Genomic DNA, 57671 nt, shown 5'->3' on the forward strand with positions numbered 1-57671 from the left:
TGCACGCCGCCGTGACAGTGTGCACGCGGGTCTGCTGGGACTTGAACCACTTCTCGCTGTCATTCAGGTACTCGAAGCGGGTGCAGGCCCGCGCCCCATGCTCTAGAAGAAGCCGCAGGTGGGGGCGGCTCCGGTGGGAGCGGGAGCGTCTTCGGCGCCGGTGGGGGCGTAGATCTCGAGGCGGATGCCGTCGGGGTCGGTGAAGAAGATGCCGCCGGATCCGGCGCCCTCGCCGTGGGAGACGACGCCGTCGTGGGTGAAGTCGGCGCCGAGCTCCCGCAGGACGGCCTGGGCGGTCTCGACGTCCTCGATCGTGTCGACCTGGAAGGAGAGGTGGTGCAGGCCGGCGGAGCCGGTGGAGAAGGGGGTGCCGCTCTGCTCCCAGAGGGTCAGGACGAGCCGGCCGTCACGGCCGAGGAAGGCCCACTTGCGGTCGTCGTCCTTGCCCTCGGCGAGGATCTCGAAGCCGAAGACACGGAGATAGAAGGGGAGCGCCGTCTCGAGGTCGGTGACGTTGAGACCGACGTGGCCGGTCTGCAGGGTCGGCAGGTGCCGCAGGGGCTGGTCGGCGATGGACTGCGTCATGGAGGGCCTCCGTCGGTGGGCGGCCGGGTGACTTCCCGGCTAACCGGTGATACGAACGTTAACGGTTGACTCCCCACATGGTCAACCGTTGAAATAACTTTCAGGGGTTAGAACCAGGTCGATGTGATCGCATGTACCCGACGACACGAAAGGGAAGCCCCATGAGCACTGCACCGGGCCGCGGACCGGCGGCGGATCCCCGCCCCCTCACCGGCGAACCCCTGCCACTGGACCTGGTCAACACCGTCTGGATCGACGAAGGGGTCCGCCACGACCTGCTGGAGCGCCCCGACGGACTGTCCGTGTGGCTGCGGTCCGCCGGCTTCGCCGACACCGTCCCGCCCGACCAGGACACCCTCGACGCACTCCTGGCGACCCGCCGCGCGGTCGCCGCGCTACTGGACGGGAGCGCCGACGCACAGCAGGCCGCCGACGAGCTGAACGAGATCCTCCGCCACGGCCGGATCCAGCGCCGACTGGGCGAGGCGGGCCCCCTTTCCATCGTCGAGACCGACTCCCCCGGCTGGCTGGCGGCATGGACCGCGGCAGAGGCGTACCTGCGCCTCCTCGACGAACACCCGGACAGGATCCGCAAGTGCGCCAACCCCGAGTGCGTACTGCACTTCTACGACATCTCGAAGAACGGCAAGCGCCGGTGGTGCTCCATGGCCGGGTGCGGCAACCGGGCGAAGGCCTCACGCCACTACGCCCGGCACAAGCAGGGAGTCACGACGGACCGGTGAGCGGCCCGCGTCCCGGCCGGGCGGCGGCGACGGCCGTCACGGTCGCGACGACGGCGGCGATCTTGGCCCGTTACGGACGCCCCGCCCTGTCCACATGCTGTCAGGACAGGACAGGACGCCCCCTCAGCAGGTAGATTGGTCTACACCACTGAGCGCTTCAGAGACAGGGATCTTCGTGGAAGTTGTCATCGTTCCGGATTCCGCCGCGGGCGGCGAGCTCATCGCCGAAGCCATGGCCGACCTGCTGCGACGCAAGCCCGACGCCCTTCTCGGCGTCGCCACGGGGTCGACCCCGCTCCCGATCTACCAGGCCCTCGCGGCGAAGGTCGCGAACAAGGCGGTGGACGCCTCCCGTGCCCGCGTCTGCCAGCTCGACGAATACGTCGGCCTGCCGGCCGGGCACCCGGAGTCCTACCGCTCGGTGGTGCTGCGCGAGGTCGTCGAACCGCTCGGGCTGGACCAGGAGTCCTTCATGGGGCCCGACGGCTCGGCGGAGGACGTCGCCGCGGCCTGCGTCGCGTACGACCGCGCGCTCGCGGAGGCCGGCGGCGTGGACCTCCAGCTGCTGGGCATCGGCACGGACGGGCACATCGGGTTCAACGAGCCGTGCTCCTCGCTGGCCTCCCGCACCCGGATCAAGACGCTCACCCAGCAGACCCGGGTGGACAACGCCCGCTTCTTCGACGGCGACATCGAGCAGGTCCCGCACCACGTCATCACCCAGGGCATCGGCACCATCCTGGAGGCCCGTCACCTGGTGCTGCTCGCCACCGGGGAGGCCAAGGCGGACGCCGTGGCGCTCGCGGTCGAGGGCCCGCTCTCCGCGCTGGTGCCCGCCTCGGCGCTGCAGTTGCACCCGCACGCCACCGTCGTCGTCGACGAGGCCGCGGCCGCGGGGCTGAAGCTCGCCGACTACTTCCGGGCCACCTACGCGGCCAAGCCGGACTGGCAGGGCATCTGAGCGGCCGGACACACGACAGCGGGCGGCGGCCGGACCAGGCCGCCGCCCGCTGCGTGCGTTCCCGTCAGGGTCCGCCCGCCTTCCCCGCCGCCGCCCGGGCGGCGTCGAAGCGGTCCACCCAGTGCTTCGTGCGGTCGAGGTACGCGGTCTCAGCGGCCTCTCCCGTCTTCCCGTACGCGCCGCCGGCGACCTTGGTGTTGCCCGCGGCGTCGGTGTGGCGGACCGTGCCGTCGCGGGCGGTGTGCGGCACGGCCCGGTCGGGCAGCACGGCAAGTGACATGGCCTCGCCCGTCTCTGCGGGACCGTACGCGAGTTGGACCTGCTGGTAGTCGCCGGGCGGGATGTCGGGCCGGAGGGTCCGGGCCACGACGGCGGTGGCGGTCGCGACGGTTGTGGCCTCCGTGGCGGCCGCGGGGGCATCGGTCGTAGCGGCATCGGTCGCGGTGGCCGCGAACGCGGTGGTCGCGGCGGCCGCGACCGCCGTGGTCGTGGTGGCGGCGAACGCGGTGGTCGCGATGGCGCCGCCCGGCAGCACGAGCGCCGACACGGCAAGACCGAGCGACCACGCCCTGAAGGGGCGTAGGAACAGGGGCTTCCTTCCTGACCTGGTGTGGGGGTGTGTCAGGCAAGGCGCGCGCCGTCGCGCATCGCGGTGCGCAGGGGACGTCGGCCGAGCCTCATCAGCCCGTCGCCCATGCGGAGTTCTTGCGTTGGTCGCGTAACTCTTGACTCCGTCCAGCGAGTGTTTTGCGTGCTGGCGATCCGGGCGGCAATTTGCCAAGACACTGTCAAAATCCCCCGGGACGGGGGCCATGTGTCACAACACCCCGGGGCGGGCAGGCGGCTAACCGCACGTCACCCGCCCGACCGCCGCCAAAGACGCCGGCACCCCGCCCGCCGCCGGTCGCACGCACGGCGACTCGAACGGCACGGTCGAACTTGCTCACGATCGAGTGAACCGGTGGACCCATCCCCGCCAACGGAACGCAAGACGGCGCGCCGAAGGCGGTTCCCGATCGGCCTGAATCACTCCTCACACGTCCGATTCATGTGAAGTGATCGTGAATTCGTCTCCATATTCGACCCCCCGCACGCCGCTGACCTTGTGATTACCGGTCGGCGGACATTCACATGCACCTTCCGTACCACTGACCGAATCGGTCTCTTGACCCGCACTCGAGCGACGAACGAGACTCGCAGTGGCACTCATGCATCAGGAGCCACAGGCGCATGCGCCTGCGAATGGCCCTGCGAGACCGATATCGCACGGGGTGTGCGGCGGGGGAAAACAGCGAAGATCTCGCATGCGTTCTACGCATGCGCGCAATTCTCGACCCCCTCTTCCCATCTCTTGGTGCGCGGAAGGGAATGGAGGGGGAATGCCGACGCACATGGGCTATCCCGGCGTATACATCGAGGAACTTCCCAGCAGCGTCCGTACCATCGCCTCGGTCACCACATCGGTGACCGCGTTCGTGGGGCACACCCGCCGGGGCCCGCTCAACCAGCCGGTGCGCATCACGAGTTTCGCGGACTTCGAGAGGCGCTTCGGCGGCCTCACCGCCCAGAGCGCCGTCGGCTACGCGGTGCACCAGTTCTTCGGCAACGGCGGCACGGTGGCCGTCGTCGTCCGTGTGGCCAAGGCCGGCACCGGCGAAGAGGCCTGCGTCACGCTCGACTCCACCGAGGGGCGCAGCGAGTGCCCCGTGCTCGAAGTGCACGCGAAGGAACCAGGAGTGTGGGGTTCCGGCCTGCGGGTGGCCGTGGACCACGACACCCCCACGCCGGACAAGACGTTCAACCTGCATGTCCTGGACGCGCGTGGCGACGCTCGGGAGACCTTCACCGGCCTGTCGATGCACTCGGGCCACGGCCGCTTCGCGGAGACCGTCGTGAACGCGGGCTCGTCGCTGGTGCGCGTGAAGGTCCTGGAGGAGGACCGGCCCGATCCGTCGGGCACCGTTTCCAAGCCGTTCGCCGCAGACCTGCCCGATCTGAACGTCGAGGTGAAGGTCAAGATCGGTGACGTGGAGCGGGAGTTCACGTTCTACGAGCCGGACCGCGACGGCGAACCGCCGACGGACGTCACCGAACTGGCCCTGCTGCTGGAGCGCAAGCTGCGGGCCCTGCCCGACGCCCCGGGCAAGCACGCGTACGCGGGGGCCGAGGTCACCGCCTTCGGCCGCCGGCTCCAGGTCGTCGCCGGTTCGGTGGACCCCGACGACGTCGTGCGCTTCGTCGGCGAGTGCGCCAACGACCTCGGCCTGGAGGCGTCGGTGAACCCGCCCGTCTTCGCGCTCGGGGGCGGCAAGGACGGAGACGCGCCCGGGCCGCGCGACCTCATCGGCAGCGCGGCGGACAAGACGGGCGTGCAGGCGCTGCGCGACGTCGACGACGTCAACCTGCTGGCGCTTCCGGAGCTCGCGGCCTACGCCTCCACCGAGGACATGGTCACCGTCATCTCCGCCGCGGAGCAGCTGTGCCGTGAGCGGCGCATCTTCCTGCTGGTCGACTCGCCGTCGACCTGGGGCAGCGTGGACTCGGCGCGGGCGGGTATCGGCGCCTTCGACTCCGTACGCAGCGACCACGCGGGCCTGTACTTCCCGCATCTGCAGCTCACCGACCCGCTCACCGGCCGGCTGCGGGCCTTCCCGCCGTCCGGCGCGGTCGCCGGTGTCATCGCCCGTACCGACGGCGAACGCGGTGTGTGGAAGGCGCCCGCGGGCACCGAGGCGCGCCTCGCGGGAGTCCGTTCGCTCACCGTCCGGCTCACCGACCGTGAGAACGGCCTGCTCAACCCGCTGGGCGTCAACTGCCTGCGCACCTTCCCCGTCGTGGGCCCGCTGGTGTGGGGCGCCCGCACGCTCAAGGGCGCGGACGCGCTGGACAGCGAGTGGAAGTACGTGCCGGTGCGCCGGCTCGCGCTCCATGTCGAGGAGAGCCTGTACCGCGGCCTGCAGTGGGTCGTGTTCGAGCCGAACGACGAGCAGTTGTGGCAGCAGATCCGGCTGAAGGCGTCGGCGTATCTCAACGATCTGTTCCGCCTCGGCGCGTTCAAGGGCGGCACACCCCGTGAGGCGTACTTCGTGAAATGCGACAAGGACACCACCACGGACGCCGACATCGAGCGGGGCGTGGTGAATGTCGTGATCGGTATCGCGCCGGTCAGGCCCGCCGAGTTCGTGATCGTCAAGATCCAGCAGATGGCCGGCCAGTTCGACCTCTCATAGTCTCCAGGCCCGAGGAAAAGGAACACAAAGGAAACCGATGGCTGAGTTCCAGGTAAACGCCCATCGTTTTGACCCCTACAAGAATTTCAAGTTCCTGGTCCTGTGGGACGGTCGGACGGTCGCGGGCATCAGCAAGATCAGTCCGCTCAAGCGCACCACAGAGGTGGTCAAGCACCGGCACGGCGGCGATCCCAGCTCGCCGCGGAAGTCCCCGGGCCGCTCCGAGTTCGAGGGCGTCACCCTGGAGCGCGGTGTCACCCACGACCCCGAGTTCGACCGATGGGCCAACAAGGTGTGGCAGGTCGGCGCGGGGCTCGGCTCGGAGGTGTCGCTGCGGGACTTCCGCAAGGACATCATCATCCAGGTCCTCAACGAGGCCGGGCAGGTGGCCGTCTCGCACAAGCTCTACCGGGCCTGGGTGAGCGAGTACCAGGTCCTCGGCGAGCTCGACGCGAACGCGAACGCCGTCGCCATCCAGAGCGTCAAGCTCGAATGCGAGGGCTGGGAGCGGGACTACGAGGTGCCGGAGCCGGTCGAACCGTCGTTCACGCACCCGGCCTGACCGCCGTCCGCGCGCGGAGGGGCGAACGATGAACGGTCCCATCGGGGCGTCGGCCGCGGGGCCGGCCGAGCTGCTGGCCGTCTGGGAGACCGGACTGGCACAGCACCCGTCCGACCGCTCACTGCTGCTGCACCGGGCCGCCAGGCCCGGGGCCGGTACCGACGAACTGCTGTCGGTGCCGGTCGGGCAGCGGGAGGCGGACCTGCTCGCGCTGCGCCGTGCGCTGTTCGGCGAGCGTATGCAGGTGCGCGTCGAGTGCGGCGCGTGCGGCGAGGAGATGGAGTTCGACCTCGACACCCGTGTGCTGGGCGCGGGGGCCGAACTGCCGCGGGAACCACTGCGGGTGACGGAGGGCGAGTGGGTGGTCGAGTTCCGGCTGCCCACCGTCGCCGATCTCACGGCGGCCGCGACGGCGTCCGACCCGGCACAGGCACGCGGCCGTCTCGTGCGTGCCTGCACGGTACGGGCGCTGCGGCACGGTGAACCGGTCGACGCCGACGCCCTGCCCGGACTACTGCCCGAGCGGGTGGAGCGGCGGATCGCGGAGGCGGCGGCGGAGGCCGACCCGACGGCGGACGTGCGGCTCACCGTCGCCTGCCCCGAATGCGGCGACGCCACCCCGGCGGAGCTGGACATCACCTCCTACCTGTGGACCGAACTCGACACCTGGGCGCGGGACCTGATGCTCGACGTCCACCTGCTCGCCACCGCCTACGGGTGGAGCGAGCCGGAGATCCTGGCGCTCAGCCCGCTGCGGCGTCGCTACTACCTGGAGCTGTGCGCAGATGTCTGACCACTTCGACCGGCTGCTCGCCCGGTACACGCCGCTGGGCGCGGCCGAGCGCGCGCCGGCACGTGTGCGGCCGCGCCTGCCCGGACCCTTCGAGCGTGTCGAGGCGCTTCGGTACGGTCCTCCGGACCCGGACGAGCCCGCGGCGCTGATCCCGTCGGCCCCCGCGGCACCGGCCGCGCCGGCCACGACCGTGCGCCACGAGCACGAGGTACGGACCGATCGTCACACGGTGGTGCGCACCGAACGGATCCGGCCGGACGACTCCGCGCCGGCGGGGCGTACGGCGCCGGAACCGCGGCCGAGGCCCGCGGCCACGGAACGGACGCCCGTACGGCCCGCTCCGCAGCAGCCACCGGCACGCGCCGGGCGGCGCGGCCGCACCGCCGACACCGCGGACACCCCGCCGCCCGCGACGGCGGCCGCCGTCCGGCAGCCGCCCGCCGCGGGGCCCGTGCCCGCGGCTGCCACGCCCGTGCCGCGCGGCTCCGACACGGCCGCTGCCCGCGGCGCGGCCCGGGCCTCCGTCGGGCGCCGTGCGCCGAAACCGGCCGAGCGGGTCGTGCATGTGCAGATCGGCCGGCTGGAGGTCAGCGCCGCGCCGCCGCCCGGCCAGGACCGGCGGCCGGCGGCCCGCTCCGGCAGGGCCGCGCCGGCACTGACGTTGGACGACTATCTGTCACGCGCCTCACGCGGCGGGAAGAGGGACTGACGAATGAGCAACGCACTCGCCGTCGCGACGGTCACCCAGGCACTGAGCCTGCTCATCGCCGACAACCTGGCCCCCGAGATGGACCTCGCCGTCAACGTCGAGACGCGCAAGCCGCCGAACGAGCCGCCCACCGACCCCACCATCACGGTGTTCCTTTACCAGGTGGCGCCCAACCCGGCCATGCGCCACGTCGACCTGCCCACCCGCGGCCCGGACGGCACCCTGCGCAAGCGCCCCGCCGCCGCCCTGGACCTGCACTATCTGATCAGCGCCTACGGGGAGGAGGCCACGCTCGTCGGCCAGCGGCTCATCGGCTGTGTGATCCGCACGCTCCACGAGATCCCCGTGCTGCCGAAGGACGTCATCGAACTGGCGGCCCAGGCGCCGTATCTCGCGGGCTCCGATCTTGCCGAGTCGACGCAGAAGGTCCGCTTCACGCCGACGGTGATGGACATCGACGAGACGTCGAAGCTGTGGGGGATGCTGCACCAGACCCCGTACGCCCTGTCGGTGGCGTACCAGGCGTCGCTGGTGCTGATCGAGGGCCGCGAGCGGCCGGTCCCGGCGAAGCCGGTGACGGAACGGACCGTACGGGTGCTGCCGTTCGGCGCGCCCGGGGCGCCGGTGCCGCCCGGCTCCGGCACACCTTCCGAGGGCGCAGGGGACGCGCCCGAAGGCACCGCCGAGCCGGTGGAGGCGCCACGGGCAGGGGCGGGCGAAGAGGCTGCGGCCGAACGGCCCGTACCGGCACGCGCCCGCAGGGAGCAGCCGGCCGGCGGACGCACGCCGGCGAAGCAGGCGGTCAAGCGGGCGGCGGCGTCGGGCCGTTCCCGTAAGGCGGGCGGGGCCGACGGGCCACGGCCGCAGCAGGACGGAAAGAGCTGAGCCGGGGTGTCGCGGACGGGGGCGGGTGAGGACATGGGCACGGACAAGGAGGGCGGCGGCCCCGCCGGGGCGGCGGCCCAGGGCCGCGCGCTGACGTCGGCGATCCAGGCGGTCCTGGCCCGTATCGACGCGCACGCGGCACGGGCGGGGCACACGGGCGGCGGCGCCGCGCGGCCGGACACGTCCGCGGCCGTGTCCGGCCGTGATCGAGCCGGCAGGCCCGCACCGGACGGGGCGGACACGGCTCCGGCGGGCGGCGCCCATAGCGACGAGGCCGTGACGGGCCGGGCAGACACCGTCCGTCCGCGCCAGGCGGACACGGCTCCGGCCAGCCGGGCGACGGAAGCCCCCGGTGCGGACGGGGGCACGGTCCCGGCGGACACCTCCCGTCCGCGCCAGGCGGACACGTCTCCGGCCACCCGGGCGACGGAAGCCCCCGATCCGGACCAGGCGGACACGGCTCCGGCGGGCGGCGGCCAAGGCGTTGAACCCTCCCGCGCGGACACGGACAAGGACCCGGCGAGCGGAGCGGCAGAGGCGCTCGACGGCGCCGGCGACGGTCTCGCGCGGCGCGAGGATCACCGAGGCGACGCGTCGACCGCCGGCGGGCCCACCGCGCTCGACGCGCTCGTGGCCTGCTTCGGGCTCAGTTCCTTCGAGCGCGACATCGTGCTGCTCGCCGCCGCGGCCGAACTCGATCCCACCACCGGTGCCCGGTGCGCGGCGGCATCCGGGGATCCCGAGCGGGGCCATCCCACGTTCTCCCTGGCCCTCGCGGCGCTCGAGGCGCCGCACTGGAGCGCGCTGACCCCCGTCGCACCGCTGCGCCGCTGGCGGATCGTCGAGCTCGACGACGAGACCCGGCTCACCACCTCCCGGCTCCGCCTCGACGAGCGCATTCTGCACTTCCTGGCCGGCTCGCCCTATCTGGACTCCCGGCTGCACGGACTGCTGCGCCGCACCGGCGTGCCGGATTCCCTCCCCGCCTCGTACGACCTGGCGGCGAGCCGGGTCGCGGCCGGCTGGGCCGGCGCGGCCCCGGGGGCGCCACTGCGGGTGGAACTGGTCGGCGGGGATCTGCGCAGCCGCACGGACATCGCCGCGGCGGCCGCCCGCCGTTCCGGACTCGGCCTGTACGAGATGTCGGCCGCCGACGTCCCGGCCGCGCCGGCCGAGCGGGACCGGCTGGCCCGGCTGTGGCAGCGCGAGGCGATCCTGCTGCCCGCCGCCCTGCTGGTGGAGTTCGGCGACCTGGACCGCGAACAGGCGGCCGTCGCCGACGTGTTCGTCGAGAGCGCCGCCGTTCCGCTCGTCGTCTCCGGCCAGGAGCCGCGGCCGACGGCCCGCGCGCGGGGCGAGCGCGTCACCGTGCCGCCGCTCGACGCGGACGAGCAGCTCGGTGTCTGGACGGAGGCCTTCGCCGAGGTGCCCGAGGTGCCCGAGAGCGCACTGCGGGATCTCGTGGCGCAGTTCCAGCTGCCGCCGCACCTGGTGCGTTCGGCCGGCGCGGCCGTCGCACGCGACCTGCCCGGCGAGGACGAGCTGGACGCGACGGGGCTCGCATGGCGTGCCGGCCTCACCGAGGCCCGGATGGGCATGGACGAGCTCGGGCGGCGTATCGAACCGCAGGCCGGCTGGGGCGATCTCGTCCTGTCCGAGCGGCAGTTGAAGATCCTGCGCGAGATCGTGGCGCATGTGCGCCGGCGTCCCACCGTCTATCAGGAGTGGGGCTTCGCCCACACCCTGCGGCGGGGTCTCGGCGTCACGGCCCTGTTCGCCGGCGGCTCCGGCACGGGCAAGACCCTGGCCGCCGAAGTGATGGCGAAGGAACTGGGCCTGGATCTCTTCATCATCGATCTGTCCCAGGTGGTCAGCAAATACATCGGCGAGACCGAGAAGAACCTGCGGAAGGTCTTCGACGCCGCCGAACGGGGCGGCGCGCTACTGCTGTTCGACGAGGCCGACGCGCTGTTCGGCAAGCGCAGCGAGGTCAAGGACAGCCACGACCGGTACGCCAACCTCGAGGTGAGCTATCTGCTGATGCGGATGGAGGCGTACCGGGGTCTCGCGATCCTGACCACGAACATGAAGCAGGCGCTGGACACGGCGTTCATGCGCCGTATCCGGTTCGTGGTCGACTTCCCCTTCCCCGGGGAGAGCGAGCGGGCCGAGATCTGGCGCCGGGTGCTGCCCGCGCAGGCGCCCATGAAGGACATCGACCCCGAACTGCTGGCCCGGCTGACCGTGGCGGGCGGTTCCATCCGCAACATCGCACTGTCCGGCGCGTTCCTCGCGGCGGAGGAGGGCGAGCGGCTCCGGATGCGTCACATGCTGGAGGCCGCCCGCACCGAATACCTCAAGCTGGACCGCTCCCTGACGCCTTCGGAGGTCCACGGATGGGTCTGAACGAGGCTCCGCGCGAGGCGACCGTGCGGGTGGACATCGGCGAGCTGGCGCTCGACGGATTCGGCCGGGGCGTCGACGCCGAGCGTGTCACCGCGGCGTTCCAGGCCGAACTGACCCGGCTCGTACGGGAACGGGGCGTGCCGCTCGCGGCGGACGGCGGCCGTGCGCTGGACGGGCTGGCGGGGCTGCCGCCGCTGCCCGCGACCGCGTCCGCCCGCCGTCTGGGCCAGGAGCTGGCGCGCGCGGTGCACGCCGGTCTGTCGGGCCGTGGCGAGGTGACGTCATGAGCACCTCCCACTCGCAGGAGTCACGGTCGGACCAGGCGGGCAAGCGGCGCAAGCGCAAGGACCGCGCCAAGTCGGGCACTGTGGAGCCGAAGAACATCGTCAGCGGTGCGGGCCAGCCGCTCGACGTGAGCGTGCGCAGGGAGCTGGAGGAGCAGCTCGGCCACGACTTCGGGCGGGTACGGCTGCACACCGACCGGGACGCGGGCGCGCTCACCGAGCTGCTGGGCGCCGACGCGGTCGCCGTCGGCCAGGACATCTTCTTCCGCGAAGGCGCCTACCGGCCCGGCACGGTCGACGGACAGCGCCTGCTCGCCCACGAGTTGCTGCACACGGTGCAGAACCCGCACGGTCTCGGCACCCTGCGGGCCGGGCGCGACCTGGGCGCGGTGAGCCTGCCGCAGCAGGCGATGGAGCGCGAGGCGGAGTCGGCGGCGCAGGACCTTGTACGGGAGCAGGGCGCGGCATTCGAGGTGGAGCCGGGGCAGACGACGCCCGGCTGGCTGCGGTACGCCCGCGTGGACGCCGACCGGAACCGGCTGGAGCAGATCGATCCGGCGACGCTGGTGGACCGGCTGGCGAACAGCGTGGTGCGGTCGCTGCGGGGCGACCCGGAGGACCGGTCCGGCCGGACCCGGCGTCAGCTCGCCCGGCTGCCGGAGGAGTTGCAGGACAGCGTTCTGGACCGGCTGGAGAGCCGGCTGCTCAGCTCGGAGCAGGAGAGGCTGCTGGACATCGTCGACGAGCTCGACGGCGACGAGGAGCAGGCTCAGGAACAGGGTTCGCTGGACGCCCCGCAGGCCGAGAACGATCTCTTCGACGACGTGGCCCTCGAGCGGGAGCAGGAACAGCGGGCGGCGGAGGCGGAGCAGGAGGAGCAGGAAAGGCCCGCCCCGGCGCCGGGCCCGGAGAAGGAGCACACGGACCCCGAGGGCGCTCCCGGCAGTACGCCGCAGAACGGCGGTACGGCGGAGGAAGGCACGACACCGCAGGGCGGTCGGGCCCCGCAGGGCGGCGAGCAGTCGGGCACGGACGGCGGACAGGCGTCCGCGCAGGAGCCGGCCGCACCCGCATCCGCCCCTCAGCAGGACCGGTCGGGGGCCGCCGGCGGCGGGGCCGGTGGCGGCGGCGCGTCCCCGGGCGGCGCATCGGCGGCCGGACAGCAGGCGGGCGAGAAGAAGGAGTCCGGCGCCGAGGGCGGCAAGGAGGAGGGTGAGGAGCAGCAGGCCGCCGCCCCGAGCGAGGAGGAGTCCGCGGCGAAGAACCGTCCGGGAGCGGTCGACTCGCTCACGGCGGGGCAGCAGATCAGGCCCGAGGACAAGGCGGGCCAGGACAAGCCCGGTGGGTCGCCCACGTCAGCGGGCAGAGGCGTATCGGACCCCGGCCCGCTCAGCCGGCTCGACGGCGTACGGTACCAGGATCTCGACGGTCCGCAGGACGAGGCCGAGGAGCAACTGTCCGACAGCACCTCCGAGGTGGAGGTCGGCGGCGGGGAGAAGAGCGCCTGGGACGTCAAGCTCCAGCCGGAGGACTTCCTGCCGGAGCAGGACCTCGACGTGTCCGCCGTGCCCACCGCGGACGGCGCCGACCCGGCCGCGGCACCCGCGGTGCCGTCGTTCCCCGCTCCCCCGGTCACCAAGGCCGACAAGGTCCAGGCCGAACGGGACGCGGAGGACGCCGAGGACGCGGCGGCCGAGGCCGAGAACGACGAGGACGGCGCCGCCGCACCCGCAGACGCCGAGCCTTCGGCCGACGAGGAGGAGAACCCGCCGGACGGCGCGGAATCCGGCGGGGCGGCGCTGGAGCGTGCCGCCGCGGCGCTGCCCGTTCCGGGTCCGGCGTCGAAGGACCCGAAGAGCGGCGCCGACCCGAAGGCCGGACCCGTCGCGGCCCAGACGGCGGTCCAGGAGAAGCCTGGCACGTCGGAGAGCGGCGACGCGACCCAGGAGGCCGCCGCCAAGGAGGAGAAGGGCACCGCCGCCGCGGGCGACCGCCCGGCCGCCGCACAGGAGAAGTCGTCGCCGCAGGCGGCGGGCGGTACGGCGGGACCGGAACCAGCGGCGAAGCAGGAGCAGAAGCCGCCGGCACCGGCTCCCGCGGCCGCGGGCGAGCAGGCCACCGGCGCGCCGGCACCGTCCCCCGCGCGGGACACCCATGTCACCGGCGGATCCGGCGCGGACACGCCCGGCGGGGCGAGCAGCAACGAGGCCGGTGGGACCGAGGGACCGTCGTCGGACCCCGCTCCGGCACCGGACCCGCAGAGCGGCCCGGCGCCCGCCCCTCCCCCGGCTCCCGCGCCGGCGAAGGCTCCGGCCACCGCGCCCGCACCGGAGACCGCTCCGTCGCCCAAGGCCGCGCCGTCCAGGCGGGCCGCCCCGGCGCCCAGGGCGCCGCAGGGCGGGGGCCGGTCAGGAGGCCGTGGCGGGGCGGCGGCAGCGGCCAAGAAGGCGAAGAAGGACTCCGGGGCGGCGCCGAACCTCTCGGCCGTGTCCCCCGAGGCGGGTCTGTCCACCGCCTCGAAACTGAAGCCCCACAAGGCCCTTGAGGCGATGGGCGGCGTGGGCGGCTCCGTGGACCGCACCGTCGGCGACGAGCACAAGTCCCTGGCGTCGGCGCCGCCGTCGATGCAGCGCCCGGCGGGCGCTCCGAAGACGCTGGAGGGCAAGCCGAAAGCCGACGCCCCCGCCCAGTACTCCCAGGATCCGGCACAGAAGGCCGAGGCCCCGAAGGACGAGAAGGCCGAGGTCACGGGAGCCAAGGAGCCCGAAGGCGAGATCGAGGCGGAGAAGGCGGAGGAGCCCGGAGGCTGGGACACCTTCAAGATGGCCCTCGGCTTCGGCATCGGCAAGGTGCTCAGCTGGGTCGGCTTCGAGGTCGACGCGCAGGAACTGGCGGCCAAGTTCGCCGGCCTGCCGACCAAGGACGAGGCGCTGAAGCAGGCCCAGGCGGGCAACGCGCCGGGCGTGGAGATGTCCGGGGCCGCCGAGCAGACGGCCGGCGAGCAGGGCACGGCCGTGGACGCCAAGGGCCAGGACACCGTGACGACGGGCCGTGAGGACTCCGCCCGCGGAATGGGCGAGGACCAGGTCTACCCGAATGCTCCGAAGGAGCAGATGAAGGGGAAGGTTCCCGGTCCGGACGGCGGGAAGGCCGGCGTGCCCGAGGGGGGCGCGTCGACCGGGGCCGTGCCGCCCGAGGCCGCGTCGGAGGTGGCCGAGCACGACCGCGGACCGCAGTTCCAGAAGGCGTTCGGCGACGGCCAGAAGGGCATGTCGGAGGGCCGGCAGACCAAGGACAGGGATTTCCGCGACTCACAGGCGAAGCACAAGGCGAAGGTCGACGCCGAGATCGCGACCAACACGCAGAGCCAGACGGGCGAGCGCGAGAAGGCGCTGAGCGACGTCAACACCCAGCGCGAGGACTGGCGCAAGGAGCAGGACGAGGAGCTCAAGAGCCTCGGCACCAAGAAGACCGAACGCCACGAGAAGGTCCGGACGGACGTCAAGGACCGGGAGGAGAAGACCGACAAGGACGTCACCAGGGAGAAGGAGGACGGCGACAAGAAGATCAAGGACGAGAACACCAAGGCCGAACGCGACGCGGAGAAGAAGCGCGACGACAGCGTCAGCGAGTCTGGCAACTGGATCACCAAGGCCTTCGACTGGATCAAACAGAAGGTCATCGAGATCAAGGACGCGATCGTCCGCGTCATCAAGGCGGCCCGCGACGCGGTCGTCGGCTTCATCAAGAACTTCAAGGAGACCGTCGAACGCTGGATCAACGAGGCCCGCAAGTTCATCGTCGACACGATCAAGCAGCTCATCGACGATCTGATCGAGTTCGCCAAGAACATGGTTCGGGCCATCATCGAACTGGCCGACCGGATCCGGAAGTTCATCACGTCCCTGATCGAGGCGGCGATCGCCCTCGTCAACAAGCTCGCCAGCATGCTGAAGCAGATCATCACCGATCTGCTGGACGGCATCGCGAAACTGCTGAGCGACATCCTGAGCATCCTCAAGAAGATGCTGATGGACGTCCTCAAGGCCGTCGTGGACGCGATCAAGACCGTCCTCGACTACGCCGCCAAACTCCTCAGCGCGCTGGGCGACTTCATGCTCATCGCGGTCGACTTCCTCTCGGACCCGGGCGGCTGGCTGAGCGGCGCGAAGAACTCCGCCGTGGACGGGGCCAAGAACCACCTGTTCCGTGAGGTCCAGGCGGCCGTGAAGTCGTGGTTCCAGTCGAAGATCGAGGAGATCATCGGCATCCCCAAGGCGATCATCGAGAAGCTGATCAAGGGTGGCTACACCCTGGAGAAGATCGTCAAGGAGACGTGGGACGCGATCGTCCCCCAACTGCCCTTCATCATCGGCGAGATCGTCATCACCAAGGTCATCGCGAAACTGATCCCGGGCGCGGGCTGGGCGATGGCCGTCATCGACGCGATCAAGGTCGCCATCGGCGCGCTCGGCGAGATCCTGCGCGCGATCGGCGCGGTCATCACCTGGCTGAAGGCCGTCCGCCAGGGCGGCGCCGGCATCCTCTTCGCGAAGGCGGTCGCGGCGGGCATCGTGGCACTGCTGGAGCTGGCCTACGAGGCGCTGCTCAGCGGCATCGGCAAGTACGTGGCGAAGGTGGGGCAGCGCCTCAAGGGCGTGGCGGCGAATCTGGGCAAGCCCAAGAACGACAAGGAAAAGAGCCCGGCGCCGCCGGCCGCGCCTCCTGGCGACAAGCGCGGCCCGGGCAAGGACCAGCAGGGCCAGAACCAGCCGGCGACCACCCCTGCCACCACGCCCAAGAAGCCGGCCGCACCCGCCCCGGGCAAGGACAGGACGCCGGACGCCAAGCCGAAGACCCCGTCTCCTGCGAAGCCGAAGGACACGACGCCGGGGCCGGCCAGTCCCAAGCCCTCGAACGGCGACAGGAAGCCCGCCGCGGACAACCGGAACGACAAGCCGCAGGACCGCCGCGACGACAAGCCGGACACCCGCCCCACGCCGTCCCCGAAGCCGACACCGACCCCCCGGCCGAAGCCGAAGCCCGACCCGGCGCCGGCGCCGGCGCCCAAGCCGAAGAACGACACTCCGGGCCGGCCGCAGGACAACAAGGACTCCACCCGCCCGAAGGACGACGACAAGCGCCCGACGCCGTCCAAGGACACAGATCCCAGCAAGCCGAAGGACGACAACGACGCGCCTGGCAAACCCGCCCAGCCGAAGAAGCCGGACGGGAGAAGGCCCGAGCAGGACCGGGACCGAACCGGCCCGGGCAACAGAGGGCCGGGCCGGTCCGGTCCGGGGAGGCCCAAGTCCGGGCCCGAGAAGGACAGGCGCCGAAACGAAGAGGACTCCAAGAACGCCAAGGAAGACCGGCTGCAGGAGATCATCGCCCGTATCCGCCCCCGACTGCGGGAAAAGCTCAGCCGGGGAATGGATGAGCGCGTTCATGATTCCCTGCTCGACGGCTGGCGCGCTTGGTACCGGCTCACCAGCCTCGAGAAGTCGGGATATCCGGATTTCAGGGTGACGGCGAGACTGAACCCGTCAGGGCTGGTGACGCCTGGATACACCGAAGCCGAAGACCAGAGGAAGTACAAGCGGGTCCGCCATGCGGACTACATGAACAACCAGCCGGAACCCGACCTGCCGGAACCCAGGATTCCCGACTTCCAGGACGGCGTTCTCGCCAGGAACTTCAAAGCGGAGTATCTCAACAAGCATCTCTACAAGAAAAACCCGTCGGACACCGGAATCAGCCAGCACGCGGGCGCGGCAGATATTCAGGAACCCATCGGCTTCCGATACATCAACAAGTACGACCTCAACCGGAACAGAAGCAACTCGTGGGTGCGCATGCATCTGCTCACGGAGCGGCTCGGCGGGCCGGCGAAGGGGTCGAATCTCGTGCCGGCACGCAGCAAGGTGAACAACCCGCTCTTCAAGAAGGCGATCGAGGAATACCCCGAGAAGGCCATTTCTTCCGGAACGCGCGAGATGGTCTGGTATCGAATCAACCTGACCTACCACACCGGGGACATACCCGGGTTCCCGCAGTCCATCACCGCTGCGTGGGGGACCTACTCCTACGATCGGGCGAAGAAGAAGTGGGACGAAGAACCCGCGATCACCGGCCAGCCCGCCTCCTATACCGTGTCAGGCCTTGAGAAGCCGCCCGCCTTCGACACCGAAAAGAGCCGCATCTACGTGAATCGCGACGACGAGAAGAGAATGCGCCGCATGCTGGACGTGAGCGATGCCTTCTCCAAGGCCATCGTGAGGGTGCGCAAACTCAATCCCAGCGACACGGGCCCAAGCAACATCATTGACCTGACGAACCGCCTGATCGCCGATCCCGGTAGGCGCCGCATCGGCGACTTCGACAGAGGGATCGGCCAGCTCATCAGACTCGACGCCCAGGGAAACATTCGGTACCGGGGCTAGCACCACCCCCGCGAGAGGAGTCCGCATGCGGAAACCAACTGAGATCGAATCGGCTCACATCGCCTCGGTAGACGAGATCCTCGCCTGTGACCTGATGACCGTCGAGGACCACGAGATGGAGGAGCTGGGAGAGCAACTCGAGGCAGCACCAGGAGTCTTCTCGCTCCTGCCGGAGTGGAAGGACGTGCCTCTCGGGTCCGAACTCGCACGACGAACGCCGCGCTTCAACGGACTCGGCTGCCGCTGGCGCACGAAAGAGCCATTGGCACCGTTCGAAGGCGAGTTCTGGATCACGGATCTGTTCGTCGCTCTGCTGCAGGATCCGCCTGATCTGGCATGGGAAGGGACACCGGCTGAAGAGAGCGCCCTGTACGCGCAGTTCCGGATCGTCGACTCGACACCGGTCGCCGCAACGGGCCAGTTCACTGCAGTTCGCGTCCAACCTGGCGTCGACCCGCTGGAGCTCTGGTACTACGACATGGACCTCAACACGGTCGAGGGTCACGACCGCCAGTACGTGCGCCTGGAGGTGACGTACCCCGACTACCTCGACGCACTCCTGCTCACCAAAGGAACCTTCGGGTGGCAGTACTTGTTCGCGGATGTCTCCCTGGGCAGCGAAGGGTTCGAGCGCGTCCTCTTCTCGCTGCGGAGCATGGTTGAAGCCTTCCCGCGGCTCTTCCCCGACCACGACTACGCGGACCTCAAGGCCCGCCTGGAGGCCCGCCTGTGACCCGCTACGCCGACATCCCCAAGCCCATCCGCTCCGGCATCGTCGTCGTCGACCCCGAGCGCGGGACGCCGCAACGCATCATCGTGCTCCAGTTCAACCCGGACACCCTCGAGCGCAGTCTTTCGCCACAGGCCGCCGGAGGGTCCGGTGATGCCGGCGGCGGGGGCAGCGGGTCCGGGGACCGGAACGAGGCGCTCCGCCTCAAGGGCCCCGCGCAGGAGACCTGGAAGTTCACCGCCGAGATCGACGCCACCGACCAGTTCGAGGTCGCCGCTCCCGACGGGATCCACCCCGAACTCGCGACCCTCGAGATGCTCGTGCACCCGACGACCGCGCAGTTGCGCGAGGCGTCGCGGCTCACCAAGAAGGGGACCATCGAGATCAGTCCGATCGAGATGCCGCTGACGCTCTTCACGTGGGGGGCCAAGCGCGTCATGCCCGTGCGGCTCACCGAGCTGTCCATCAACGAGTCCGCGTTCGACGTGAACCTCAATCCGATCCGGGCGAGCCTCAGCATCGGCATGAAGGTGCTCAGCGTCAGCGATCTGCCGGCCGGGCACCGCGGCGCGGATCTGTACATGGCGCACCTCGCGCAGAAGGAGCAGCTCGCCAGGGCCGCCCGCAGCGGCGGGCTCGCCGCGCTGGGGCTGGCCGGGCGCAACGGGATCAGCGGCATCACGGGGAGGGCCTGAAGAACATGGCGGAGATCGAGCCGTACGAGAGCGCCATGGACGCGATACCCGGCGCCCACCCCTACCCCCGCTCCAGCCGGTACCACGATGCCGAGATCGGGGTGCACCGCACTCCCGACGGCACCGAAGTGCGCTACACGAAGCGCCGGTTGCTGCCCCCGCTCGGCGACGAGCGCGCCGGCGACGACGAGTCCGCGGCGCACACCGTCAGCAGCGGCGAGCGGCCCGATCTGCTGGCGCAGCGCTACTTCGGGGATCCCGGCCAGTGGTGGCAGATCGCGGACGCCAATCCGGTGCTGGACCCCAAGGAGCTGACCGACGAGGCGGGCCGGGACATCCGGATCCCGCACGCCGGCGGTTTCCCGGCCCCCGGGGACCGGTATGTCTGAGCAGCCGGTCGGGCAGGGGCCCGTTCACATCACCCTGCAGACGGGCCCCCGGCTGACCCGGCCCGTGCCGCCGGAGGTCGTCGAGGCGCTGCTGTCCGCGCAGATCACGGCGACGGCCGGCGAACGCAGCGGTTTCCAGCTCGCGTTCGACCTCACGAAGACGGGCGCGCTGTCCCGGCGGCTGCTGCCCGAGGGGTTCTTCGACCCCAAGACGCGGGTGATCCTCTCGGTGAGCGTGAAGGGCACCCCTCAGGTGCTGCTCGACGGGCTGATCGTGCGCCAGGAAGTCGGTGCCAGCAATCAGCCGGGGCACTCGACGCTCACGGTGACCGGCGAGGACCTGTCGATCCTGATGGACCTCGAGGAGCACACCGACCGGTACCCGAACATGCGGCCGTCGCAGCGGGTCGGCCGGATCCTCGCCAAGTACGCCGACTACGGGATCGAGCCGCGGGTCTACCAGGAGAAGATCGAACAGCCGCCTCGAGAGCGGCTGCGGGTCGAGTACCAGACCGGGACCGACCTGGGGTACGTCACCGAACTGGCCCGGGCCAACGGCTACATCTTCTATCTGGAGCCGGGCCCGCGCCCCGGGGTCTCCACGGCGGTGTGGGGCCCGGAGCGCCGGATCGGGGACCGTCAGCACGCGCTGAACGTGAACATGGACGCCAACTCGACGGTGGATCAGCTGACGTTCGCCTACGACGGGACGGCGCGCGAGGAGCCGCAGGCGCGCGTGCAGAACCCGGCCACCCGGGACAGTCTGCTGCTTCCGCAGCCGGACATCGGGCCGTTGCGTCCGCCGCTGGGGCGCCGTGCGACACCCGCGCTCCGGCGCCGGCGGCTGTCCGGTACGGCGAAGATGGAGTCGGAGCAGGCGCAGGCCGAACTGCTGGCCAGGGCCGCCCTGTCCGCCGACGCGATCTCCGGCTCGGGCTCGCTGGACGTCAACCGGCACGGGTACATCCTGCGGCCGCGCGAGCTCGTCGGCGTCCGCGGCGCCGGGGTGACGTACGACGGCGACTACTACGTGAAGTCCGTGACGCACAACATCAGGCCCGGCTCGTACCAGCAGAACTTCACGCTCTCGCGCGAGGGGCTCATCGCCCGCAGCGGCACCGTGCGGCCGTGAACGCGCACCAAGGACCAGGGGACCAGGAGTAACCACGCATGGCTGCAGGACCGAACAACCGGTTTCTCGGCAAGTTCCGGGGGCGGGTGGTGAGCAACGACGATCCGCTGAAGATCGGCCGCGTCACGGTGCAGGTGCCGGACGTTCTCGGCAACGAGACCTCCACCTGGGCGCTGCCGTGCCTGCCGTTCACCGGGCCGGGCTCGGGGCAGTACGTCGTGCCCGCGAGCGGGGCGGGGGTGTGGGTGGAGTTCGAGCAGGGCGACCCCAGCTACCCGATCTGGACGGGTTGTTGGTACGGGGACAGTGCCGAGCTGCCGCCGGACGCGCTCACGGGCGGTCCGGCGCACCAGAACGTGGTGATCCAGACGTCCGACAAGCACAAGCTGGTGATGGGCGACGTCCCGGGCGGCCACGGCATCAGGCTCCAGGCCGAGAGCGGCGCGTACATCCAGGTCGACGAGAAGGGCGTGACGATCGCCAACGGCCAGGGCGCCTCGATCGTGCTCAGTGGCGCCGAGGTCATCGTCAACGACGGCCGGCTGATCGTGCCGGGCAAGCAGTGACCGACAACGGGGAGAGAAGAGCCTTGTCCGGATACTCACGGGCCTCGGGGAACTCCGGGGCCTCAGGAACCTGCATCAGCGCGGCCTCCGTGCTGCACTGTCCGCACGGCGGCCGGGCGTTCGCCGCGGGCGCGCCCAGTGCCGTGCTCGTCGACGGGCAGCCCGTCCGCACGGCGTCCGACGTGTTCGCCGTGGCGGGCTGCGCGCACACCGTGAACGGTGTCCCGCGCCCCTGCACCAGTGTCCGTTTCAGTCCGCCGGAGCGCGGTGTGCTGGTCGACGGGGTGGCTGTGCTCCTGGACACCACGGCGGCGCAGTGCTTCGACGCCGCGCTCGTGCCGCAGGGGCCGGCGGTCGTGGCCGGGTCCCGCCGGGGGGTGATGTGCCGATGACGGTCCGACGACGCGCCGACATCGCGTTCCCGTTCCGCAGCGACCGGCGCGGTCGCACCGCGCACGCCGCGTACGACGAGCATGTGCGGGATCTCATCGAACAGTTGCTGTTCACCAGCCCGGGCGAGCGGGTGATGCGGCCGGACTTCGGCTGCGGGCTGCTGGATCTGGTCTTCACGCCGAACAGTCCCGAGCTGGCGTCCGCGCTGGAGCTGTCGGTGCAGGCGTCGCTGCAGCGGGTGCTGGGCGAGGTGATCGAGGTGGAGGCCCTGGACGTGGTCAGCGAGGAGAACGTGGTGCGGGTCCATCTGTCCTACACGGTGCGCTCCACCGGGAGCCGGCGTGACGACGTGTTCGAGGGGAGCGGGCCCGCATGAGCGGCGTGAGCGAGTTGTCGGCCGTCCGCGGCGACGGCAGGCGGGGCAAGGTCCGCGCGGCGCGGCTCGGCGGCGTGGACGCGGTGGAGGTGGGCGACGACGGTCTCACCCTGACCGTGACGTTCCTCGGGAAGGCTCCGCACGGGCTGTGCCCGGAGAACGTCCGGATCGACGGAGGGCGCCGGATCACCGGGATCCAGGCGGTCGACGTCTCCGTCGAGCGGGAGGAGGACCCGGAGCTGGACGACCGGCTGCTGGTGACGCTCGACCGGACCGGCGACACCAGCCGCTACCGGCTCTCCGTGGTGGACACGGATCCGTACGGGCGGCCGGGCACCGAGCCGTTCCCCGGTTTCGACCAGCGGTACTTCTCCGCCGGGTTCTCCTTCCGGATCGACTGTCCCACCCCGTTCGACTGCGAGGACGGGCCGGGTGACCGCCCGCCCGGTTCGCAGGACGCACCGGTGGTGAACGCCGCGCCGGTCATCGACTACACCGCCCGGGACTACGACTCGATCCGGCGGCTCGTCCTGGACCGCCTGGCGCTGACCACTCCCGACTGGGTGGAGCGCAACCCGGCGGATCTGGGGATGACGCTGGTCGAGCTGCTGGCGCACACCGGCGACCGGATCAGCTACCAGCAGGACGCGGTGGCGACGGAGGCGTACCTGGACACCGCCCGGCGGCGGGTGTCGGTGCGCCGGCACGTACGGCTGATCGACTATCCGATGCACGACGGCTGCAACGCGCGGGCGTTCGTGACGGTGGAGGTGGCGCGGGAACTGACGCTGCTGCCGGGCACGTTCCGGTTCGCGGCCGTCGACGTGCGCGGGCTCGGCCCGCGGGACCGGCCGGAGATCGGCACGGTGATCGACGACCGGGAGCTGGCGGTCCTCGGCGAGCGCGGTTCCGTCGAGGTGTTCGAACCGGTGGTGGCGGCCGAACCGCTGGTGCTGCGTCCCGCGCACAACACCGTCCGGTTCTGGACCTGGGGCGAAGAAGTGTGTTCGCTGCCGAAGGGGGCGACGTCGGCGACGCTGCGCGACGCGTGGGCCGACGAGGAGTGCTCACGCCGGGAGTTGAGGCTGGCACCGGGCGACCTGCTGCTGATCGAGGAGGTGCGCGGACCGCGTTCGGGTACGCCCGGCGACGCCGATCCGGCGCACCGGCAGGCCGTGCGGCTCACCTCCGTCACCCCTGCCGTGGACACCCTGTGCGACCAGCCGGTGCTGGAGGTGACCTGGGCAGCGGAGGACGCGCTCACGTTCCCCGTGTGCCTGTCGACCCGCGGCGGCAGGGACTGTGAACCGGTCGCCGACGTGAGCGTGGCGCGCGGCAATGTGACGTTGGTCGACCACGGCCGTTCCCTCACCTTCTGCGGCGGCACCCCGGAGACGGTGACGGTGCCGGCCGAACCGGCCGTGCTCGGTTCGTGCGATCCGTCCGGCTTCGGCTGCTGGGACGAGGACGCGGGCAACGCGGTCGCTGATCTGATCGGCGCCCGCCTGGACCAGACACGGCGGGGAAGACTGCTGACCGCCGGTCAGATACGTGAGCTGTTCGAGGTCGCCGGCGAGGAGGAGACGGGCCGGGCCGGACTCGGTCTCGAACTCGCGGGCCGCCGGCGCGAGAAGGTGGTGCCGGGTACGGCGTACGAGCAGGCGGAGGCTCTCGAGACGCTGCTGGCCCAGCTGGTGTACCCGGGCATCCGGCGCCGGTTCCGTCCGGTGCTGGACCGCTCCCCCGTCGTGCAGGCCGTGCCGTTCCCGCTGTCCGCGCATGTGTCCGCCGGGCAGGCGGACCGGCTCGCCGCCGTCCCGGGGCGGGTACGGGACCGGCTGGTGGAACTGTGGCGCAGCGCCCGTGACCGTGACGGCCTCACCGAGGCGGAGATCGGTGAGCTGACGGTGCTGTTCGGGCTGAAGGTGCTCGAACGCCTCGAGCTGCGGCGCCGTCCCGTGGCGGCGCTGCGGGAGTTGCTGCACCGCGGTGACCGGCTGCTGGCCGCGAAGCTGCGCCGGCTGGAGGTGCTGACGGCGCGGGCCCGTGCGGGCGCGGTACTGGACGGCGGCATCGCCTGGGAGGTCGCGCACACCTGGGGCCCGGCGTACGCGGCGGGTCTCCATCCGGACGAGCCGGAGCTGCGGGGCCCGGCCGCCGCGCTGCGGCAGGATCCGCGGGAGGCTCTGCCGGCGGTGAGGGTCGTCGACCGTGACGATGTCTTCTCGCCGCGGCGGGACCTGCTGGCCAGTGGGCCGCGGGAGCGGCACTTCGTGGGCGAGCTGGAGGACGACGGCCGCATCGCGCTGCGGTTCGGCGACGGCCGGCACGGGGCGCGGCCGCGGCCGGGAGCCCGGCTGGAGCTGCACTACCGGCTGGGCGGCGGAACGGCGGGCAATGTCGGCGCGGAGGCCGTCAACCATCTGGTGCTGTGCCGTGATCCGGACGCGTCGGAGTCGGGCGAGGCGATGCCTGTCGCCGGGGTGCGCAACCCCCTGCCTGCGGTGGGCGGCACGGAGCCGGAGCCGCTGGAGCAGGTGCGGCAGCTGGCGCCGCTCGGTCTCAAGCGGTCGCTGCTGCGTGCGGTGACCGCCGAGGACTATGCCGCGCTGGCGTCGGCCGTGCCGGGCGTGCAGCGGGCGGCGGCGGAGATCCGCTGGACCGGCAGTGTGCAGGAGGCGCACGTGGCGGTCGACGCGTCGGCGGCCGGGGACCCCGGCCCGGAGCTGCTGGACGCGGTGGCGTACGCCCTGGAGGGCTGCCGGCGTATCGGGCACGACCTGGTGGTGGGTCCGGCGCGCAGTGTGCCGCTGGACATCGCGATCGAGGTGTGCGCGGCACCCGGTCATCAGCACGGTCAGATCCTCGCCGAGCTGTACCGGCTGCTGGGCAGCCGGCGCCTGCCCGGCGGACGGCTCGGCTTCTTCCACCCGGACGCGCTGACGTTCGGCGAACCGGTACGGCTGAGCCGCCTGGTGGCCGCGGCGGCCGCCGTGCAGGGAGTCGAGAGCGTGCGGGTGACCCGGCTGCAGAGGCTCTTCGAACCGACCGCTTCGTATCCGGACCATATCGACGACACGGCACTGGAGGCAGGCGTGCTGCGGCTCGGCCCGCTGGAGATCGCGCGTTGCGACAACGACCCCGACCGGCCCGAGAACGGGCGGCTGTCCATCGAGCTCGGCGGAGGTGCGCGATGACCGGGGCATGCGGCTGCGGCTGCGGGGGCCACGACGAGCGTCACGCGCCGAGGGAGGTGTACAACCCGCCGGGCCGCAGCGCTCTGGACTACCGGGTGGGCGATTACGGCTCGTTCCTGGCGGCCATGCTGGACCGGCTGGCCTCGCCCGCCTACCCGGCGCTGCGCGGCCTGACGGCCCGTACGCCCGACGATCCGGCCATCGGCCTGCTCGACTCGTGGGCGGTGGTGGGTGATCTGCTCACCTTCCACTCGGAGCGGATCGCCGACGAGGCGTATCTGCGCACCGCGAACGAACACCGTTCGCTGGCCCTGCTGGGCCGGCTGGTGGGGCACCGGCCGCGGCCGGGGATCGCCGCCGACACCCATCTCGCGTACTCCCTCGACCGCGATCCGCGGGACCCGGACATCTCCGTGGTGATTCCGCGGGGTGCGCGCAGCAACAGCGTGCCGACGACGTCGGGCGAGGACTCACAGGTCTTCGAGACGAGCGAGGACCTGACGGCGCGGGCGTCGTGGAACACGCTGTCGGTGCGCAGGCGCCGGCCGTCGCTGCTGACACCGGAGGACCTGGCACGGCGTTCGGAGATCTTCGTGTCGGGCACGTCCACCGCGCTGACGGCGGGCGACCGGCTGCTGTTCGTCTTCGCGGGCGAGGAGGGCGGGCCCGAGGGGCGGCGGCTGCTGCTGCCGGTGACGCGGATCCGTACCGACCGCGAGGACGACGTGACGGCGATCGGGCTGCCGCAGTCGGCGCCGCCGATGCTGGCCGAGCTGGTCGACGAGCTGCGCGAGTGGATCACGGAGGACGAGCGGGAGGTCGAGGACGGGGAACCGACGCCGGCCAACCCCAATCCGCGTCCGGTCAGCCGGTACATCGAGGAGTTCGACGCCCAGGTGCTGGCGCCGCTGCGCGCCGATCTGGACGGGATCGGCACGCCCGCCGCGTTCGCCGCGCGCCTCGCGGAGCCGCACGACCGGCTGGCGGAGGCACAGGCGGTGGCCGCCGCCCACGAGGAAGTGGCGGCCTGGTTCGAGCGGTTGGAGGCGGTGGTCGGGGAGCTGCGGGAGCGGGCGGCCGGCCTGGAGCCGTCCCGTCCGGCCCCGCCCGACGGGACGGGACCGTCGCAGGGCGCGTCGGCGCTGCGGGCGCTCGGCGCGGTGCTGCCGGCCCTGCGCACCCGCGATGTACGTCCGGGCGCCGGTATCCGGCGGGCGGCGGGCCGGCTGCCGGTCGCCGGTTCGGAGCTGGGCGCGCAGCTGCTGGGAGCGCTCGATCCGCGGGTGGCGGACGGAATGTACGCGGCCTGGCGGCAGACCTCCCCGACGGCGCCCGCGTTGCTGCGCGAGCTTCAGGCGATGCGTTTCACGGGGGCGCCGTTCGGCGCGACGGCTCCGCTGCGGCCGGTGCAGGACGAGCGGGGCCGGGTGATCCGGCAGGCGGACTGGCCGCTGACGGGTGCGGCGCTCACCACCATGCGGGTGGTGTACGACCCGGCGGGGCGTGTGCCGGTGCGGGCCGAGTTCCAGCACACCGAGACCGGTTCGTCGGTGCAGGTGTCGGAGAACCTTCCGTCGGAGAAGTCGTTCGACCTCGGTCCCGGCCGGATCACGATGCGTACGCGGGCGGCTCAGGACCACGACCTGAGCTGGCTGAGCCGGCGGCCCGCGGACTCCCAGGAGCCCGGGGTCACCGCGCAGCTGCACGACGGCCTGCCGGAGCGGACGCTGTTCGTGTCCCGTCCGGGCGAGGACGGCCGGGTCCATGTGGCGGTGAACAACGGTGACACGAAGGCCTGGCACCTCGCTCCCGGTGAGCACCACCAGATCCGGCACGGTGACTTCGAGCTGACGGTGTCCTACACGGTCGGCAGCGAGCCCGCGAACGTCGTCATCGGCATCGCGACGGTGCCGGAGCCCGCGAACCGCCATGTCCTGCCCCTCGACTCGGTCCGGGACTCGATCGCGGTCGGCAGCTGGGTCGCGATCGAGCGTCCGCGCAAGGGCGCCGAGGGCGCGGACGGGATACCGGGCGACGAGAGGCTGAGGTTCGTCACCACGCGGGTCACCGCGGTGCGTACGGCGGTGTACACCAACTACGGCATCACGGGCCGCGGTACGGAGCTGACACTCGCCGATCCGTGGCTGGACGAGCACGACGTGCTGCTGTCCAACATCCGCGACACCACCGTGCACGCCGACGGGCAGCCGCTGAGCCCCGCCGACGAGCCCCTCGGCGAGGATGTGCACGGCGACGAGATCGAACTCGCCGAGCTGTACGACGGGTTGCGGCCGGGACGGCATCTGGTCGTCTCCGGGGAGCGGACGGACGTGCTGCCCGGTTCCCCGGGCGCTTCGGGGGTCGCGGGCACGGAGCTGGTGGTGGTCGCGGGGGTGGAGCAGGTGATCGATCCACGGCTGCCGGGCGACCATGTGCACACCCGGCTGCGGCTCACCTCGGAACTGGCGTACCGCTACCGCCGTGACACGGTGCGGGTTCTGGGCAACGTGGTGGCGGCGACGCACGGTGAGAGCCGCGACGAGCCGATCGGCAGCGGGAACACGGGCCGGCCGAACCAGACGTTCGCCCTGTGGCAGTCCCCGCTGACCTGGCTGCCGGCCGGAAATCCCCTCGGGGCGACACCGGAGCTGGAGATCCGCGTCGACGGGCTGCTGTGGCACGAGGTGGACAGCCTCGCCGGGCGCGGGCCGCGCGACCGTGTGTACGTCACGGGCACCACGGCCGACGGCCGTACGACGGTCACCTTCGGCGACGGGGTGCACGGCGCCCGGCTGCCGACCGGGAGCGAGAACGTACGGGCCCGCTACCGTTTCGGCACCGGACGCGCGGCGAACGTGCGGGCGAACCGCATCACCCAGGCGGTCACCCGCCCGCTCGGCGTCACCGGGGTGACCAACCCGCAGGCCGCGACCGGCGGCGCGGACGCCGACGGGCCCGGCCTGACCCGGCGCACGGTCCCGCTGGCGGTGTCGGCGCTCGACCGGCTGGTGTCGGTGAAGGACTACGAGGACTTCGCCCGTTCGCGGGCCGGCATCGGCCGGGCCGTCGCCCGGGAGGTCTTCGACGGCCGGCGCCAGGTACTGCACGTGACGGTGGCCGGCGTCGACGACATCCCGATCGCCGGTGACTCCGACGTCCTCATGGCTCTGCGTTCCTCGCTGGCCCGGTACGGCGACGGGCGGCTGCCCGTGCGGGTCGACGTCCGCGACCTGGTGCTGCTGCTCCTCGCGGCGAAGGTGAAGGTCGCGCCCGACCACACCTGGGCGGTCGTGGAGCCGAGGCTCCGGCAGGCGCTGCTGCGCACGTTCGGCCCGGAGGGCAGGGAACTCGGCCGCCCGGCGCGGCTGTCGGAGGTGATGGCGACGGCCCACCGGGTGCCGGGGGTGGACCACGTCGACGTCGACGTGTTCGGCGGCGTCCCGGCGTCCGTCACCCCGGACGGACTGGCCGGCCTGGCGGAGCGCCTCGGCGGGCCGGCGGCCACGGTCCCGGCCCGGCACGCCGAGTACGACGAGGTGGTGCACCGTGTCACCGCCGACGGCGGCGAGACGCTGACCTCGGTCGCCGGCCGCCACGGCATCCCGCTCGCCGAGCTGCTGCGGCTGAACCCGGACATCACCGACACCCGGCGGCTGGAGAAGGGGCGGCGGGTGTTCGTCTTCCGCGGCGTCCGGCCGGCTCAACTCGCCCTGCTGACACCGCAGGTGCCCGACACGCTGATTCTGACGGAGGTCACCGCATGAGCAGGGAACCGGACGGTCTCGCGGAGCTGCTGCCGCAGTGGCACCGGCTGCGCGACGCCGAGCGCGGGGAGCCGCTGCGTGCGCTGCTCGCGGTCATCGCCGAGCAGGTCGATCTGGTGCGGGACGGCGTCGAGCAGGGGTACGAGGACCTGTTCGTGGAGACGGCGGCGCCCTGGGTGCTGCCGTACCTCGGCGACCTGGTGGGCTACACCCCGCTGCCCGGGTACGAGCGGGTGCCGACCGGCGGCCTCGGCGGAGCCGGCGTGGAGGAGTCTCGTCGTCGGCTCGCCGAGGCGCTCGCCCCGCGCCGTGACGTGGCCGCCACCGTCGCCCACCGGCGCCGCAAGGGCACGCTGCACCTGCTGGAGGAGATGGCGCAGGAGATCGCGGGATGGCCCGCCAGGGCCGTCGAGTTCTCCCGGCTGGTCTCCCACCACCAGCCGGTGCGGCTGTACGGGTCGGGGTCGTCCGCGGCCGACTCCCGCCGGCTGGAGCGCGGCCGGCTGGCCGACGTACGGGACGGTGCGCAACTCGACTTGGCGGGCACCCCGTTCACCGCCACGGCCCGGTCCGTGGATGTGCGCAGGGCGGGCTCGGCGCGGCGGCGGGGCGGTCTGTCACCGGCCGGCCTGGGGCTGTTCGTGTGGCGTCTGAAGCCGTACCACGTCACCCGCGCCCCGGCGTACTGCATCGACCGTGCGCGCAGCCTGTACACGTTCTCGATCCTCGGCAACGACAGCCCGCTGGTGACGAGGCCGGTGCCCGAGCCGGCGGCGACGCACATCGCGACGATCGACAACGTGCCCGCCCACATCCGGCGCCGTCAGCTCGCCGACCGGCTCGCGGACCACTACGGCCCGGGCAAGAGCTTCACGATCTGGCGGGACGGCCAGGACGAGCCGGTCCCGATGTCGGACATCGTCGTCGCCGACCTCTCGCAGTGGCGCTACCGGCCCCGGCGCGGCCAGGTGGCGGTCGACCCGGAGCTCGGGAGGATCGCCTTCGGTTCACGTTCGGCGCCGCGGCAGGGCGTGTGGGTCACCTACCACTACGCGTTCGGGGACGACACCGGCGGCGGCGAGTACCCCCGCGAGCGGGACACCTCGCCGGCGGCGGAGTTCTACCGGGTGGGCCCCGGGCAGCGCTTCCAGAAGATCATGGACGCGTACGAGGAGTGGCGCGGCGACCGGCGGGCCGGCCGCTGCGGCCCCGAGGGCGTCATCGAGATCACGCACAGCGGCGCCTACCAGGAGCAGCTGGACTTCGACCTGGAGCGCGGTGACCGGCTGGAGCTGCGGGCCGCCGAAGGCTGCCGTCCGGTGATCCGGCTGCTCGACTGGTACAGCAACCGTCCCGACGCGCTCAACATCCGCGCCCAGGACGACTGCCCGCCGGGACGGGACGCGCCGCGCATCGTCCTCGACGGGCTGCTGATCACCGGGCGCGGGCTGCATGTGAGCGGCCCGGTCGGCGCGGTGGTGCTGCGGCACTGCACGCTGGTTCCGGGCTGGTCGCTGGAGCCGGAGTGCGATCCTCACTCGCCCGAGGAGCCGAGCCTGGTCCTGGAGCGGACCACCGCCTGTGTGCAGATCGAGCGGAGCATCCTCGGCACCATCGAGGTGATCGGCGACGAGGTGAACCACGATCCGCTGCCCATCCACATCCGCGACAGCGTCCTCGACGCCACCGGCCACGACCGCGAGGCGCTGTCCGCGCCGGATTGCCGCCTGGCGCACGCCGTGCTGCACGCCCATCGCACGACCGTGATCGGGGAGGTGCACACGCACGCGGTCGAGATCGGCGAGAACAGCGTCTTCACCGGGCAGATGCGGGTGGCCCGGCGTGGTGTCGGCTGCCTGCGGTACTCGTACGTGCCGCCGGGCTCCCGCACTCCGCGCAGGCACCGCTGCCAGCCGGACCTCTCGGGGGGCGAGCCGCTGCGGCCGCTGTTCACGAGTGAGCGGTACGGCACACCCGGCTACGGCCGGCTGTCCGACGCGTGCCCGCCCGGGATCCGCCGGGGCGCCGACGACGGCTCCGAGATGGGCGTCTTCCACGATCTGTACGAACCGCAGCGCGAGGACAGCCTGCGGGCCCGGCTCGCCGAGTACACCCCGGCCGGGACGGACGCCGGGATCATCCCCGTCACCTGAGACGACTTCTTCCGAACTTCCCGAGGGGGACACCGAACCCATGCACGCTGACATCTCGCGCGACACCTTCCGGCCGGAGCGGCACTACTCGGCGGTGATCGCGCAACAGGGCCGCGTACAGCTGGACGCCGACGCCAACGAGCAGGCGGCGATCCAGCTCCACCAGGCCCGGACCGCTCTGTCCGACCTGATCGGCACGCACGGCGGGCCGCGCGGCGCGACCGGTTTCGAGGTTCGCTTCCTCGGCGGCAGCCGGGAGCTCGACGACCTGTCCATCGGCGGCGGCCGCTACTACGTGGACGGCATCCTCGTCGACGCCACCCGGCCCGCGCCCGGCGTACCCGTGCCGGACGAGGACGAGGCCGGCGACGCGGCGACGGAGCCGCCCGCCCCGCCGGCGACCTGGACCTACTGGGACCAGCCGGACGGCCACCGCGACCCGGAGCGGCCCGGCGACCGGCTGCCGACACAATTCCCGTACCTGGCCTGCCTCCAGGTGTGGGAGCGGACGGTCACGGCGGCGGAGGACCCGCTGCTGCGGGAGGTCGCGCTCGGGGCGGCGATGCCGGACACCGCGGCCCGGCGGAAGGTGGTGTGGCAGGTGGTCCCGGTGCCCGGCTCCGAGCTGGAGCTCGAGGACGGGGCCACCAAGGACCAGGTCCGCGAGGCCTTCGCCAAGTGGGAAGCGGCACAGGCGCCGACGGCCCGGATGGCGGCCCGTAGCGAACGCCCCGACCGTGCGGACGAGGACCCGTGCCTGGTCCGTCCGGACGCCCGCTACCGGGGACCGGAGAACCAGCTCTACCGGGTGGAGATCCATGAGGGCGGTCCGGCCGGCGAGGCGACGTTCAAGTGGTCGAGGGAGAACGGGTCCGTAACCCTCCCGGTCGACGGACTCGACGGCACATGGGTGGAGCTCGGCTCGGTCGGCAGCGACGACAAGCTCGGCCTGAACGTGGGCGACTGGGTCGAGTTCGTCGACACCGCCTACACCAGCCGCCGGGAACCGCTGCCGCTGCTGCGGGTCGAGGAGCTCGACCTGCCGGGCCGGCGGGTGCGGCTGTCCGGCGAACCCGACCCGTCGGTGGGCAGGCGGCCCGAACTCGGCCCGTATCTGCGGCGCTGGGACCACCGTCCCGGTTCGCGCCCGGCGGGCTCCGGCCGTTCGAGGACGGCCGCGTCGAAGTCCCGCGGCGGCGCGCTGCGCATCGAGGAAGGAGCCTGGCTGCCCCTGGAGGACGGGGTGTTCGTGTACTTCGAAGCGGGCAGGACCTACCGTTCCGGCGACTTCTGGACGGTGCCGGCGCGCACGGCGACCGGCTCCGTCGAGTGGCCGGTGGACTCCGCCCGGCGCCCGCTGCTGCGCTCCCCGCACGGGGTGCGGGTGCACCGCGCGCCGCTCGCGTGGGTCCTCGGCGAGGGCTCGGTCGCCGATCTCCGGCTGGCCTTCGGGCCGTTGGCGGCTCCGCTGCCCGCCGCGGACGCGGAGGCGCTCGCCGCGGAGGAGAGCGCGGAGCAGGAGGCCCTCGCCGCGGAGCGTGCCGCGGCGGGCGGTTCGACGGACCCCGCCAACGGGCAAAACGATCAGGGACGGTCCGAGAACTGACGGTCCGCCGGGAAGGAGCACCACGATGGCAACGCCGCTGTCCGCCGACAAACTGCTCAGAGCATTACGCAACGAAGGACTGCGTGTCGTCGAGCACCGAAGCTGGCGCACGCACAACCGCAACCACAAGGGCCCGTGGGGGCCGGTGAACGGCGTGATGATCCATCACACCGTGACCTCCGGCACCTCGAGTTCCGTCGAGCTCTGCTACAACGGCCACTCCAGTCTGCCCGGCCCGCTGTGCCACGGAGTGATCGCCAAGGACGGGACGGTCTATCTGGTCGGCAACGGCCGGGCCAACCACGCCGGCCTCGGTGACGACGACGTGCTGCGCGCCGTGATCAACGAGTCGGCGACGCTGCCCGCCGACAACGAGGCCAACACCGACGGCAACCGCCACTTCTACGGCTTCGAATGCGTCAACCTCGGCGACGGCAAGGACCCGTGGCCGGCGGCGCAGCTGGAGGCGATCGAGAAGGCCGCGGCCGCGATCTGCCGTGCCCACGGCTGGTCGCAGCGGTCGGTCATCGGGCACAAGGAGTGGCAGCCGGGAAAGGTCGACCCGCGCGGCTTCACCATGGACGCGATGCGCAGCCGCATCAGGGAACGGCTCGGCGGCAAACCGTCGGGGCCGACCACGCCTCCCGCGCCGACCTACGAGCCGTTCCCCGGGGCGGCGTTCTTCCAGGTCGGCAGACGCAGCGCCATCATCACGGCGATGGGCAGACGCCTGGTCGCCGAGGGCTGCGGCCGCTACGAGGTGGGCCCCGGCCCCGAGTGGTCGGAGGCGGACCGCAAGTCGTACGCGGCATGGCAGCGCAAGCTCGGCTATTCGGGCAGCGACGCGGACGGCATCCCGGGCAGAACGAGCTGGGACAAGCTCAAGGTCCCCAACGTCTGACCGGCGGGTGCACCGCGCGCCGCGCGGGCGGCCCCGTGCCCACGGCACGGGGCCGTCCGCCGTTCGTCATCCTGTGACCACCCCGGTCACACGTGGTGGCCGTGGGCGGCCAGCCACCGGTGGACGGCCGCCTTGTCGGCGACGCTGACCCGCGCGGGGGCGTCCGGGGCGGTGTCCTTGTCGGTGTTGAAGGCCGTGTCGGTGACCCGGGCGGTGACCCAGTCGGCCAGTTCGCGCGCGGATTCGGCGGACAGCGCGCGGCTCTCCCATTCATGGCCGGCCCGCTCCGCGGCTTCGGCGTCGTTACGGGCGGTCTCCGCCAGCCAGACGGGGACGAGGCGCATCGCCACGTCCTCGTCGGACGGCGCCTTGGACCCGGTGTGTGCGGAATCGTTCATACGGCGTCACCCTCACAGTTCGCGCAGCGCGGGCAGCAGCGTGCTCCGCGCCCAATCGAGGAACGGCTCCTGCTGGTCGCCTCCGACCTGGACGAGGGCGACCTCGGTGAAGCCCGCGTCCACGTACGCGCGGACCGCGTCGACGAAGGCGCCGACGTCGTCCCCGCACGGCACGGCCTGTGCGACGTCGTCCTCCGTGACGAGTTCGGTGGCCTGCTCGAAGGACTTCGGGCCCGGGAGTTCCGCGTTGACCCGCCAGCCGCCGACGGCCCAGCGGAACTGGTCGTGCGCCCGTTTCACCGCGGCGTCCCGGTCGGTGTCGTAGCAGACGGGGAGCTGGCCGACGCGGGGCTTGCCCGTGCCGCCGTGGCGGTCGAAGGCGTCGAGGAGCTCCTTCTTCGGCTCGGTGGCGATGACCAGGTCCGCGGTCCTGCCGGCGACGGCGCAGGACGTGTCACCGGAGACGGCGACACCGATCGGCACACGCTCGGCGGGTACGTCCCACAGCTTGGCGTCGACGACGTCGAAATGGGCGCCGTGGTGGGTGACATGCTCGCCGTCGAGAAGCCGGCGGATGATCCCCGCCGCTTCCTCCAGCATCTCCAGGCGTACGTGCGCGGCGGGCCAGTCGCCGCCCACGACATGCTCGTTGAGGTTCTCGCCGGAGCCCAGTCCGAGGCGGAAGCGCCCCTGGGACAGCAGTTGCACCGTCGCGGCCTTCTGCGCCACGACGGCCGGGTGGTAGCGGGTGGTCGGGCAGGTCACGTACGTCATCAGCGGGATCCGCGAGGTGGCCTGGGCCGCGGCGCCGAGGACGCTCCAGGCGTACGGGGCGTGGCCCTGCGAGGCCAGCCAGGGAAAGTAGTGGTCGGAGATGACGGAGAAGTCGAATCCGGCCTCCTCCGCGCCGACCACATGGCCGACCAGCTCACGCGGTCCGGCCTGCTCGGTCATCATCGTGTATCCGAACTGCACCATGGTCTACTTCTCCGTCTCCACGCCGTGCCACAGGGTCGTGACGTTGCAGAACTCCCGGATGCCGTGCCCGGACAGCTCGCGTCCGTAGCCCGACCGTTTGACGCCGCCGAACGGCAGCGCCGGGTGGGAGGCGGTCATGCCGTTGAAGAACACGCCGCCCGCCTCGAGGTCCCGGGAGAAGAGCTCCACCTCCGACCGGTCGCGGGTCCAGGCGTTGGAACTGAGTCCGAAGGGGCTGTCGTTGGCGACGGCCAGCGCCTGCTTCGCGTCGGCCACCCGGTAGACGGACGCCACCGGTCCGAACGCCTCCTCCCGGTGGATGCGCATCCGGTCGGACACATCGGTCAGGACGGTGGGCTCGTAGTACCAGCCGCGGTCGAGGTGGTCCGGACGGCGGCCTCCGCAGCGTGCCGTGGCGCCATGGCTCACCGCGTCCTCGACCAGTTCCTCCAGATCGGCGCGGCCCCGCTCGCTCGCCAGCGGCCCGACGTCGGTGGACTCGTCCATGGGGTCGCCGACGGTGAGGTCCTTCATGGCGGCCGTGAACCGGTCGCAGAACTCGTCGTACACGTCCGCGTGCACGATGAAGCGCTTGGCGGCGATGCAGGACTGGCCGTTGTTCTGGACGCGGGCCGTCACGGCGGTGCCGACGGCGCGCCCGAGGTCGGCTGAGGGCATGACGATGTACGCGTCGCTGCCGCCGAGTTCCAGCACGGTCTTCTTGACCTCGTCGCCGGCGACGGAGGCGACGGCCCGCCCGGCGCCCTCACTGCCGGTCAGCGTCGCCGCCGCCACACGGCTGTCCCGCAGGACGGACTCGATCGCGTCGGAACCGACGAGCAGCGTCTGGAAGCACCCTTCCGGGAATCCGGCGCGGGTGAAGAGGTCCTCCAGGTACAGCGCGGTCCGGGGCACGTTGGACGCGTGCTTGAGCAGTCCGACGTTGCCCGCCATCAGGGCGGGGGCGGCGAAGCGGACGACCTGCCAGAGCGGGAAGTTCCACGGCATGACCGCGAGGACGACGCCGAGCGGCCGGTACCGGACCGTGGCCCGCACGGCTCCGGAGTCCTCGACGTCACCGGCGGCCGGGTGCTCGTCCGCCAGCAGTTCCTCCGCGCGGGCCGCGTACCACCGCATGGCCTTGGCGCACTTGGCCGCCTCCGCGCGGGCGGCGCCGATCGGCTTGCCCATCTCCGTCGTCATCACCCGGGCGATGTCGTGCTGCTCCTGGTCCAGCAGGTCCGCGGCCCGGTTCAGCAGGGCGGCGCGCTCGCCGAAGGACCGGTTGCGGTGCAGGCCGAAGGCGGCGCGGGCGAGGTCGAGCCGCCGCTCGATCTCCTCGGGGCCCAGCGCGTCGAACGTCTCGAGTGTCTCGCCGGTCGCGGGGTTGACCGTGGCGATGGGCATGAAGGCCTCCTCCTCAAGCTCTCGTGCGGCGGGACGCCGCTGTCACATCTCTTCCTGGTGGACGCCGCTGTTGAGGAGCAGCTGGACGTCCTTCTCCTGGTCGCCGGCCGCCATGCCCTCCTCCACCAGGTCGAAGGCGGCGGCGAGCGCCACCTGCATCTGGTCCACCGCCCAGTAGCCGCCCTGCAGCTCGGCGGTGACGGGTGCCGCGAGCCGGACCGGCTCGGCGGGATCGCGCGTGCCGGCCACGTCGAAGGTCGCGGTCCACACGGTGGCGTGGCCCTCCGAGACGTACTGGGGTGTGTCGTCGGCCGCGCGGTCCGATTCGAAGGACCTGCTCAGGGCCCGGAAGACCGCGTCGGCGTCCTCCCGCGAGCAGCCACTGAGCGTCACCACGACGGATGTCGCGGATTCCTGTGCACTGTTCACCGTTGTTCCTGTCTGTCGGGACGTGTCCCCCGTGCGTGCTGCTCCTGCTTCCCGGCGCACCGCCGGGCACTCGTCGTGCCCTTGCCGGCGCACCCGAAGGTCCGCGCGGCGGCGGGGGCGGCCCGGCGGCGGGTCCGTGCCGGCACGCCCGTGGTTCTTCCTCCAGCGCGTCGCCGTCGTGGCGTCCGGCCGCGGCCGGGTCCTTCTCCAGCGTGACCCGGGGGCCCGGCGGGTGCGACCGGGCCTGGGCCGGATGCCTCTTCCGGCGCACGGGGCGGTGCGGGACGCCGGGTACCCCGGTGCCGCCTTGCCGGAACATCGACGCGACGCCCGGGGGCCCGGAATACCGGGTGCGGTGAGAAGGTTCACTGTGCACACACTTCGCGGCGGGCACCGTGTCCCGCCGCCGTCATCGCACGGAGCGCCGGGACGGACCCCGGCGCTCCGCCACGACCGCCGCCCGGAGGCCGCACGTATGCCGCAGTCGACAGCCGACCAGCCCCCGGGTGCTTCCGCGGACGACCCGGAGCACAGAACCAGGGGCATCGTGCCGGTCCTGGCGTTCGCGGGCATCGCGGTCGCGGTGATGCAGACCCTGCTGGTCCCGGTGATCAAGGACCTGCCGGCGCTGCTCACCACCTCGGCCGCCGACGCGACCTGGGTACTGACGGCCACGCTGCTGGCGGGCGCGGTGGCGACGCCGATCATGGGCCGCCTCGGCGATCTGTACGGCAAGCGCCGGATGCTGCTGGGGAGCCTGGCGGTGATGGTGGCCGGCTCGCTGCTCTGCGGTGTCACCGACGATCTGGTGGTCATGATCGTCGGGCGGGCGCTCCAGGGGTTCGGCATGGGCGCGATACCGCTCGGCATCGGCATCATGCGCGACCTGCTGCCCCCGCAGCGGCTCGGTTCCGCGATGGGCCTGATGAGCTCCTCGATCGGTGTCGGCGGCGGCCTCGCGCTCCCCGCGGCGGCGCTGATCGCCGAGCACGCCGACTGGCACGCCCTCTTCTTCACCGCGGCCGGCCTGGGCGCGCTGTCCATGCTGCTGACCGTGCTCGTCGTACCGGAGTCGCCGCTGCGCGCACCGGGGCGTTTCGACCGGCTCGGGGCCGTGGGGCTGAGCGCCGGTCTGGTCCTCCTCCTGCTGCCCGTCACCAAGGGCGGCGACTGGGGGTGGTCGTCCGCCACGACGCTCGGCCTCTTCGGCGGGGCCGTGCTCGTGCTCGGCCTGTGGGGCGTCTGGGAGCTGCGCAGCCCCGCGCCGCTGGTCGACCTGCGGACCACGGCCAAGCGTGAGGTGCTGCTCACCAACCTCGCCTCGATCATGGTCGGGGTCGCGTTCTACGCCATCACGCTGGTGCTCCCTCAGTTGCTGCAGCTGCCTCGCTCCACGGGCCACGGTCTGGGGATGTCGATGGTCGTGGCCGGCCTGTGCGTCGCCCCGCTGGGCGTCACCATGATGTTCGTGGCCCCTTTGTACGCGCGGATCTCGGCCCGGCGTGGCCCGAAGGTCTCGCTGATGCTCGGCCTTCTGGTCATCGCCGCCGGTTACGGCGCCGGTATCTGGATGATGAGCGCGGCCTGGCAGACGGTCGTCGTCTCCGTGGTGGTGGGCGCCGGCATCGGGCTGGCCTACTCCTCGCTGCCCACGCTCATCATGGGCGCCGTCGACCCGTCGGAGACGGGTGCGGCCAACGGACTGAACACGCTGATGCGTTCGATCGGCACGTCGGTGTCCAGCGCGGTCATCGGCATGGTGCTCGCCCACACCTCGGTGCGCTTCGGCACGGTGGAGGTACCCAGCATGCAGGGCTTCCGCATCGCGTTCCTGATCGCCACCGCGGCGGTGCTCGCCGGCCTGGTGCTGGCCGCGTTCCTGCCGTCGCGCGACAGCACGAAGCGGCCGGTGCTGCTGGCCTCCGGCGGTGACGCCGCGGACCGCCGGGCGGGCGCCGACGTCCGGCCCGCACCGGGGCCGGCGGTAGGGACCGGACAACGGCCCCGCCGCCCGGCCTCGTAGCGCCCGGGGAGCAGAGCACGAGGGGGCGACCGCCGTCTCCGTCCCGCCCGGTGCGCGACCGCCGCGTCCGTCCGGCCCGGTGCGCGATCGCGGCGGGCGCCTCCGTCGTGCGCTCCACCGCATCGGCAGCCACCCGTACCCCGGGGGTCCACAGCGACGGTCGGGATCCGGACACCCGAGGGCGCTGGGCGAACAGGAGTGATTGAGGCATAAAGGAGTGACGGCCTCTCACCTCCGCCGCTCCCGCGGTGCGCCCGCCGTCCCGGGACGGCGGGCCGGCGCGGGCCGGTGGGCGCTGCGCAAGGGCTCCGGATGCGGGGCGCGCGGGCGGCCGGGATGTGCGGGAGCCACTGCAACGCTTGCACGGCCGGACTGAAACGTTGCAGTGGGCAAGACCGGGCCGCGGGCACCGGGGGCACGTCACCCGCGGATCACGCCCCAGCGACACTGAGCAGCCAAAATGGCGTGCACCATTCCGCTTATTACGCGGGAGCGCTCCCGCGTCATCGGGGCCGCTCCGGACGGACGCCTCCACTTCTGACGGCCGGTCAGCAAATGTTCGCAGCATTTGCTCTGCCGCCGGACGCGGCACCGCGTTCCCGCCCGCCCGGGCCGCCCGACGGCGGGGCGGGCGGCCCGGCCGGACACCGACAGGGCCGCCGTCGCGGGGCGCGACGGGCGGACGCGCGTAGAGCGGCCGAAAGGCGATCTTGCCGCGCGACTGCCGTGAGCCGGAGGATTCCTTCCGCGGCGGTTGTCAGGACCATGACGTTGAACGTTCCGTCACGGTCCGGCAGCCGGCGTTGGACGGGCCCGCCCACCCAGCGGGCCCCGGAATCCCCCACCGGAGGATGTAGTGAAGATCAAGCGCTTCGCCCCCCTCACCGGCGTCTCGAGAGCCGCACGGCTGACCGCCGTCGCCGCCGCCCTCGTGGCCGCCTCCGCGCTTGCGGCCCCGTCCGCGCTGGCCGACCCGGCCGACTCCGCGCGGGCCACCACGGCCCAGCTCGCCCAGGCCGACGACGCGGTACTCGGCGCCGACGTGCCCGGCACCGCCTGGTACACCGACAAGGAGACCGGCAAGGTCGTCGTCACGGCGGACTCCACCGTCTCCGCCGCCGAGATCGCCAAGATCAAGAAGGCGGCGGGCGAGCGCGCCGGCGTCCTCGAGATCAAGCGCACCCCCGGCACCTTCAACAAGCTCATCGCGGGCGGCCAGGCCATCTACGCGGGCGGCGGGCGCTGCTCCCTCGGCTTCAACGTCCGCAGCGGCAGCACCTACTACGCCCTGACGGCCGGTCACTGCACCAACATCGGCTCCACCTGGTACACCAACTCCGCCAACACCACGGTGCTCGGCTCGCGCGCCGGTTCCAGCTTCCCGAACAACGACTACGGCATCATCCGCCACTCCAACGCCTCGGCGGCGGACGGCCGGGTCTACCTCTACAACGGCAGCTACCGCGACATCACCGGCGCCGGCAACGCCTACGTCGGCCAGACCGTCCAGCGCAGCGGCAGCACCACCGGTCTGCGCAGCGGCCGGGTCACCGGCCTCAACGCGACCGTCAACTACGGTAACGGCGACGTCGTCTACGGCATGATCCAGACCACCGTCTGCGCCGAGCCCGGCGACAGCGGCGGCGCCATGTTCGCCGGCAGCACGGCCCTCGGCCTGACCTCCGGCGGCAGCGGCAACTGCTCCTCGGGCGGCACCACGTTCTTCCAGCCCGTCACCGAGGCGCTGAGCGCGTACGGCGTGAGCGTCTTCTAGGCCTTCCCCCCCACCACGGCCTTCGGCCGGCGGTCCGCCACCCCTGGGCGGACCGCCGGCCTCCGTCGTTGTCAGTGCCTCGGTGGATGCTTGACGGTCCGACACCTCAAGGAGGGGAACCGCGAGATGAACGATTCCGAGATCGCCGCCGCGCAGGCGTACGTGCGCCTGCTTCAGACCACCAGGGCCGTGCTCGCCGACCCGCAGCAGGCGCCGCTCGCGGTCCCGCTGCTGACGGTCCCGATGGCGGAGGCCGACGACGCCCTGCGCGCGGTCGGCCTCGCGGGCAACGAGGCGGACTTCTTCCGGCTGCTCGCGACGCTGCATCCCGCGGAACGGGAGGGCAGGAGGGCCGCGTGAACGGCGACGGCCCCCGCCCGGGTACGGATACCCGGGCGGGGGCCCTTGCCCGGTGCACCGGCGCGGGTCCGAGGCCGGCCCGCCGGGACAGCGGCTCCCGTGTCGGAGAACGGGTCGCGTGCCCGGCACCATCGGCCGCTCGACGACGGCCGGCTGCTTCAATGACCTCGAAGTCGCTGCGGAGTCCGGACCGGCGGCCTGCGCGCCCCGCTGTCAGAAACGGCCGGGGACGGCCCGCGGTCGGAAGACGTCCGGGACGCCGGGACCCCTGCCTTCATGGGCAGGGCCGCCTTCATGGGCAAGGCCGATGGCCGTGAGGCACCGCGTGGGACAGGTCCGGCACGCACACGGACCGTTCGCACGGCACCGGCGGTCTCCGGCTGCTCGGCCGGGCCGGACACCCGGCGGCGTCCGCCGGCGTCCGATCAGTACGGAGCATCCGCGTGTCACCGCCCCGCGGACACGGCGAGAGAGGGTGCCTCGAACGTTTCGGCGGGCACCGCCTCCAGCGGCAGCGGCCGGAACTCCCGGACCGGCGGCTGGGGCACCTGCGGACCGGACAGGACGCGCTGCGGCTCCTTGACGCGCCGGCTGAACCAGATCACCTTGCCGTGCTCGGTGGCACAGGTGCCCCAGCTGTCGCTGAGCATCGCCACCCTGGCGAGTCCGCCCTTCGTGGGGGACGACGTGTGCAACCGCGGAAGGGTGCTGTCCCGGTCGGAGACGGACGTGTTGAGATGGCGACCGGCCCAACGCAGCTCCACCACACACGTCTTGTCGCCCTCGACATGCTGGACGACGTTGCCGACGAGTTCGTCGACGGCGCTGCAGACCGGCATGACATGGGCGTCGAGGCCCCAGTACTTCAGATGCGCTGCGAGAATGCGCCGGATCTGAGGAATGCGCTCTGGGGAAGCCGGTACTTCGATTCTGTACTGGCAGGCAACCGGAACGTTCATGACCGTGGCTCCTCACCGCGACGGCCCGTCATTCGTATGCGGCCCCCGAGTACGAAGAGTGAGCCTTTGTCGCTTCTGGGTAACCATCAGAGTGCACCGGCCACCCGTTCACCGCAACACGCGACACCAACGGCCCGTTGGGAGCCCGGAACTCCCGGCGACGGATCCACCGGCCCCTGAAAGCGGCCGCAGGGCGCAGAACCGTGCACATCGCTAGAATTCGAACATGGCAGAGCGGCCTGGCACGCCGACTGCGCCCGCACTCGTCATGGAGACCGACACCGGCTCCACGGTGATGGATCCGACCCGGGCGTACCACGTCGGGCGTGATCCCCTGAGCGACATCGTCATCGACGACCCGCGCGTCTCCTGGCACCACGCCGTGCTACGGGCCGACGACGGCCACTGGACGGTGGCCGACGCGAACAGCACCAACGGCACGTACACCGAGGGCCGTCGGGTCCACCAGCGGGAAGTCGGCCCCGGCAGTGTCATCCGCTTCGGGAGCGCCGCCGACGGCCCACGGGCCGTCCTCGCCGACCCGGCACCACCGGGCGGCGCACCAGCTCCCGTGGAGCCGTCGGACGCCCGGCCACCGGCCGCCGCACCAGCTCCTGTCGAGCCTTCGGACGCCCGGCCACCAGCCGCCGCACCTCCGGCCGCGGAACCAGCACCGCCGCCCGCGGTGTCGGTCCCGGCGGCGACCGGGACCTTCCGCAGGCCGACCAGTGTGCGGCCGCTGCCCGCCCGCACCGTCCGCATCGGCAGGTCGCCCGACAACGAGCTCGTCGTCGACGACCTGGTGGTCTCCCGCCGGCACGCGGAACTGCGCACACGGCCCGACGGCACGTACGAGATCGTCGACCTCGGCAGCCACAACGGCACCTACCTCAACGGCATGCCCGTCGACCGCGCCCCGGTGCGGGCCGGCGACATCGTCGGCGTGGGGCACTCCGCGTTCGTGCTGGTCGGCGACGAACTCCAGGAATTCGTCGACACCGGCGAGGTCTCGCTCGACGTCCAGGACCTCACGGTTTCCGTGGACGGGGGCCGCAAGACCCTCCTGGACCATGTCTCCTTCCCGGTGGGCGAGAAGTGCCTGCTCGCCGTGGTCGGGCCGAGCGGGGCGGGAAAGTCCACGCTGCTGAACGCCCTCACCGGGCTGCGGCCCGCGCAGCGGGGCACCGTCCTGTACGACGGACGCGACCTCTACCACGACTACGCGGAGCTGCGCCGGCGCATCGGACTCGTGCCGCAGGACGACATCCTGCACGCCCAGCTGACCGTCCGCCGCGCCCTCTCCTACGCCGCCGAACTGCGCTTCCCCCAGGACACCGAGCGGTCCGAGCGGGAGGCCCGGGTGGCGGAGGTGATCCGGGAGCTCGGGCTGGAGCAGCGGGCCGGCCAGCCGATCCACTCGCTCTCCGGCGGCCAGCGCAAGCGTGTCAGCGTGGCGCTCGAGCTGCTGACCAAACCCTCCCTGCTCTTCCTCGACGAGCCGACGTCCGGGCTCGACCCCGGCATGGACCGCTCCGTGATGCACATGCTCCGCGGCCTGGCCGACGACGGGCGCACGGTCGTCGTGGTGACCCACAGCGTGCTCAGCCTGGACGTCTGCGACCGGCTGCTCGTCCTCGCGCCCGGCGGCAGGATCGCCTACTACGGGCCGCCGGGGCAGGCCCTCGGCTTCTTCGGCTTCGCCGAATGGCCCGAGGCGTTCGAGGCCTTCGAGAGCGACCGGGGCAGGGACTGGGCGGAGATGTACCGCGAATCCCGCTTCCACGCGCAGTACATCGTCGGCGCCACCGCCCAGCCGCGCCTGCCCGCCGGTCCGGCTCCGGGGCACGTACCGCCGCCGCCGAAGACGCAGAGCTGGAGTGCGCAGCTGCGGACGCTGGTGCGGCGGTACACGGCCGCGCTGAGCGCGGACCGCACGTTCCTCGTCATCATGATCGCGCTGCCGTTCGTCATGGGTGCGATGGCCCGCGCGCTGGCCGGCAGCCGGCTCGACAGGGAGACGGCGCTGAACGCCCTTCTGATCCTGTCCGTCGGAGCCGTGCTGACGGGCGCGGCGAACGCGGTGCGTGAGCTGGTCAAGGAACGGCCGATCTACCAGCGGGAACGGGCCGTCGGCCTGTCCAGGTCCGCGTATCTGATGTCCAAGGTGGTGGTCCTCGGGGCGATCACGGTGCTCCAGGCGGTCGTGCTGACCCTCGTCGCCCTGGCCGGGGTCGACCTCGGCGCGCCCGGCGGCGAGGGCGTGCTGCTGCCGCCGCTGCCGGAGATCGCCCTGGCCGTCGCACTGCTGTCGTTCACCGCGATGATGCTGGGCCTGCTGATCTCCGCCCTGGTGCGCAAGGAGGAGGTCACCATGCCGCTGCTGGTGCTCCTCGCGATCGTGCAGGTCGTCTTCTGCGGCGCGCTGCTGAAGCTGGACGGCGTGGCGGTGATCGAGCAGCTGGCGTGGCTGGTCCCGTCCCGCTGGGCCCTCGGCGCGATGGCGGGCACGATCGGTCTCGGTCGCATCGTCCCCGGCGAGTTGACGGCCGATCCGCTCTTCGAGCACTCGGCGGGGGTGTGGCTCCTCGACATGGGGATGCTGCTGGTGCTGTCGGTGCTCTTCGGCTGCCTGGTCGCCCGCCTGCTGCGGCGGCACGAGCCCGCCGTGATGCGGAAGTAGGCCGGGTCCGCCATGGCCGCCTGGGAGTTCCGCGCCACGCATGTCGTGCCGCCGTGGGGCATGCCCGCGTGGGAGGCGCCGGACGTGTCCCGGCCCACGACACCGCTCGACCCGCTGCTGCCGGTCCAACTGGCCGAGCGGCGCGGCGACTGGGGGCAGATCGTGTGCGCGAACGGCTGGTCCGCGTGGGTCGACGGACGTCTGCTGGTCGCCGTGCCGCAGGAGCCGCCGGCCGCCGGCCGGCCCCCGGCCCGGACCGCGGACCCCCGCCCGCTGCTGGCCCGGACCGCCGAGACGCTGGCCCGCTACCGGCGCGCCGCCGACGACTTGGCGGACGGGCTGTCCGACGGCGAGACCTTCCGCGGACGTACCAGGGGGCTGCGGGCGGGGCTGGTGGTGGACGGCGAGGCGGTGTGGCTGTACGACGCGGAACACGAGCGGTGGGTCTACTGCGACGGACTCCGGCTGAGCACGTTCGCGGCCTCCTCGGGCCCGGCGTCGCACGCGGAGGCGCCCCTGGACACCGGCGCGAACGCGAACGCGGGCGGCGGTTCCGGAGCGTCCACGTCGGGCCCGGCCCCGCCGGAGCCGACGCGGGTGGTCCCTACGGGGACGCCCGGCCCGGATGCCACCCAGGTCGTCGACCACCCGGAAGGCCCGGAGGCCACCCGCGTCGTCGACCACCACCCACAAGCCCCAGAGGCCACCCAGGTCGTCGACCACCCAGAGGCCGCAGACGCCACCCGCGTCGTCGACAACTCGGAAGCCCCCGACGCCACCCGCGTCGTCGACCACCCCGAAGGGCCGTCCGCTCGTGGTGGTGAGCGCTGATGCCGCCGCTTCCCGGGATGCCCGGCGGCAGGCCGTCCGAGCTGGTCGGCAAGGAGGTGGCCAGCTATCTGGTGGAGCGGGAGATCGGCCGGGGCGGCATGGCGGTGGTCTACCGCGCGCGGGACCTGCGCCTCGATCGCACCGTCGCCCTGAAGCTGCTCGCTCCCGAACTGGCCCGCAACGACACGTTCCGCAAACGGTTCACCCACGAGTCACGCGTCGCCGCGTCGATCGACCATCCGCACATCGTGCCGGTCTTCGAGGCGGGCGAGACGGACGGTCTCCTCTACATCGCCATGCGCTATGTCGCCGGACAGGATCTGCGGGTACTGCTCGACCGCATGGGCCCCCTGCCCGCTGTCGCCGCGGGCCGTATCGCCGCGCAGGTGGCGTCCGCCCTGGACGCGGCGCACGCCCACGACCTGGTGCACAGGGACGTCAAACCGGGCAACATCCTGGTCGCCGAGGGCACGGACAGCGACCATCCCGAGCATGTCTATCTGACCGACTTCGGCCTGACGAAGAAGTCCCTGTCGCTGACCGGGTTCACCACCGTCGGGCAGTTCGTCGGCACACTCGACTACGTGGCTCCGGAGCAGATCTCCGGCCGGCCGGTCGACGGGCGGTGCGACGTCTACAGCCTCGGCTGCGTCGTGTTCGAGACGCTGGCCGGCGGCCCGCCGTTCAAGCGTGACGACGACATGGCCCTGCTGTGGGCGCACCAGTTCGATCCGGCGCCGCCGCTGACCGTGGAGCGGCCGGATCTCCCCCAAGCCGTCGACGACGTGATGGCCCGGGCGCTCGCGAAGAGTCCGGACGACCGCTACGACTCGTGCGGCGAGTTCGTGACGGCCCTGCGTGCGGCGACGGCCGCGGCGTACGCGGGACCGGGCGAGGGCAGACGTCCGGCGGCGGCGGTGGCCGGGCACGGCACGCTCCCGCCGCACGGGACCACTCCCCCGCCGGATCCGCCGCGGTGGGCGCTGCCCGTCTTCCCCGGCCTGGCCGGGCCCGGTCGTCAGTGACGTGGGGCGTCGGCCTGGCCGCGCCGGTGGACACGCGACGCCAGAAGCCCGCCGATCACGCCCGTGACCAGTCCCCAGGCGGCTGCGAGACCGAGGGCGGGCCAGAGGTTCGGACGCAGCGCCACCTCGCCGGCGAGGTCCCCGCCGAGGTCGCCGATGCCGAGCAGGGAGAGGCCGTAGTGCGCGTAGAGCCTGACGAGCAGACAGACGGTGAGCACGGTCAGCACGAGGGCGACGGCCATGTGGACGGCGTGCTGCCAGAGCCGGGTTCCGGCCGGTGAACGGACGGCCATCAGGAAGGCCGCCGCCGGCACGAGCACCGCGGCGGCCACCAGCAGCCACCAGGCACGGCCGTCGCGTTCGACGAGCGCCGCGAGATCGAGTGTCGACATGTCGCCGGTGCGCAGCACCTCGTCGAGCAGCTTCGGCATCGGCAGGCCGAAGGGGCCCTCGACCCTGCCCTCCCAGGAGGCCCCGAGGCCGAGGGTGAAGGCCAGCCAGACGAGGTTGGGCAGTCCGAGGAAGATCACGGCGAAGGTGTCGGCGGTGCTGTCACGGGTCAGGGCCACGACGACGGCGATGACCACGCCGACCGCCACGTAGGCGAGCAGCAGGGCGACCATGGCGTACGCGGCGGGCCGCACCGACTCCTGGAAGCGGAGCAGCCGGGTGGGGAGCGGGCTGCCGCGCGAGACGACCACCGCGAGGGCCAGGACGCCGGCCAGCCACAGCAGACCGAACAGCAGGGTGAGCGGGACATCGGTGCGGAACCCCACGCGGGGGGTGAGGTCCAGGAACTCCTCGAGGAATCCGCCGGTGGGATCCTCGACCGGGATGGTGAAGGTGTGGCGGGCCAGCGCGCCGAGGCCGATGAGGGCGAGCAGCCACAGGAAGGCCAGCCGGGCCGCCCAGCCCACCAGTTCGCCGGCGGAGGCGACGGCCCTGTGGCGCAGCGGCCGCAGGAAGCCGGCTGCCACGGTGAGCGCTCCGGCCAGTGACACGGAGAGGGGCAGGGCCGTGAGTCCGGCCTTCGTCTCCGCGATCACCCCGGCCTCCCCGGCGACCTCCACGGTGCCGCCCGCCGCCATCACGACGACGGCCGCGACGACGGGAAGGAAGCCGCCGTCGGGCAGGTCCGCCGCGCCCGCCGCCCACAGACCCAGGGTCGCGGTGACGGCCATGACGACGAGGCCGGCGAGTACCGCGGCGAGCGCATGGACCCAGCCGTGGGGCGGCCGGGTCGCTCCGCCGGGGCTGCTCGATGCCTGCTGACTCACGCTGCAACGCTATGCACGGCGGCTGTGGCGCGCTCTCCGGACGGGGCCGACCGCGTCGGCTTGCGGGCCTCATGGGTACCGAGCAGACAATAGGCACATCGAGAGCCAGAACGGAAAGAATCGCCCCTTCCGTCTTCCTACGCCCGGGAAGAAGAGCCGTGAGTGCCGAACCGCCGCCCCCCGGCCGCCCTACAGGCCCGCCTCCGGGTCCCCTCTCCGGTCGCTCGGAGCCGGGCGGCTCCACACCGCCGCCCCCGCCCGGTGGGGCCACGGGCAGCAGCCCTTCGGGCGGCGCCGCCGGTCCGCCGAACGGTCCGGACGGTCCTGGCGGTCCCGGGCCTGGGGACGGTGGCCCGACCGGTTCGCACGAGGGCCCGGGCCGGCCCTGGTGGCGGTCCGTCCCCCGCATCGCGACCATCGCGGTCGCGCTGGTGGCCGCCGTGGTGCTCGCCGTCGTGCTGACCCGTCCTGGCGGCGGGTCCGGTGGGTCCGGCGCGTCCGGCGGCGGGAGCGAGGTCTTCCTCCAGGCCGCCGGGTCGACCGGGCCCGATCCGTTCACCGGGTCCACGGCCAAGGACAGTTCGCCGCCCACGTCGACGCCGACCGCCGCACCGCCAGGAACCGGGACCGCGTCCCCCCATGTGACCCACAGCGTCGAGGGGTCGGCGCCTGGCCTGTACGGGGGCAGCCGCAAGGCGGCCAGCTGCGACGTCGAGAAGCAGATCACCGCGCTCGGCGCGGACCCGGCCAGGAACCGGGCCTTCGCACAGGTCCACCGGATCGAACCGCCTCGCGTCCCGGACTTTCTGCGCTCCCTCACCCCGGTGCAGCTGCGGATGGACACCCGGGTGACGAACCACGGCTTCAAGGACGGCGGGCCGAGGGCCTATCAGGCCGTGTTGCAGGCGGGCACCGCGGTGCTGGTCGACGACCGGGGAGTGCCGAGGGTGCGCTGCGCCTGCGGCAATCCGCTGCTCCCGCCCGTCGCCCAGAAGGACACTCCCCGTGCCGTCGGCGACGCCTGGCCCGGCTACCGCGCCTCGAACGTCGTCGTCGTCGCTCCGGCGGACAGGCCCGTCAAGGACTTCGTGCTCCGCGACGGTGACAAGTGGATCAAGCGGCCGGCCGGCGACACGGGCACCCGCGACAAGGAGACGAAGCCGCCCTCCCGCGAACCCGCCCCCTCCAAGGACGCCCCTCCCCCGGACGGCGGCAGGCCTCCGTCCGAGAAGCCCAAGGCGCCGCCCCCGCCCGAGCCCCCCTCGCAGGAATCCCCGCCTGCGCCGCCGCCCGAGTCGGAACCGGCGCCCGAGGAGCCCCCGTCGGAGCCGCAGGAGCCGCCCTCGGAACCGGCCCCCGACTCCCCGGACGGACCGGCACCCGACCGGCCGGACGAGCCGGCCCCGCAGCAGCCCGGCGGCACGAGCGGCCTCGCTCCCGGCCCGCCGGACCCGGCACGCGCGCCGGTCGTCCTCGGATCGGTGCTCGTCTAGGGTCTTCCGGGAAGACCTGACCGGGCGGACAGGGCTTAGCAGCCGGATGCCCGCCGGCGCAAGAGTGCGCGACCCGCCGTCGGCGGGCGCGGCTATGGGTGGCGTCACCATTCCTCGGCGCACGGGCCGTTCCTACTGTGACCGGAATCGTCTCGTCGCCTGTGGGAGGTCCGGATGCCGCTGTGTGGAAGCACGTCAGAGCCGGTGCGCGTACGCACCGCTCACCGGCTGCGCCGGGCCGCCGGGAGGCTGGGCACGGCGCTCGCCGTCGTCGCGGGCGGACTGCTGGTCTCCCCCGCTCCCGCCGCGCACGCCGCCGTCGCTCTCGAGCACGTGGCCGACTTCGGTGCCGACCCGGGCAAGCTGAACATGTACGTGTACCGGCCGGCGTCGCTCGCGCCGGAACCCGCCGTCGTGGTGGCTCTGCACGGCTGCACACAGAGCGCGCAGGTGTACGCCGACAACTCGGGGCTGACGACCCTCGCCGACCGGCACGGCTTCCTGGTGGTCTTCGCGGGCACCACGTCCGCCAACAACCCCAACAGCTGCTTCAACTGGTTCCAGACGTCGGACAACCGGCGCGGACAGGGCGAGGCCGCCTCGGTGCGGCAGATGGTCGCCCACGCCGAGTCCGCGTACGGAGCCGACGCGGGTCGCACCTTCGTCACCGGCCTCTCCGCGGGCGGCGCGATGACGTCGGTCATGCTCGCCGCCTACCCGGACGTCTTCGAGGCGGGCGCCGTGATCGCCGGCCTGCCGTACGACTGCACCCGGGACACCGGCCCGTTCGTCTGCATGAATCCGGGCACGGACCGTACGCCGGCCGTGTGGGCGCAGCGGGTCCGGGACGCCTACCCGTCGTACTCGGGACCGTGGCCGCGGGTGGCCGTGTGGCACGGCGACAACGACTCCACGGTCGCCCCGATGAACGCGGCCGAGCTGAGGGACCAGTGGACCGCCGTGCACGGGCTGGGCCAGACACCGGACAGGACGTCGACGATCGGCGCCAACGGCACCCGCAGGGAGCAGTATCTCGACGGGAGCGGGCAGGTCGCCGTGGAGGTGGACCGGGTGCCGTCGATCGGGCACGGGACGCCGGTCGACCCGGGCAGCGGCCCCGAGCAGTGCGGCCGTACGGGCACGGCGCACTTCATCGACTCGATCTGCTCCAGCCACTGGGTGGCCGGCTTCTTCGGACTGGCGGGCGGCGGCGACCCGGATCCCGGTGGTCTGCCCGCCCCGGCCGGACTCGCCGTGACCGGCAGCGCCGACACCTCGATCGCCCTGGCCTGGCAGGCGGTGGACGGCGCCGCGGACTACGCCGTGTACCGCGACGGGGCCCGCGTCGCCACCCCGCGGGGCACCTCGTTCACCGACACCTCGCTCGCCGCGGGCTCCACGCACACCTACCAGGTCGCCGCGCGTGACGCGGCCGGGGCGGAGGGAGCCCGCTCGGACCGGATCACCGCGTCCACCACGGGGACGGCGGCGGTCTGCTGGACCGGCAGCAATTACGCGCACGTCCAGGCGGGCCGGGCGACGACCACCGGCGGCTACACGTACGCCAAGGGTTCCGGCCAGAACATGGGCCTCTACAACACCTTCGTCACGCACACGCTCAGGGAGTCACCGGCCGGGCACTACGTCATCGCCGACGGCAACTGCCCCTGATCTCCCCCGCCTTGACCGTCCCGGCACATGGGTGTGCCCCGGACGTCCGCCCTTCCCGCCACTTTCATCTCAGGAGGCCCTTCCGTGCCCTTCGTCCCGCCGCCAGGCATCTCAGCCGAACACCGCAGACGGTCCGGCCCGCTCGGCCGTGCCGTACGGGTGGTCGCAGGGGCCGCGCTGCTGCTCGGCCTGACCGCCGTCCCCGCCGCGGAGGCCCGGGAGCCGGGCCACTGCGCACGGCAGCAGACGCTGCGGGTGCCCGGCGCCGGACACCAGGAGCTCTCCTGCCTTGAGGAGTTGACGACGGCGGGGACGATCGCGTCCGGGCACACCGACCAGGCCGACTGGGCGGGGCTCACCCCGGCCGGGCTCGCCACGCCCAGCGGTGTGCCGGGCATCCAGATCGACGGCTACTTCCCCGACAGCTCGGCGGGCAACACCAACCACGGCTGGAATCACGACTCCCAGTTCGTCATCCGGCTCCCCGACCGGTGGAACGGCGGCCTGGTGATCGCAGGCTCCCCCGGAGTGCGTGAGCAGTACGCCAACGACCGGGCCATTTCGGACTGGGTGCTGTCCCGCGGCTACGCCTTCGCCGCGACCGACAAGGGCAACACCGGAGCGGCGTTCCACCGGGACGGCCGGCGGCCCGGGGACGCCGTCGCCGAGTGGAACGACCGAGTCACCCAGCTGACCAGGGCCGCCCGTGCGGTGGTGGCCCAGCGGTACCACCGGCCGCCGCGGCACACTCTGGCCACCGGCATGTCGAACGGCGGCTATCTGGTGCGCTGGCAGTTGGAGAACCATCCCGAGCTGTACGACGGCGGGGTGGACTGGGAGGGCACGCTGTGGCGCACGGAGGGCCCGAACCTGCTGACGTTCCTGCCGCCCGCGCTGCGCGGCTATCCGGTGTACGCGGCCGGCGGAGCAGGCGCAGCGCAGGCTCACCGGGACATGGTGGCGGCCGGGTACCCGGCGGGCTCGGAGTTCCTGTGGCCCTTCCACCACCAGTACTACTGGGACCTGACGCAGCGGATCTACCGCGAGGAGGTGGACCCCGCCTTCGACGGTGCCACGGAGGCGGGGACGCCGTTCTGCGCTCCGGGGACACCGGCGTGCGACGCCGACTACGACTACGCCTCCCGGCCGCCCGAGGTGCACAGGGCCGTGGACCGGATCGCGCTGACGGGCCGGATCGGGAAGCCACTCATCACGCTGCACGGCACGCTCGACGTGCTGCTGCCCATCGGTGAGGGGTCCGACGTCTACGCGCGCATGGTGCGCGATGCCGGCCGTGACAGCCTCTTCCGCTACTACCGCGTCGAGGGCGGCACCCACGTCGACTCGCTGTACGACGTGTTCCCCGACCGGCTGAGGCCGCTGACGCCCTGTCACCGTGCCGCGTTCACGGCGATGGAGGAGTGGATCGGGCAGGACAGGGAGCCGGCAGCCGGTCACACCGTGGCCATGCCCGGCGCCGGCCGCGACCGGCTGACCGACTGCTCTCTCGACCGCCGCTAGGACCACGTCCGGCATGCCCGACGGCCCGCCGGCCCGCCCGAGGAGGGGGGGCCGGCGGGCCGTCGCGGCGTGGTGTCCCGCGACGAACGGTCAGGCGCGGACCAGCCGCAGCGTGACCAGCTCGAAGGGCCGCAGCGTCAACGGCACGCCGCCGTCGCCCAGTTCGGGGGCGGGTACGTCTGCGAGGGTCCGTTCCAGGAGGTCCGTGGCCGAGACCCCGGCGGCCGGGAAGCCGGGCGTCAGCCGCGTCCGGGCCCTCCCGCCCGTCGCCTCGTACAGCCGCACCACCACGTCGCCGCTGCCGTCGTCGGCGAGCTTGACCGCGCTGATGACGACCGCGTCGTTGTCGACGGTGACCAGCGGCGCGACCTCGGCGTCACCGGGGACGCGGCGCTCGGGAAGGTTGATGCGGTAACCCTCCCGTACCGCGTCGCCGATGGAGGCGCCGGGGACGAGGGCGTGGCGGAAGCGGTGCACGCCCTGGTCGGTCTCCGGGTCGGGGAAGCGCGGCGCGCGCAGCAGGGACACGCGCAGGGTGGTCGTGGTCCCGGCGTCGGAGGCGCGGACGGTGCGGGTGACGTCGTGCCCGTAGGTCGAGTCGTTGACGAGGGCGACGCCCCAGCCCGGCTCCTCCATGTGGACGAAGCGGTGGTTGCAGGCCTCGAACTTGGCGGCCTCCCAGCTGGTGTTGGTGTGTGTGGCCCGGTGGAAGTGGCCGAACTGGGTCTCCGAGGCGTACCGCTCGGCGTGGACGTCGAGCGGGAAGGATGCCTTGAGGAACTTCTCCGTCTCGTGCCAGTCGACCTCCGTGTCGATGTCGAGGCGCTTGGCGCCCGCCGCGAGGGCGATCAGCTGGGTGACCTTCGAGTCGCCGAAGGAGCGCACCACCCGGACCGCCGCGGCAGGTCCCGAGCCGGCGGCCGTGACCTCGTCGGCGTCCGTGAGGTCGGTGACGGTGTTGCGGTAGAAGGCGTCGACGTCCCAGGCGTCCCACATGTTGGGGAAGTCGGGGTGGACCTGGAGCAGGTTCGCGGCGCTGCCGGGCGCCACGGTCTCCCGCTCGGCGCCGATGTCGTAGACGGAGACCACCAGACCGCGGCCGTCGATCTCGACCTGGAGGAGGCCGTTGTCGAGCACGTAACCGCCGCCGTCGCGTTCGGAGAGCTGGGCGGTGCCGCCTTCCGCGCCGCGGGCCGCGCCGCCGGCGGCGACGCCGTGCCGCTCGTGCGGGGCGGCGTTGAACACCAGCTCGCCGCCGGCGGCCGCGTCGCCGGCGAGGGCACGCTGGGCCGCGCCGATGATGTCGTTCAGCTCTGCCGCGACGGCCGCGTACGTCTTCTCCGCCTCGCGGTGCACCCAGGCGATGGACGAGCCGGGCAGGATGTCGTGGAACTGGTGCAGCAGCACCGTCTTCCAGATCCGGTCCAACTGCTCGTACGGGTAGGCGAAGCCGGTGCGGACGGCGGCGGTCGCCGCCCACAGTTCGGCCTCGCGCAGCAGATGCTCGCTGCGCCGGTTGCCCTGCTTGGTCTTCGCCTGGCTCGTGAGGGTGGCGCGGTGCAGCTCGAGGTAGAGCTCGCCGACCCACACCGGCGGGTGGGCGTATTCGGCCTCCGCCTTGGTGAAGAACTCCGCGGGCGTTTCCCACGTCACCGTCGCCGAGCCCTCGAGGTCGCGCAGGCGGGCCGCCTTGGCGACCATCTCGCGGGTGGTGCCGCCGCCTCCGTCGCCCCAGCCGGTCGGCGCGAGCGAGTGCCTGGCCATCCCCTTGTCCTTGAAGTTCCTCTCCGCGTGGGCGATCTCGCTGCCCTTCATGGAGCAGTTGTAGGTGTCGACGGGCGGGAAGTGGGTGAAGATCCGCGTGCCGTCGATGCCCTCCCACTGGAAGGTGTGGTGCGGGAACTTGTTCGTCTGCGACCAGGAGATCTTCTGCGTCAGCAGCCACTTGGAGCCCGCCGCCTTGATGATCTGCGGCAACCCGGCGGCGAAGCCGAAGGTGTCGGGCAGCCATGCCTCGTCGTTCTCGATGCCGAACTCGTCGAGGAAGAAGCGCTTGCCGTGCACGAACTGACGGGCCATCGCCTCCGAGCCGGGCATGTTGGTGTCGGACTCGACCCACATCCCGCCGGCGGGGACGAACCTGCCGTCGGTGACCGCCTTCTTGACCTTGGCGTAGACCTCCGGGCGGTGTTCCTTGATCCAGGCGAACTGCTGCGCCTGGGACATGGCGAAGACGAAGTCCGGCTCGTCCTCCAGCAGGGCCGTCATGTTGGCGGTCGTACGGGCGACCTTGCGCACGGTCTCCCGCAGCGGCCACAGCCAGGCGGAGTCGATGTGGGCGTGGCCGACGGCGCTGATGCGGTGCGCCGAGGGCCGGGCGGGCGTGGCGAGGACGCCGGCGAGCTCGGCACGGGCGGCGGCAGCGCTGCCGCCCACGTCCTGGAGGTCGACGCGGTCGAGGGCGCGGCCGACGGCGCGCAGGATGTCGTGGCGGCGGGCGCCGTCCGCGGGCAGTTCGTGCATCAGCTCGCCGAGCACCTCGAGGTCGAGGACGAGGTGCCACACGGTCTCGTCGAAGACGGCGAGGTCCATGCGGGCGAGCCGGTACTGCGGGGCGCTGCCCGCGGTCTCCTTGTCGCCGAGCCGCGTCGGCAGGAAGGGGTGGTAGTCGAGGATGACGGGGTTCGACGCGGCCTCGATGTGCAGGCGGACCTCTTCCCCGCCCTCGGCCGGTGCCGCGACGCGGACCCACTGGTTGCGCGGGTTGAGGCCCTTCACCGGGGTGCCGTCGGGCCGGTAGACGAGGCCTTCGCACTGGAAGCCGGGCATGTTCTCGTCGAAGCCCAGGTCGAGGAGGGCCTCGACGGCCCGGCCCGCCCACCGGCCGGGGACCGTGCCGGTGACGGTGAACCAGCTGGTGCCCCACGGAGCACCCCACATGTCGCCCACCGCGACCGGTTCCGGCGTGGCGGCAAGTCCCTCCGCGACGGGGACGGGCTCGCCCGGCGCGTTCCACACGGCCACGTCGAGCGGCACGGACTCGGGGTACACGGCAGGGCGGATGCGTTCGTCGAGGACACGCCTGAGGCGGGCTTCGACGAGGGTGCGGTCGTCATGCATGAGGGGTGCTCCGGGGTTGTCGGGGGTGGGGCGTGTTACCAGGGACGGACGGCGGTCGCGGGGGCGGACGTGGTGTAGAGCTCCCCCACGGCGCGCACTTCGAACCGGGCGGAGCGTTCGCCCGGTTCGGGCCGCAGGTCACGGGCGAAGAAGGCGCGCTGACAGGTGGCGCCGAGGAAGCGCCGTGTGCCGTCGGGCAGCCGCCGGTGCAGGGTGTAGTGGCGTACGGCCGGTGTCGCCGTTGCTTCGTCGGCGGCGCCGGGCGCGGCCTGCCACACGAAGCGCATGCCCTCGTCCGTCGCGTCGGTGATCCGCAGGGCGGCGGGGGCGGCCGGGACCGGCTCGCCGCCGTCGTGCACGGCGAGCGCGCCGAGGCGCCAGCGCACGGGGCCGCCGTCACCGGTGAGCCGGACGCCGAGTGCGTGCACGGTCCCGGACAGACCGCTCAGCCGTACGGTCCGGGTGGTCCAGCCGTCCTCGGCGGTGCCGACGGGGAGACAGGTGTACGGGTGGGGTTCGCCGGGGGCGGCGGGTTCCGCGGTGGCGAGGGCGAGTTCGACGGTGACCCGGCCCGCGTCGGCCCGGTGGGTGAACTCGACGACCGTGTCCGGCCCGAGCGGCAGCCGGGTGGCGTACAGGTCGACGGTGACGGGGGCGTCGGGGGAACCGTCGACGAGGAGGCTGCTGCCGCCGTGCCAGGCGTCGGCGAAGTCGAAGGCGACCCGGGGGCGGCTGCCTTCGGTCCGTACGACCCACTGGCGTGAGGGCATCCGGTCCTGGAGCCCGAGGTGGTTCCAACCGGCGTCGGAGACGGCCTTGCCCTCCTCGTACCAGCGCAGCCCGTGGCCGGTGTTGAAGACGGTCGCGAAGGGCAGGCCGGCGACGGTGGAGCGGTCGGCCACGGCGAGCGCCGGGGCACGCCAGGAGTCGGAGGTGTCCGGCCGTGACGGGTCGAGCGACCGGCCGCTCCAGAAGCGGTCGTCGGCCGCGTGGAACTGCTCCGGGGTGCGTCCCGCGGGCAGGTGGTTGCGGGTCCATTCCGGGCGGTAGAGGCCCAGCGAGACGATGTCCTCGCCGCGCTCGGGGATGACGGCGTCCCAGTCGACGGACTTGTTCCAGCCGCTCGCCTCCACGTCGACCCCGGCCCACAGTTCGTACCGGCTGCGCCCGAGTCGGCCGGCGAGCTGCCCGGAGGAGGCGAGGGTGGAGGGCGACCAGCGGAAGTCGACGAACATCGAGTCGGCCGCCTCGAAGAAGGGACGGTTGCGCTCGTTCAGCGCACCCTGCCAGCTCACGGAGCCGTTCACGGTCATCGAGTCGTACCAGGTGACACGCAGGCCCTTCGCCGTGCCGAGACGCTTCAGTTCCGCGAGGAAGCCGCGCATGTCGGCGGCCAGCGCACTGTCGCCGCCGCCGGTCTCCGCGTTGACGAACCAGCCGTCGAATCCGTACGCGACGGCGACGGCGACGAGTTGCGCGGCGAGCGGGAAGCGGCCGAAGGAGTCCTTCTGCACGAGGTCCCGGGTCCAGCGCAGATCGCCGCCGTAGGCCACGGGCGGCAGGAAGACGTTGCCGAGCACGGGCACCCCGTGACGGTGGGCGGCGTCGACGACAGGGGCGTTGGGCGCGAGGACCAGGCCCTCCCCAGAGGAACCGCCCCAGAAGACCAGCTCGTCGACGTAACCCCAGTGGGTGGTGGCGTAGTAGTCGGCGGTGGGTGCGCCCTGGGACGGGTTCGAGGCCGTGGGCGCGAAGGAGACGAGGGACTGGATCCGGGCCTGGCCCGCGCGGGCCGTGCGATTCACCGGGGTGGGCGTGAACCGGCGCGCGAGCGGGACCGCCGCCCTGTTGAACGGAAGGTCGGCGTCGTCCTCCGCGCGCCAGGCCTTCAGACTGCGCCAGGTGATGCCCTCCCCGGGGCTGCCGGAAGGCAGCGAGTCCGGGTACCAGTAGGACGCGTACGGCGCGCCGAGCACGTTCCGCTTCGCAGCGGCCGTGCCCGGTGCGAGGGCGGGAACGAGGGCCGCCGCGGCGGATGCCATGAGGACGGCTCGTCTGCTGAGGTGGGGGGCCATGTCGTGTGCTCCGTATCGTGTCGTGGACGGCTTACGGTGCGGTGCGGGCGGCCGGTCCCCGGGGGAGACCGGCCTGTTGGGGTGTGACGACCTCGGTGATGCCGCGGGCGGCGAGGTGGTCCGGGTCGTCGGCGCGGCTCGCGAGGA

Annotated in this window: 41 protein-coding genes and 1 pseudogene (1 of these 42 running past the window's edge); 31 read left to right on the forward strand and 11 right to left on the reverse strand. The window is 72.5% G+C overall.

Annotated elements, in window-relative coordinates; all coding sequences use genetic code 11:
• Nucleotides 1-102 precede the first annotated feature (102 nt).
• Nucleotides 103-585, reverse strand: coding sequence for a VOC family protein (locus AB0K36_RS17075; RefSeq protein WP_364594473.1), 483 nt, complete (start codon nt 583-585; stop codon nt 103-105).
• 161 nt (nt 586-746) lie between these two features.
• On the opposite strand from AB0K36_RS17075, the gene AB0K36_RS17080 reads away from it, so the two are divergent.
• Both AB0K36_RS17080 and nagB read left to right on the forward strand, forming a co-directional pair.
• Complete coding sequence (locus tag AB0K36_RS17080; protein ID WP_364594476.1) at nt 747-1328, forward strand: CGNR zinc finger domain-containing protein; 582 nt, start codon at nt 747-749, stop codon at nt 1326-1328.
• Nucleotides 1329-1503: 175 nt separating this feature from the next.
• Entirely contained in the window at nt 1504-2289 is a 786-nt protein-coding gene (nagB, locus tag AB0K36_RS17085) for a glucosamine-6-phosphate deaminase (RefSeq protein ID WP_364594479.1), read from the forward strand.
• A gap of 181 nt (nt 2290-2470) precedes the next feature.
• Here nagB and AB0K36_RS34720 read toward each other — a convergent pair.
• A pseudogene (locus AB0K36_RS34720) lies at nt 2471-2878 on the reverse strand (hypothetical protein); the annotation flags it as partial.
• Between the two features lie 790 nt (nt 2879-3668).
• Here AB0K36_RS34720 and AB0K36_RS17095 point away from each other — a divergent pair.
• Genes AB0K36_RS17095 through AB0K36_RS17190 form a run of 20 tightly spaced genes read left to right on the forward strand, consistent with a single transcriptional unit; the run spans nt 3669 to nt 33503 of the window.
• Nucleotides 3669-5519, forward strand: a complete 1851-nt coding sequence (locus AB0K36_RS17095; RefSeq protein WP_364594481.1) for a phage tail sheath C-terminal domain-containing protein — start codon at nt 3669-3671, stop codon at nt 5517-5519.
• A gap of 37 nt (nt 5520-5556) precedes the next feature.
• Nucleotides 5557-6081, forward strand: a complete 525-nt coding sequence (locus AB0K36_RS17100) for a phage tail protein (protein ID WP_159694533.1) — start codon at nt 5557-5559, stop codon at nt 6079-6081.
• A gap of 28 nt (nt 6082-6109) precedes the next feature.
• The gene (locus AB0K36_RS17105; protein ID WP_364594484.1) at nt 6110-6874 is read left to right on the forward strand and encodes a T4 family baseplate hub assembly chaperone; all 765 of its coding nucleotides are present in this window, start codon (nt 6110-6112) and stop codon (nt 6872-6874) included.
• On the forward strand, nt 6867-7583 hold the full coding sequence (locus AB0K36_RS17110) for a hypothetical protein (protein WP_364594487.1): 717 nt from the start codon (nt 6867-6869) through the stop codon (nt 7581-7583). Before AB0K36_RS17105 ends, AB0K36_RS17110 begins: the two co-directional genes overlap by 8 nt.
• A 3-nt stretch (nt 7584-7586) precedes the next feature.
• The gene (locus AB0K36_RS17115) at nt 7587-8468 is read left to right on the forward strand and encodes a Pvc16 family protein (protein WP_364594490.1); all 882 of its coding nucleotides are present in this window, start codon (nt 7587-7589) and stop codon (nt 8466-8468) included.
• Nucleotides 8469-8501: 33 nt separating this feature from the next.
• The gene (locus tag AB0K36_RS17120) at nt 8502-10874 is read left to right on the forward strand and encodes an ATP-binding protein (RefSeq protein WP_364594493.1); all 2373 of its coding nucleotides are present in this window, start codon (nt 8502-8504) and stop codon (nt 10872-10874) included.
• The gene (locus AB0K36_RS17125; RefSeq protein WP_364594496.1) at nt 10865-11161 is read left to right on the forward strand and encodes a hypothetical protein; all 297 of its coding nucleotides are present in this window, start codon (nt 10865-10867) and stop codon (nt 11159-11161) included. Before AB0K36_RS17120 ends, AB0K36_RS17125 begins: the two co-directional genes overlap by 10 nt.
• Complete coding sequence (locus AB0K36_RS17130) at nt 11158-17601, forward strand: eCIS core domain-containing protein (protein WP_364594499.1); 6444 nt, start codon at nt 11158-11160, stop codon at nt 17599-17601. Before AB0K36_RS17125 ends, AB0K36_RS17130 begins: the two co-directional genes overlap by 4 nt.
• Nucleotides 17602-17626: 25 nt before the next feature.
• On the forward strand, nt 17627-18334 hold the full coding sequence (locus AB0K36_RS17135; RefSeq protein ID WP_364594502.1) for a hypothetical protein: 708 nt from the start codon (nt 17627-17629) through the stop codon (nt 18332-18334).
• Nucleotides 18331-19026 carry a hypothetical protein gene (locus AB0K36_RS17140; RefSeq protein WP_307704813.1) on the forward strand — a complete coding sequence of 232 codons (696 nt, stop codon included), beginning with the start codon at nt 18331-18333 and terminating at the stop codon, nt 19024-19026. Before AB0K36_RS17135 ends, AB0K36_RS17140 begins: the two co-directional genes overlap by 4 nt.
• A gap of 5 nt (nt 19027-19031) precedes the next feature.
• Nucleotides 19032-19415 carry a LysM peptidoglycan-binding domain-containing protein gene (locus tag AB0K36_RS17145; protein WP_364594505.1) on the forward strand — a complete coding sequence of 128 codons (384 nt, stop codon included), beginning with the start codon at nt 19032-19034 and terminating at the stop codon, nt 19413-19415.
• Nucleotides 19408-20547 (forward strand): hypothetical protein, encoded by a 1140-nt coding sequence (locus tag AB0K36_RS17150; protein WP_364594508.1) that lies wholly within the window; start codon nt 19408-19410, stop codon nt 20545-20547. Before AB0K36_RS17145 ends, AB0K36_RS17150 begins: the two co-directional genes overlap by 8 nt.
• 38 nt (nt 20548-20585) lie before the next feature.
• Nucleotides 20586-21113: a phage baseplate assembly protein V gene (locus AB0K36_RS17155; RefSeq protein ID WP_364594511.1), complete on the forward strand. Its 528-nt coding sequence runs from the start codon at nt 20586-20588 to the stop codon at nt 21111-21113.
• Nucleotides 21114-21136: 23 nt separating this feature from the next.
• On the forward strand, nt 21137-21505 hold the full coding sequence (locus tag AB0K36_RS17160; RefSeq protein WP_364594514.1) for a hypothetical protein: 369 nt from the start codon (nt 21137-21139) through the stop codon (nt 21503-21505).
• Complete coding sequence (locus tag AB0K36_RS17165; RefSeq protein WP_364594517.1) at nt 21502-21882, forward strand: GPW/gp25 family protein; 381 nt, start codon at nt 21502-21504, stop codon at nt 21880-21882. The genes AB0K36_RS17160 and AB0K36_RS17165 overlap by 4 nt, the downstream gene beginning before the upstream one ends.
• Complete coding sequence (locus tag AB0K36_RS17170) at nt 21879-25079, forward strand: putative baseplate assembly protein (protein WP_364594520.1); 3201 nt, start codon at nt 21879-21881, stop codon at nt 25077-25079. Before AB0K36_RS17165 ends, AB0K36_RS17170 begins: the two co-directional genes overlap by 4 nt.
• A complete protein-coding gene (locus AB0K36_RS17175) occupies nt 25076-28843 on the forward strand; it encodes a putative baseplate assembly protein (protein ID WP_364594523.1) in 3768 nt (1255 codons plus the stop codon). Before AB0K36_RS17170 ends, AB0K36_RS17175 begins: the two co-directional genes overlap by 4 nt.
• A complete protein-coding gene (locus AB0K36_RS17180) occupies nt 28840-30996 on the forward strand; it encodes a hypothetical protein (protein WP_364594526.1) in 2157 nt (718 codons plus the stop codon). The genes AB0K36_RS17175 and AB0K36_RS17180 overlap by 4 nt, the downstream gene beginning before the upstream one ends.
• Nucleotides 30997-31036: 40 nt before the next feature.
• Nucleotides 31037-32602: a DUF6519 domain-containing protein gene (locus AB0K36_RS17185; protein ID WP_364594529.1), complete on the forward strand. Its 1566-nt coding sequence runs from the start codon at nt 31037-31039 to the stop codon at nt 32600-32602.
• 25 nt (nt 32603-32627) lie between these two features.
• Nucleotides 32628-33503 (forward strand): peptidoglycan-binding protein, encoded by an 876-nt coding sequence (locus AB0K36_RS17190; RefSeq protein WP_189474500.1) that lies wholly within the window; start codon nt 32628-32630, stop codon nt 33501-33503.
• 86 nt (nt 33504-33589) lie between these two features.
• Here the strand turns inward: AB0K36_RS17190 and AB0K36_RS17195 are convergent, their stop codons facing one another.
• The 4 genes from AB0K36_RS17195 to AB0K36_RS17210 are packed head-to-tail and all read right to left on the reverse strand — an operon-like array spanning nt 33590 to nt 36715.
• The gene (locus AB0K36_RS17195; RefSeq protein ID WP_364594533.1) at nt 33590-33901 is read right to left on the reverse strand and encodes a hypothetical protein; all 312 of its coding nucleotides are present in this window, start codon (nt 33899-33901) and stop codon (nt 33590-33592) included.
• Nucleotides 33902-33913: 12 nt separating this feature from the next.
• Nucleotides 33914-34879, reverse strand: a complete 966-nt coding sequence (locus tag AB0K36_RS17200; RefSeq protein ID WP_364594536.1) for an LLM class F420-dependent oxidoreductase — start codon at nt 34877-34879, stop codon at nt 33914-33916.
• Nucleotides 34880-34882: 3 nt separating this feature from the next.
• Nucleotides 34883-36286, reverse strand: a complete 1404-nt coding sequence (locus AB0K36_RS17205; protein ID WP_364594539.1) for an NADP-dependent succinic semialdehyde dehydrogenase — start codon at nt 36284-36286, stop codon at nt 34883-34885.
• A gap of 42 nt (nt 36287-36328) precedes the next feature.
• Entirely contained in the window at nt 36329-36715 is a 387-nt protein-coding gene (locus AB0K36_RS17210) for a hypothetical protein (protein WP_364594543.1), read from the reverse strand.
• A gap of 475 nt (nt 36716-37190) precedes the next feature.
• Here AB0K36_RS17210 and AB0K36_RS17215 point away from each other — a divergent pair, with 475 nt between their 5' ends.
• The 3 genes from AB0K36_RS17215 (at nt 37191) to AB0K36_RS17225 (ending at nt 40872) form a co-directional block, all read left to right on the forward strand.
• Nucleotides 37191-38738, forward strand: a complete 1548-nt coding sequence (locus AB0K36_RS17215) for an MFS transporter (RefSeq protein WP_364594546.1) — start codon at nt 37191-37193, stop codon at nt 38736-38738.
• A gap of 856 nt (nt 38739-39594) precedes the next feature.
• Nucleotides 39595-40512, forward strand: coding sequence for a S1 family peptidase (locus tag AB0K36_RS17220; protein WP_364594549.1), 918 nt, complete (start codon nt 39595-39597; stop codon nt 40510-40512).
• Nucleotides 40513-40638: 126 nt separating this feature from the next.
• The gene (locus AB0K36_RS17225; protein ID WP_053557612.1) at nt 40639-40872 is read left to right on the forward strand and encodes a hypothetical protein; all 234 of its coding nucleotides are present in this window, start codon (nt 40639-40641) and stop codon (nt 40870-40872) included.
• 446 nt (nt 40873-41318) lie between these two features.
• On the opposite strand, the gene AB0K36_RS17230 is transcribed toward AB0K36_RS17225, so the two are convergent.
• Nucleotides 41319-41831, reverse strand: a complete 513-nt coding sequence (locus AB0K36_RS17230; RefSeq protein ID WP_364594552.1) for an ATP-binding protein — start codon at nt 41829-41831, stop codon at nt 41319-41321.
• Between the two features lie 226 nt (nt 41832-42057).
• On the opposite strand from AB0K36_RS17230, the gene AB0K36_RS17235 reads away from it, so the two are divergent.
• Genes AB0K36_RS17235 through AB0K36_RS17245 form a run of 3 tightly spaced genes read left to right on the forward strand, consistent with a single transcriptional unit; the run spans nt 42058 to nt 46367 of the window.
• On the forward strand, nt 42058-44511 hold the full coding sequence (locus tag AB0K36_RS17235) for an ABC transporter ATP-binding protein/permease (RefSeq protein WP_364594555.1): 2454 nt from the start codon (nt 42058-42060) through the stop codon (nt 44509-44511).
• A 12-nt stretch (nt 44512-44523) separates the two neighbouring features.
• Entirely contained in the window at nt 44524-45342 is an 819-nt protein-coding gene (locus AB0K36_RS17240; protein WP_364594558.1) for a hypothetical protein, read from the forward strand.
• A complete protein-coding gene (locus tag AB0K36_RS17245; RefSeq protein WP_364594561.1) occupies nt 45342-46367 on the forward strand; it encodes a serine/threonine-protein kinase in 1026 nt (341 codons plus the stop codon). Before AB0K36_RS17240 ends, AB0K36_RS17245 begins: the two co-directional genes overlap by 1 nt.
• On the opposite strand, the gene AB0K36_RS17250 is transcribed toward AB0K36_RS17245, so the two are convergent.
• Complete coding sequence (locus AB0K36_RS17250) at nt 46361-47644, reverse strand: streptophobe family protein (protein WP_364594564.1); 1284 nt, start codon at nt 47642-47644, stop codon at nt 46361-46363. The two genes, AB0K36_RS17245 and AB0K36_RS17250, sit on opposite strands and share 7 nt — an antisense overlap.
• A 158-nt stretch (nt 47645-47802) precedes the next feature.
• Between AB0K36_RS17250 and AB0K36_RS17255 the strand changes: the two genes are divergently transcribed.
• From AB0K36_RS17255 to AB0K36_RS17265, 3 genes are all read left to right on the forward strand, one after another.
• Nucleotides 47803-49137 (forward strand): DUF6777 domain-containing protein, encoded by a 1335-nt coding sequence (locus AB0K36_RS17255; protein WP_364594567.1) that lies wholly within the window; start codon nt 47803-47805, stop codon nt 49135-49137.
• A gap of 204 nt (nt 49138-49341) precedes the next feature.
• Nucleotides 49342-50808 carry an extracellular catalytic domain type 1 short-chain-length polyhydroxyalkanoate depolymerase gene (locus AB0K36_RS17260; protein WP_364594570.1) on the forward strand — a complete coding sequence of 489 codons (1467 nt, stop codon included), beginning with the start codon at nt 49342-49344 and terminating at the stop codon, nt 50806-50808.
• Nucleotides 50809-50892: 84 nt separating this feature from the next.
• Complete coding sequence (locus AB0K36_RS17265) at nt 50893-52329, forward strand: 3-hydroxybutyrate oligomer hydrolase family protein (protein WP_364594573.1); 1437 nt, start codon at nt 50893-50895, stop codon at nt 52327-52329.
• A 90-nt stretch (nt 52330-52419) separates the two neighbouring features.
• Here the strand turns inward: AB0K36_RS17265 and AB0K36_RS17270 are convergent, their stop codons facing one another.
• The 3 genes in view from AB0K36_RS17270 to AB0K36_RS17280 are tightly spaced (at most 35 nt apart) and all read right to left on the reverse strand, a layout consistent with a single transcriptional unit that may run on beyond the window.
• Nucleotides 52420-55449: an alpha-mannosidase gene (locus AB0K36_RS17270; protein ID WP_364594576.1), complete on the reverse strand. Its 3030-nt coding sequence runs from the start codon at nt 55447-55449 to the stop codon at nt 52420-52422.
• 35 nt (nt 55450-55484) lie between these two features.
• Nucleotides 55485-57524, reverse strand: coding sequence for an endo-beta-N-acetylglucosaminidase (locus tag AB0K36_RS17275; RefSeq protein WP_364594579.1), 2040 nt, complete (start codon nt 57522-57524; stop codon nt 55485-55487).
• Nucleotides 57525-57555: 31 nt separating this feature from the next.
• A protein-coding gene (locus AB0K36_RS17280; RefSeq protein WP_364594582.1) for a glycoside hydrolase 5 family protein crosses the window boundary here: on the reverse strand, nt 57556-57671 show its final stretch. The gene runs 1171 nt beyond the window's last position; 116 of the gene's 1287 nt are visible here — the last part of the coding sequence; the start codon falls outside the window, past its right edge — the gene reads right to left on this strand; the stop codon is at nt 57556-57558.

It is taken from the genome of Streptomyces kurssanovii (assembly GCF_040677245.1).
GTDB lineage: Bacteria > Actinomycetota > Actinomycetes > Streptomycetales > Streptomycetaceae > Streptomyces > Streptomyces kurssanovii.

What these genes read in the sequence shown, in the direction of transcription:
- AB0K36_RS17075 (WP_364594473.1), bottom strand. Translation starts at nt 585, where the DNA reads ATGACGCAGTCCATCGCCGACCAGCCCCTGCGGCACCTGCCGACCCTG.
- AB0K36_RS17080 (WP_364594476.1), top strand. Translation starts at nt 747, where the DNA reads ATGAGCACTGCACCGGGCCGCGGACCGGCGGCGGATCCCCGCCCCCTC.
- AB0K36_RS17095 (WP_364594481.1), top strand. Translation starts at nt 3,669, where the DNA reads ATGCCGACGCACATGGGCTATCCCGGCGTATACATCGAGGAACTTCCC.
- AB0K36_RS17100 (WP_159694533.1), top strand. Translation starts at nt 5,557, where the DNA reads ATGGCTGAGTTCCAGGTAAACGCCCATCGTTTTGACCCCTACAAGAAT.
- AB0K36_RS17105 (WP_364594484.1), top strand. Translation starts at nt 6,110, where the DNA reads ATGAACGGTCCCATCGGGGCGTCGGCCGCGGGGCCGGCCGAGCTGCTG.
- AB0K36_RS17110 (WP_364594487.1), top strand. Translation starts at nt 6,867, where the DNA reads ATGTCTGACCACTTCGACCGGCTGCTCGCCCGGTACACGCCGCTGGGC.
- AB0K36_RS17115 (WP_364594490.1), top strand. Translation starts at nt 7,587, where the DNA reads ATGAGCAACGCACTCGCCGTCGCGACGGTCACCCAGGCACTGAGCCTG.
- AB0K36_RS17120 (WP_364594493.1), top strand. Translation starts at nt 8,502, where the DNA reads ATGGGCACGGACAAGGAGGGCGGCGGCCCCGCCGGGGCGGCGGCCCAG.
- AB0K36_RS17125 (WP_364594496.1), top strand. Translation starts at nt 10,865, where the DNA reads ATGGGTCTGAACGAGGCTCCGCGCGAGGCGACCGTGCGGGTGGACATC.
- AB0K36_RS17130 (WP_364594499.1), top strand. Translation starts at nt 11,158, where the DNA reads ATGAGCACCTCCCACTCGCAGGAGTCACGGTCGGACCAGGCGGGCAAG.
- AB0K36_RS17135 (WP_364594502.1), top strand. Translation starts at nt 17,627, where the DNA reads ATGCGGAAACCAACTGAGATCGAATCGGCTCACATCGCCTCGGTAGAC.
- AB0K36_RS17145 (WP_364594505.1), top strand. Translation starts at nt 19,032, where the DNA reads ATGGCGGAGATCGAGCCGTACGAGAGCGCCATGGACGCGATACCCGGC.
- AB0K36_RS17150 (WP_364594508.1), top strand. Translation starts at nt 19,408, where the DNA reads ATGTCTGAGCAGCCGGTCGGGCAGGGGCCCGTTCACATCACCCTGCAG.
- AB0K36_RS17155 (WP_364594511.1), top strand. Translation starts at nt 20,586, where the DNA reads ATGGCTGCAGGACCGAACAACCGGTTTCTCGGCAAGTTCCGGGGGCGG.
- AB0K36_RS17165 (WP_364594517.1), top strand. Translation starts at nt 21,502, where the DNA reads ATGACGGTCCGACGACGCGCCGACATCGCGTTCCCGTTCCGCAGCGAC.
- AB0K36_RS17170 (WP_364594520.1), top strand. Translation starts at nt 21,879, where the DNA reads ATGAGCGGCGTGAGCGAGTTGTCGGCCGTCCGCGGCGACGGCAGGCGG.
- AB0K36_RS17175 (WP_364594523.1), top strand. Translation starts at nt 25,076, where the DNA reads ATGACCGGGGCATGCGGCTGCGGCTGCGGGGGCCACGACGAGCGTCAC.
- AB0K36_RS17180 (WP_364594526.1), top strand. Translation starts at nt 28,840, where the DNA reads ATGAGCAGGGAACCGGACGGTCTCGCGGAGCTGCTGCCGCAGTGGCAC.
- AB0K36_RS17185 (WP_364594529.1), top strand. Translation starts at nt 31,037, where the DNA reads ATGCACGCTGACATCTCGCGCGACACCTTCCGGCCGGAGCGGCACTAC.
- AB0K36_RS17190 (WP_189474500.1), top strand. Translation starts at nt 32,628, where the DNA reads ATGGCAACGCCGCTGTCCGCCGACAAACTGCTCAGAGCATTACGCAAC.
- AB0K36_RS17195 (WP_364594533.1), bottom strand. Translation starts at nt 33,901, where the DNA reads ATGAACGATTCCGCACACACCGGGTCCAAGGCGCCGTCCGACGAGGAC.
- AB0K36_RS17200 (WP_364594536.1), bottom strand. Translation starts at nt 34,879, where the DNA reads ATGGTGCAGTTCGGATACACGATGATGACCGAGCAGGCCGGACCGCGT.
- AB0K36_RS17205 (WP_364594539.1), bottom strand. Translation starts at nt 36,286, where the DNA reads ATGCCCATCGCCACGGTCAACCCCGCGACCGGCGAGACACTCGAGACG.
- AB0K36_RS17215 (WP_364594546.1), top strand. Translation starts at nt 37,191, where the DNA reads ATGCCGCAGTCGACAGCCGACCAGCCCCCGGGTGCTTCCGCGGACGAC.
- AB0K36_RS17225 (WP_053557612.1), top strand. Translation starts at nt 40,639, where the DNA reads ATGAACGATTCCGAGATCGCCGCCGCGCAGGCGTACGTGCGCCTGCTT.
- AB0K36_RS17230 (WP_364594552.1), bottom strand. Translation starts at nt 41,831, where the DNA reads ATGAACGTTCCGGTTGCCTGCCAGTACAGAATCGAAGTACCGGCTTCC.
- AB0K36_RS17235 (WP_364594555.1), top strand. Translation starts at nt 42,058, where the DNA reads ATGGCAGAGCGGCCTGGCACGCCGACTGCGCCCGCACTCGTCATGGAG.
- AB0K36_RS17240 (WP_364594558.1), top strand. Translation starts at nt 44,524, where the DNA reads ATGGCCGCCTGGGAGTTCCGCGCCACGCATGTCGTGCCGCCGTGGGGC.
- AB0K36_RS17245 (WP_364594561.1), top strand. Translation starts at nt 45,342, where the DNA reads ATGCCGCCGCTTCCCGGGATGCCCGGCGGCAGGCCGTCCGAGCTGGTC.
- AB0K36_RS17270 (WP_364594576.1), bottom strand. Translation starts at nt 55,449, where the DNA reads ATGCATGACGACCGCACCCTCGTCGAAGCCCGCCTCAGGCGTGTCCTC.
- AB0K36_RS17275 (WP_364594579.1), bottom strand. Translation starts at nt 57,524, where the DNA reads ATGGCCCCCCACCTCAGCAGACGAGCCGTCCTCATGGCATCCGCCGCG.